The 57671-nt window shown below is 50.9% G+C and carries 41 protein-coding genes (2 of these 41 cut by a window edge); 18 read left to right on the top strand and 23 right to left on the bottom strand.

Annotation, left to right across the window (positions count from 1 at the left end):
* The 11 genes from GA0116948_RS10085 to GA0116948_RS10035 all read right to left on the bottom strand — a co-directional run.
* On the bottom strand, nucleotides 1-434 hold the beginning of the coding sequence (locus GA0116948_RS10085) for an acyltransferase family protein (protein ID WP_089711674.1). 718 nt of this gene lie to the left of the window's left edge; 434 of the gene's 1152 nt are visible here — the first part of the coding sequence; its start codon is at nucleotides 432-434; the stop codon falls past the left edge of the window.
* A 228-nt stretch (nucleotides 435-662) separates the two neighbouring features.
* Nucleotides 663-1304: a hypothetical protein gene (locus GA0116948_RS10080; RefSeq protein ID WP_089711672.1), complete on the bottom strand. Its 642-nt coding sequence runs from the start codon at nucleotides 1302-1304 to the stop codon at nucleotides 663-665.
* A gap of 116 nt (nucleotides 1305-1420) precedes the next feature.
* Nucleotides 1421-3877: an ABC transporter permease gene (locus GA0116948_RS10075; protein WP_089711670.1), complete on the bottom strand. Its 2457-nt coding sequence runs from the start codon at nucleotides 3875-3877 to the stop codon at nucleotides 1421-1423.
* A 116-nt stretch (nucleotides 3878-3993) separates the two neighbouring features.
* The gene (locus GA0116948_RS10070; RefSeq protein WP_089711668.1) at nucleotides 3994-4659 is read right to left on the bottom strand and encodes a response regulator; all 666 of its coding nucleotides are present in this window, start codon (nucleotides 4657-4659) and stop codon (nucleotides 3994-3996) included.
* Between the two features lie 2 nt (nucleotides 4660-4661).
* Entirely contained in the window at nucleotides 4662-6464 is a 1803-nt protein-coding gene (locus GA0116948_RS10065) for a sensor histidine kinase (protein ID WP_165798430.1), read from the bottom strand.
* A 189-nt stretch (nucleotides 6465-6653) separates the two neighbouring features.
* Nucleotides 6654-7358, bottom strand: a complete 705-nt coding sequence (urtE, locus tag GA0116948_RS10060; protein ID WP_089711664.1) for an urea ABC transporter ATP-binding subunit UrtE — start codon at nucleotides 7356-7358, stop codon at nucleotides 6654-6656.
* On the bottom strand, nucleotides 7355-8110 hold the full coding sequence (urtD, locus tag GA0116948_RS10055) for an urea ABC transporter ATP-binding protein UrtD (RefSeq protein ID WP_089711662.1): 756 nt from the start codon (nucleotides 8108-8110) through the stop codon (nucleotides 7355-7357). Before urtD ends, urtE begins: the two co-directional genes overlap by 4 nt.
* An 18-nt stretch (nucleotides 8111-8128) precedes the next feature.
* Complete coding sequence (gene urtC, locus GA0116948_RS10050; protein WP_089711660.1) at nucleotides 8129-9202, bottom strand: urea ABC transporter permease subunit UrtC; 1074 nt, start codon at nucleotides 9200-9202, stop codon at nucleotides 8129-8131.
* A 9-nt stretch (nucleotides 9203-9211) separates the two neighbouring features.
* Nucleotides 9212-10867 carry an urea ABC transporter permease subunit UrtB gene (urtB, locus tag GA0116948_RS21450; protein ID WP_205686112.1) on the bottom strand — a complete coding sequence of 552 codons (1656 nt, stop codon included), beginning with the start codon at nucleotides 10865-10867 and terminating at the stop codon, nucleotides 9212-9214.
* A gap of 98 nt (nucleotides 10868-10965) precedes the next feature.
* Nucleotides 10966-12288 (bottom strand): urea ABC transporter substrate-binding protein, encoded by a 1323-nt coding sequence (urtA, locus tag GA0116948_RS10040; RefSeq protein WP_089711658.1) that lies wholly within the window; start codon nucleotides 12286-12288, stop codon nucleotides 10966-10968.
* Nucleotides 12289-12342: 54 nt separating this feature from the next.
* A complete protein-coding gene (locus GA0116948_RS10035) occupies nucleotides 12343-13680 on the bottom strand; it encodes a porin family protein (RefSeq protein WP_089711656.1) in 1338 nt (445 codons plus the stop codon).
* Nucleotides 13681-14337: 657 nt separating this feature from the next.
* Here GA0116948_RS10035 and uvrA point away from each other — a divergent pair.
* On the top strand, nucleotides 14338-16872 hold the full coding sequence (uvrA, locus tag GA0116948_RS10030) for an excinuclease ABC subunit UvrA (RefSeq protein ID WP_089711654.1): 2535 nt from the start codon (nucleotides 14338-14340) through the stop codon (nucleotides 16870-16872).
* 126 nt (nucleotides 16873-16998) lie between these two features.
* Here uvrA and GA0116948_RS10025 read toward each other — a convergent pair whose 3' ends face one another.
* Nucleotides 16999-17307 carry a YHS domain-containing protein gene (locus tag GA0116948_RS10025; RefSeq protein ID WP_089711652.1) on the bottom strand — a complete coding sequence of 103 codons (309 nt, stop codon included), beginning with the start codon at nucleotides 17305-17307 and terminating at the stop codon, nucleotides 16999-17001.
* 277 nt (nucleotides 17308-17584) lie between these two features.
* Here GA0116948_RS10025 and GA0116948_RS10020 point away from each other — a divergent pair, with 277 nt between their 5' ends.
* The gene (locus tag GA0116948_RS10020) at nucleotides 17585-18196 is read left to right on the top strand and encodes a hypothetical protein (protein ID WP_089711650.1); all 612 of its coding nucleotides are present in this window, start codon (nucleotides 17585-17587) and stop codon (nucleotides 18194-18196) included.
* Between the two features lie 82 nt (nucleotides 18197-18278).
* Here GA0116948_RS10020 and GA0116948_RS10015 read toward each other — a convergent pair whose 3' ends face one another.
* Nucleotides 18279-19160, bottom strand: a complete 882-nt coding sequence (locus GA0116948_RS10015) for an AraC family transcriptional regulator (protein WP_089711648.1) — start codon at nucleotides 19158-19160, stop codon at nucleotides 18279-18281.
* A gap of 582 nt (nucleotides 19161-19742) precedes the next feature.
* Between GA0116948_RS10015 and GA0116948_RS10010 the strand changes: the two genes are divergently transcribed.
* Complete coding sequence (locus GA0116948_RS10010; RefSeq protein ID WP_089711646.1) at nucleotides 19743-20666, top strand: DUF3472 domain-containing protein; 924 nt, start codon at nucleotides 19743-19745, stop codon at nucleotides 20664-20666.
* Nucleotides 20667-20745: 79 nt separating this feature from the next.
* Here the strand turns inward: GA0116948_RS10010 and GA0116948_RS10005 are convergent, their stop codons facing one another.
* The 8 genes from GA0116948_RS10005 to GA0116948_RS09970 form a co-directional block, all read right to left on the bottom strand.
* On the bottom strand, nucleotides 20746-21822 hold the full coding sequence (locus GA0116948_RS10005; protein ID WP_165798429.1) for an efflux RND transporter periplasmic adaptor subunit: 1077 nt from the start codon (nucleotides 21820-21822) through the stop codon (nucleotides 20746-20748).
* Nucleotides 21823-21874: 52 nt separating this feature from the next.
* Nucleotides 21875-25087: an efflux RND transporter permease subunit gene (locus GA0116948_RS10000; RefSeq protein ID WP_089711642.1), complete on the bottom strand. Its 3213-nt coding sequence runs from the start codon at nucleotides 25085-25087 to the stop codon at nucleotides 21875-21877.
* Nucleotides 25081-26571 carry a TolC family protein gene (locus GA0116948_RS09995; RefSeq protein ID WP_089711640.1) on the bottom strand — a complete coding sequence of 497 codons (1491 nt, stop codon included), beginning with the start codon at nucleotides 26569-26571 and terminating at the stop codon, nucleotides 25081-25083. Before GA0116948_RS09995 ends, GA0116948_RS10000 begins: the two co-directional genes overlap by 7 nt.
* 45 nt (nucleotides 26572-26616) lie before the next feature.
* Nucleotides 26617-26994, bottom strand: a complete 378-nt coding sequence (locus tag GA0116948_RS09990) for a hypothetical protein (protein WP_089711638.1) — start codon at nucleotides 26992-26994, stop codon at nucleotides 26617-26619.
* Nucleotides 26995-27124: 130 nt separating this feature from the next.
* Nucleotides 27125-28090 (bottom strand): DUF5007 domain-containing protein, encoded by a 966-nt coding sequence (locus tag GA0116948_RS09985; protein ID WP_089711635.1) that lies wholly within the window; start codon nucleotides 28088-28090, stop codon nucleotides 27125-27127.
* Between the two features lie 22 nt (nucleotides 28091-28112).
* Nucleotides 28113-28802, bottom strand: coding sequence for a hypothetical protein (locus tag GA0116948_RS09980; protein WP_089711633.1), 690 nt, complete (start codon nucleotides 28800-28802; stop codon nucleotides 28113-28115).
* A gap of 17 nt (nucleotides 28803-28819) precedes the next feature.
* Nucleotides 28820-30295 carry a RagB/SusD family nutrient uptake outer membrane protein gene (locus GA0116948_RS09975; RefSeq protein WP_089711631.1) on the bottom strand — a complete coding sequence of 492 codons (1476 nt, stop codon included), beginning with the start codon at nucleotides 30293-30295 and terminating at the stop codon, nucleotides 28820-28822.
* Between the two features lie 21 nt (nucleotides 30296-30316).
* Nucleotides 30317-33565 (bottom strand): SusC/RagA family TonB-linked outer membrane protein, encoded by a 3249-nt coding sequence (locus GA0116948_RS09970; protein ID WP_089711629.1) that lies wholly within the window; start codon nucleotides 33563-33565, stop codon nucleotides 30317-30319.
* A gap of 680 nt (nucleotides 33566-34245) precedes the next feature.
* Here GA0116948_RS09970 and GA0116948_RS09965 point away from each other — a divergent pair.
* From GA0116948_RS09965 to GA0116948_RS09925, 9 genes are all read left to right on the top strand, one after another.
* Entirely contained in the window at nucleotides 34246-34449 is a 204-nt protein-coding gene (locus tag GA0116948_RS09965; RefSeq protein ID WP_089711627.1) for a hypothetical protein, read from the top strand.
* A 30-nt stretch (nucleotides 34450-34479) separates the two neighbouring features.
* Nucleotides 34480-35580 carry a metallophosphoesterase gene (locus GA0116948_RS09960; protein ID WP_089711624.1) on the top strand — a complete coding sequence of 367 codons (1101 nt, stop codon included), beginning with the start codon at nucleotides 34480-34482 and terminating at the stop codon, nucleotides 35578-35580.
* A gap of 23 nt (nucleotides 35581-35603) precedes the next feature.
* Nucleotides 35604-36101 (top strand): hypothetical protein, encoded by a 498-nt coding sequence (locus GA0116948_RS09955; RefSeq protein WP_089711622.1) that lies wholly within the window; start codon nucleotides 35604-35606, stop codon nucleotides 36099-36101.
* 60 nt (nucleotides 36102-36161) lie between these two features.
* The gene (locus GA0116948_RS09950; protein WP_089711620.1) at nucleotides 36162-36713 is read left to right on the top strand and encodes an RNA polymerase sigma factor; all 552 of its coding nucleotides are present in this window, start codon (nucleotides 36162-36164) and stop codon (nucleotides 36711-36713) included.
* 264 nt (nucleotides 36714-36977) lie between these two features.
* The gene (locus GA0116948_RS09945; protein ID WP_165798428.1) at nucleotides 36978-38060 is read left to right on the top strand and encodes a FecR family protein; all 1083 of its coding nucleotides are present in this window, start codon (nucleotides 36978-36980) and stop codon (nucleotides 38058-38060) included.
* A 215-nt stretch (nucleotides 38061-38275) separates the two neighbouring features.
* Nucleotides 38276-41575 carry a SusC/RagA family TonB-linked outer membrane protein gene (locus tag GA0116948_RS09940; RefSeq protein ID WP_089711617.1) on the top strand — a complete coding sequence of 1100 codons (3300 nt, stop codon included), beginning with the start codon at nucleotides 38276-38278 and terminating at the stop codon, nucleotides 41573-41575.
* An 11-nt stretch (nucleotides 41576-41586) separates the two neighbouring features.
* Nucleotides 41587-42978: a RagB/SusD family nutrient uptake outer membrane protein gene (locus GA0116948_RS09935; RefSeq protein WP_089711777.1), complete on the top strand. Its 1392-nt coding sequence runs from the start codon at nucleotides 41587-41589 to the stop codon at nucleotides 42976-42978.
* A gap of 148 nt (nucleotides 42979-43126) precedes the next feature.
* Nucleotides 43127-44131, top strand: a complete 1005-nt coding sequence (locus GA0116948_RS09930; protein ID WP_089711614.1) for a cyanophycinase — start codon at nucleotides 43127-43129, stop codon at nucleotides 44129-44131.
* Nucleotides 44132-44138: 7 nt separating this feature from the next.
* The gene (locus GA0116948_RS09925; RefSeq protein WP_089711612.1) at nucleotides 44139-45155 is read left to right on the top strand and encodes an isoaspartyl peptidase/L-asparaginase family protein; all 1017 of its coding nucleotides are present in this window, start codon (nucleotides 44139-44141) and stop codon (nucleotides 45153-45155) included.
* Between the two features lie 303 nt (nucleotides 45156-45458).
* On the opposite strand, the gene GA0116948_RS09920 is transcribed toward GA0116948_RS09925, so the two are convergent.
* On the bottom strand, nucleotides 45459-47018 hold the full coding sequence (locus GA0116948_RS09920; RefSeq protein ID WP_089711610.1) for a DHA2 family efflux MFS transporter permease subunit: 1560 nt from the start codon (nucleotides 47016-47018) through the stop codon (nucleotides 45459-45461).
* Nucleotides 47019-47113: 95 nt separating this feature from the next.
* On the opposite strand from GA0116948_RS09920, the gene GA0116948_RS09915 reads away from it, so the two are divergent.
* The 4 genes from GA0116948_RS09915 (at nucleotide 47114) to GA0116948_RS09890 (ending at nucleotide 52362) form a co-directional block, all read left to right on the top strand.
* On the top strand, nucleotides 47114-47443 hold the full coding sequence (locus GA0116948_RS09915) for a MerR family transcriptional regulator (protein ID WP_205686111.1): 330 nt from the start codon (nucleotides 47114-47116) through the stop codon (nucleotides 47441-47443).
* A 576-nt stretch (nucleotides 47444-48019) separates the two neighbouring features.
* On the top strand, nucleotides 48020-48577 hold the full coding sequence (locus tag GA0116948_RS09910; RefSeq protein WP_089711608.1) for an RNA polymerase sigma factor: 558 nt from the start codon (nucleotides 48020-48022) through the stop codon (nucleotides 48575-48577).
* 41 nt (nucleotides 48578-48618) lie between these two features.
* Nucleotides 48619-49746, top strand: coding sequence for a FecR family protein (locus GA0116948_RS09905; protein WP_089711606.1), 1128 nt, complete (start codon nucleotides 48619-48621; stop codon nucleotides 49744-49746).
* A 2283-nt stretch (nucleotides 49747-52029) separates the two neighbouring features.
* A complete protein-coding gene (locus GA0116948_RS09890; RefSeq protein ID WP_089711600.1) occupies nucleotides 52030-52362 on the top strand; it encodes a putative quinol monooxygenase in 333 nt (110 codons plus the stop codon).
* An 84-nt stretch (nucleotides 52363-52446) separates the two neighbouring features.
* On the opposite strand, the gene GA0116948_RS09885 is transcribed toward GA0116948_RS09890, so the two are convergent.
* Complete coding sequence (locus GA0116948_RS09885; RefSeq protein ID WP_089711598.1) at nucleotides 52447-54123, bottom strand: S41 family peptidase; 1677 nt, start codon at nucleotides 54121-54123, stop codon at nucleotides 52447-52449.
* Nucleotides 54124-55485: 1362 nt separating this feature from the next.
* Between GA0116948_RS09885 and GA0116948_RS09875 the strand changes: the two genes are divergently transcribed.
* Nucleotides 55486-56469, top strand: a complete 984-nt coding sequence (locus tag GA0116948_RS09875; RefSeq protein ID WP_089711594.1) for a helix-turn-helix domain-containing protein — start codon at nucleotides 55486-55488, stop codon at nucleotides 56467-56469.
* Between the two features lie 634 nt (nucleotides 56470-57103).
* Nucleotides 57104-57671 carry the 5' portion of a hypothetical protein gene (locus GA0116948_RS09860; RefSeq protein ID WP_089711588.1) on the top strand. The gene runs 299 nt beyond the window's last position, so only the first 568 of its 867 coding nucleotides appear in the window; it begins with the start codon at nucleotides 57104-57106; its stop codon lies beyond the right edge, outside the window.

Genomic DNA, 57671 nt, shown 5'->3' with positions numbered 1-57671 from the left:
TCTATACAAAGTGACCATGCGTGGGAAAAGGTGCCTTGTGTGCGCAGGTCTAGTCCCAGGTTTTGGGTAAAGGTCAGGTACTTCCACAAGGGCGCCAGCGCCTCCCGTTCGCGGAAGGATGGCAGCGAAAAGTATACGATCACAGTCAGCAGGTAAGCGGGTATAATGCGGAAGAAACGCTTAATGAAAAATTCCCGGAATGAAATGGCCTGTCCCCGCCCGATGGTGGCGAACAACTGCGACGCAATTAAATAACCGCTCAGCACAAAGAAAAGATCTACCCCCGTCCAGCCAAATTTACTGATCCTGTTCACCCAATCCGGATGCGGGAACATACCGCCATAATGATATAAAAACACGAAGGTAATTGCAAATGCACGCAGGTGGTCCAGGCCGTGCAGGTGCCGGTGCGCAGTAGCGGTGGTGGTGGCCATTAAAATAATTGTGTGCCGCAAAAGTGCAGAAAAAAAACAGGCAGGTCGCTACAATGTGATGAATGGAGGTAGTAAGGTATGAAAATACCTAAAGGCGGCTTGTACAGGGGCTTCATTCATTTAACCAGTACGGTGCGTAAGCCATTATCTGCTACCTGCTGCGATGGTCACAGCGGGGCATTGCCGCTGTGGAAAGCGTGGATCATCCTGCAATGAAAGCGGTGTGGCTTAGTCCAGCCCCGGACCTTCCTGCTCGGCCAGTATAGCCTTGCATTTCTGTACGAATGCGCGGCCATTTTTCCACTCAAACGCGTGGTACACCATATCGTCGTACGTGGTACCCAGCCCGTATACTTTGTGGGAGGGATGGTGCAGCTTCCACTTAGGCTCCTCCACATGGGTGGGCCACCAGAAGCGCACGGTGCCTTGCTGCAGGCGTACCTGCTCGGTAAGGTTTTGGGCGGCGGCTACCTGGTCGGTGGGGTGCAGGTCTGGATAGTGCAGTTCTTTGAGGTAAGCCGTGGAAATGGCATAGAAAAAAGGCGATACATACAGGTTACAGACATCCTGGAGATGATGGGCCGTTTGCGCACAACCTACTATGGTGTGGGGTTCCAGCAGGTCTGTAATGAGTTTGTTCAGCCACATTCTTTTGGTGGGAATACAGTCGATATCAAAAAAAATCAGGTAATCGGTATCCGTTACCCGGCGGCAAATGTCGTTGAGAAAATCGGTGGGTGTCATGGCAGCATCCATCACCTGGTTCACGCTCAGGCCAAATTTCTCGGACACTGAACGTTGGTACACCGGGATGTCTGGCGCTACGGCTGCGTTATAAAAAGAAAAAAATTTTAAACAGCGATCTTTCATTGGGATACAGCGACATCACCATCAATTGAATGCTGATAATAGGCAATCTGCCGGATAGTGCAGCAAGGGTACACCGGCCTTATGGCGGAGTAGGCAGGCCCTTTAAGCAGTGTCCTTTATTCACCTTTAAGACTTTTTACAGGATTGATCAGCGCCGCACGGATGGCCTGTGCGCTCACGGTGAGCAACGCGATGAAGATGGCTATAAAGCCCGCCAGCAAAAATATCCAGCCATTGATCTCTACACGGTAGGCAAAATCATAGAGCCAGGCATGCATACACCAATAAGCCAGGGGGCTGGCAATGAGCAGGGCAATGAGGACCAGTTTCAAAAAATCGCCGGAGAGCAGCGCTGTAATATTTATCACTGAAGCACCCAGTATCTTACGGATGCCAATTTCCCGCACCCTTTGTTGGGCGGCAAAAGCAGCCAGCCCAAACAATCCCAGGCAGGAGATAAAAATGGAGATGCCGGTGAAGGTACTTACGATGGCGGCAGTTTGTTGCTCCGCACGATAATTACGCTGGAAGTCCTGATCCAGGAAGCTATATTCAAAGGGCTCGTTGGGCAGCACGGACCGCCATTGCTGGTTTACCCAGGCCAGTGTTTTATCTACCCGGCCCGCAGGCACATGTACGATCAGGTAGTTAAAATCCTGTTCCCGCCCGCGCAGAAAGCCGTAGGGCTGTATTGCATGGTGCAAGTCTTCAAAATGAAAGTCCCTGACCACACCGATGATCTGGTAAACGGCTGGTGGCACGCCAGGCGCGTCCCATTGTAAACGCTGGCCAATGGCCTTTTCCAAGGGAATGTTTAGTTTGCGCAGGGTGGCTTCATTCACCACCATACGGTTGTTGGTATCAGCAGGAAAGGTTTCGGAAAACAAGCGGCCTTTCAGGAGGGTAAAGCCCATGAGCTGTAGATAATCGGGCGCAATGGCGCTGGCTTTGATCTGCTGCACTTCGCTCACCGGGTCTTCTACTTTATGAACCCCAAATCCTGCAGGGTTCAGGATGCCGGGGTAGTAATCGGTGCCGGCAGCGCCTGTTGCCAGGTGGCTTTGGAGCAGCTGGTTGTGCAGTGTAGCATATTGCCGCCGGCTTTCCCTGCTATGCAATGGAATGACGATCTGCTGGTCTTTACGGAAGCCCAGCGGGCGCTCACGGAGGTAACGCATCTGCTGCCGGATGACGAGGGTGGCCAGCACCAGGCATATGGATATTACGAATTGGAATACCACCAATGCGCGACGCAAGGTGGTGGCGGACATAGAATTATTAAACCGGCCCTTGAGTACTTGTATGGGGTTAAACACCGATAAATAAAAGGCTGGGTAACTGCCTGCCAGCAAACCGGTGGCCAGGGCCAGCAATCCGAAAGCCGCCGCCATGCGCACATCTAACAGGTTGGTAATGGTAAAAGTTTTGCCGGTAAGCTGATTAAACAGGGGCAGCAGTCCTGCCACCATTGCCACCGCCACCACCAGCGCCAGCAGGCAAAGTACCATAGACTCGCCCAAAAACTGGCGGATAAGGCCGCCCCGGCCCGCACCCATCACTTTGCGGATGCCCACTTCAGCTGCCCGCCGCGTAGCCCGCGCAGTGGCCAGGTTCATAAAATTAATGCAGGCAATAAGCAGGGTAAATACTGCTATACTGCCCAGTATGTAGAGATAGCTCCTGCTGCTGGTACTGGTCACTACCTGTGGCAGCCGGTCGTACAAATGAATGCTGGTAACCGGTAGGAGAGAGATGCTTCTGGCGTACCCGGCGGCTTGCAGTTCTTTGTTAGCATAACGTTCCATGAAGGCTGGAAACTTGCGTTCCAGCGCTTTATAGTCGGTGCCGGGGCGCAGGCGCAGGTAGGTGAAGAACATGTTATTGAACGAAAAATTCAATGGTCGCTCACGCAGGAAATTGCCCACCCAGCCTTTGCCCATGGGTACAAAAAACAGGGCGTCAATATGAGATCGGGCGCTTTCATCTTTATACACGCCGGTCACGGTAAAGGTTTCATCTAGTCCGGTAGAGCCGCCAATGGTCAGGAGTTGATGGAGGGCCGGTTGGTTGCCAAAGAATTTATGGGCCAGCACATCAGAAAGTACCACCGCGTTAGGATCTTGTAAGGCCGTAGCAGCACTGCCTTCGGTGAATTGGTAGGTGAATAACTGGAAAAAGGAGGTGTCTACCTGGTAGCCACGGGTTTCATAAAAAGACTGCAAGGGCTTGCCGGCTATGCGGGTTTGGAAAAGGGTTTTGCCTTCTATCACGTTGGCAAACACCCGGGTCACGGCTTCAATCTCCGGGAAACTGGCCTTCAGCGCCCCTGCATAGGCACCGGAGATGGTGGCATTTTCCTTATTGCCCGCATTGTTTAATAGGTTTTTACTTTTGAGGAAGTAGAGGTCCTTCGCATATTGCTGATGACGGTCGTACTGCATTTCACTGCGGATGTAAAGCAGCAGCAACATGCAGCAGGTCATGCCGATGGCCAGCCCAAATACGTTGATGGCGGAAAACAATTTATTGCGCAGCAGGTTGCGCAGGGCAATTTTGAGGTAGTTGGTGAACATACGGATGGCTGGCTAAGAAAATGCCATGTTTTATGCAGGTTCGTTATCAGTTGGTTACAATTAGCGGCAGGAACAGCGGTGACCGTTTTCGTACAGTAGGCGTGCGTTTTTGGGCGTTACTCCCTTGCAATGAGGTGCTTGGCCCGGCAATATTCCATGGCTTCTTCAATACTATTTACCTGAAACTTCCGCAAAATATTCATGCGGTGGGCCTCAATGGTGCGGATGCTGATGTCTAAAGATTCTGCAATGTCTTTATTAGTTTTTCCCTGATCTATGAGCCGCAGAATCTGTTCCTCCCGGCGCGATAAAGTTATCTCCGCCGCAGGGCTACTGGCGGGCGTGGTGGCCTGTTTGGCGTCCAGGTATTTCTTTACCAGGATATCACTTACTTCCCCGATAAAATAATATTTGCCATTGGCTACACTGCGAATGGCGCTAAGGAATATTTTATTGCTGGTGTCTTTGAGGATATATCCGCTGGCACCCATTTCCAGCGCAGCAGCTACATAGTCAGGTTCATTGAATAAGCTGAAAAAAAGAATGTTGCTTTTATGGCTGGCTTTGAGCAGGGCTGTACTGGTTTCCAGGCCGTTTATGCCCGGCATGCGGATGTCCATGATGATCACATCGGGGTGCAGGTTGTGCAGCAGTTGGAGGGCATCTTCGCCATTAGTGGCTTCGCCGATCACTTCCATATCCAGCTCGCTGTTGATAAGCTGTTTTAAACCGTTGCGGAAAATTTCGTGGTCGTCCACCAAAAAAACAGACATTTTCTTCATCACTAAAAACTAATTTCTAATTGGATAATAGTACCGAGCCCTGGCTGGGTGTTAATGTTTAAGGTGCCGCCCAGCAAGGCTGCCCGCTCTTTCATGTTGCGTAGGCCGTTATTTTTTGTAAGCTCCCGCGAAAATGCACTGCCTTCATCAAAATAAAATCCTTTCCCGTTGTCACGTATCATCAGGTGAAGGAAGTGCGGATTACTGTCAATGTGTACCTCTATGGTGCCGGCATCCGCATGTTTAATGGCATTATTCAGCGCTTCCTGCAATATACGGTATATGCCTATCTCCACCTCTTTGGGCAGGGTGCCGGGCATTAATCTTTCTTCCAGCAGGAAGTGAATGTTGCGCGCCGTGTGCCGGCAAGTATTAATCAGTTCTTCCATGGCGGAGCGCAAGCCAAAGTCGTCCAGTACACTGGGCAGCAGGTCGGAACAAATGCGCTTGGTTTCATGGATAATGCCCGACAGTAGGTTATTCACCATCGAGATTTCTGCGTCTTTCACCACGGCCCGGTCTTCTATTTGTTCCATTTTCATGCGCAGGCTGGTCATCATCTGGCCTATGCCGTCGTGTATTTCCGCCGCTATACGTTTGCGTTCTTTTTCCTGTCCGCTAATGATGGCGTAGGAGCGGATTTTTTGTTCCATATCCTGGCGCACCAGTTTTTCTTCCGTTAGCTGTCGTATCTCGCGCTCGTTGTTTTTACGGCGGGTAATGTCGTTGCACACGGCCATGTACTGGTATAACGCGCCGGTATGGTCAAATATAGGCATCAGCGTTACATCCAGCCAAAAGCCGGTGCCGTCTTTAGCATGGTCAAATACCTCGCCCTGCCATACCTCATGCCGTCGCGCAGGGTCGCGCAGGTGTTCGTATATGATGCTTTCGCCACTGCCCATGTTGTTATAAAATAAGGGTTTGCCGCCCAGTTCCAGCATGCTGTATTTGGTAACATGGCAATACTTGTCGTTGGCATAAATGATGGTGCCGGTATGGTCTGTCTTTACCAGGTAGGTGGCCTTTTCCAATGCATAATTCACTTCCCGCAGTTCGTTGTGCGACTTCTCCATTTGCCGGTTGGCATCCTGCAATTGAGCCGCCAGTGCTGCCGATTTTTCTTCGGATGCCATCAGGCCTTTGATGATCCGTTTAATGCGTATCGCCACAGGGTAAAAGATAACCAGCACTTCTATCAGGAGGGTGCACAGCACAAGACCCAGCATCAGGTATTCTATTTGTTTGAGCTTACGCACCCGCTCTTTGGAAAAACGGTCGTAGTCGAACACAATGAGTTCCATCCCCAGCAGGTAAGACTTTTCATAACTCAGTATGGTTTCCACATAAGGCCGTATCTCCGCGGTGGTAAAGGGTTTGTTGTTGTACAATACCTGAAGCATACCGTTGCCGGCTTCCCAGATTTCCTGGTGGGGGGTATGGATGATGTCAAACATTTGTTGCAACTCATCCTGGTCGTTGGCTGGCAGATTCAGGAAGTTGCTGCCGTTTTGCAAGCCCTGGTGCGACTTCTGCCACTGCATGAGCGTGTTGGTAAATTCCTTGCGGTTGGTTTCCACGTCGCGCCCGGATTCCAGCAGCAGGGCCAGTTTGCTCAGGGTTTGGCTATAGGTGCGCAACCGGGCCGCAAAGTTAATCACGTGCGAGTCGTTGATCTGGTGATCCAGGTATTGCTGTATTACAATCTGGCTGCCAATGCTCAATACCGCAATGGTAGTGAGCGCCGCAGCGTACATCGCCGTGAAGTACTTAAATATTTTACGATCTTCCGATACAGGCAGCATAAACCAGATTTTGGTAGGAGGTAGAAGATTCCCGTTTGTAGTAAGTGTGTTTATGCATGGCATACCCCACCACCTACAATGCACGGCATGCCTTGTCCATAAAAGTATAAAATTTACCCGCCTTTTAAAACAGGGAAATCCGCCCTGTCCGGGCGGACCTGCCGCTAGGTTCATATTATCATGTAGCCGTTACATAGCGATGTATTGCTGCAAAGTAGCGGCGGTAAAGTCACCGGCGTTGCCATTGGCTATCATTTGTCCGCGGTCCATAAAATAATAATGGTCGCTTACCTGCTGTGCAAAATCAATTTTTTGCTCCACCAGCAGGATAGAAAGGCCTTTGTCTTTTACCAACTGGCGCAGGATCTGGGCAATCTCCTGGGCAATGGAGGGCTGAATGCCTTCGGTGGGTTCATCGAGCAGTAGTAGGGAAGGACGGCTTACCAGGGCACGGGCAATGGCCAGCTGCTGTTGCTGCCCGCCGCTAAGGTTACCGCCCAGCCGCTTGCGAAAATCTTTGAGTATGGGAAACAGGCTGTAAATTTCGTCTTCCGGCAACCCCGCCTTGCGATGGGCGCTAGCTTCCAGGCCTAGCTGCAGGTTTTCATAAACGGTTAATTTGGGAATAATTTCCCGGCCCTGCGGTACGTAAGCAATGCCGGCCTTCGCTTTTTTAAAGGGCGGCAGCTTGGAAACATCCTGCCCGTGAAAGTGGATATGCCCATCTTTTACAGGGAGCAGGCCCATGATCGTTTTTAGCAGGGTGGTCTTACCTACACCGTTGCGTCCCATTACGGTAGTTACCCGGGCGGGTTGCAGGGTCATGTTCACGCCCCATAAAATGGTACTTTGGCCGTAGGCCGCCACTACCTGGTCAATTATCAGTTCGCTCATATTATTTCCAGTTGAGGGTTGGTGCGGCCCAGGTAACAATCAATCACCCGCTGATCGTTCCGGACCACGGAAAAGGTGTCTTCCATGAGCAACCTGCCACTAACGAGTACGGTTACACGCTCTTTTGCTATCTGCTGCACAAATTGCATATCATGCTCTATCACGATGATGCTGTGATCGTTGGATAGCTCCAGCAGCAGGGCGCCGGTTTTTTCAGTTTCTTCCGTAGAAAGGCCTGCTGCCGGCTCGTCTACCAGCATCAGTTTAGGATCCTGTAGCACCACGATGGCTATTTCTAACCACTGCTGCTGCCCATGGGACAGGGAGCCGGCCAGTTTTTGCAACTGGGGTACCAACCCAACTTTTTCCGCCACTTGATGCAGGCGGTCGTTCAGTTCACGGGTGGCTTTGAAAAACAGGGAAGAGAAAATGTCTTTTTTCATGCGGGCGGCCAGCAGCAGGTTGTCGTAAACAGAAAGTCCGGGAAATACCGAAGGCTTTTGAAACTTGCGGCCTATGCCCAGCCGCGCAATCTGCACTTCAGTTTTGCCAGTGATGAGGGTGTCGTTAAAAAACACCTGCCCCTTGTCGGCCTTGGTTTTGCCGCAGAGAATGTCCAGGAAGGTAGACTTGCCCGCTCCATTGGGCCCTATGATAACGCGCAGTTCTTTGTCGCGCAGGGAAAATTGTGAAAGGGCCAGTGCATGTACACCGCCGAAAGACACCGCCAAATCTTTTACACTGAGTAACATACAGGATCAGTTTTATAGTCAGGAAATTGCGGCCCGCCGCAGTTTGTAGGCCGTCCACTTTTGCCAGGCCATATCTACCACGCCCACCAGCCCCTTGTCGAAGAAGAGTACCGTGATTACGAAGAAGAAGCCTAAAATATATAACCAGGAATCGGGAAACAGGCTGGTGCAAATACTGTACAGGTAGTTTACCAGCAAAGCCCCGATCACAGCACCTTTCAGATTACCCCGCCCACCCAGGGCTACCCACATCACCATTTCCACGGAAGCTTTTACATCCATACGCCCGGGGGTGATGATGCCGGTCTGCGGCACGTACAACATGCCCGCCACGGCCGCCAGCAGCGCTGCTACCACAAATACGGCCAGCTTATAGTCGTTCACATTATACGCCGCATAACTAATGCGCGACTCGCTGTCGCGGATGGCCAGGAGTACCTTTCCGAACTTGGAATGCACCATACGGTTACATAAAAAATAAGCCCCACACAGCACCGCCAGCGATAGCCCATACAATGCCATCTTGGTACCGGTGTCGGCTAAACGAAAACCCAGCAGGGTCTTGAAATCGGTGAGCCCGTTGGTGCCACCCAGTTTGGTTTCATTGCGCAGAAACAACAACCACATGGCCAGGGCCAGTGCCTGTGTAATAATGGCCATGTACACCCCTTTAATGCGGCTGCGGAATAATACATAGCCTATTAGGAAGGCAAACAATGCCGGCACCACCAGGCATAAGACCAGGGTAAGGCCGGAAGATTGGAAGGGTATCCAGGCCAGGGGCAGCGTTTCTATTTTGTTCCACACCATAAAATCCGGTACGGTAGCGCCATTGGCGGCAGTGGTTTTGAGTAACATGTGCATGGCTATGCCATAACTGCCCAAACAAAAGAAAAAGGCTTGGCACATGGAGAGAATGCCCGTATAGCCCCAGATCAGGTCAATGCCCAATGCCGCGATGGCAAAGCAAAAGTAACGTCCCCACAAAGAAATGGTGTTGGTGCTGACCAGCCCGGCTACATGGCCCAGCGGCAGTATCACAGCAAACACCAGTAGGAAAATGATATAGTAAATAAGGTCTTTCTTTTTCATACAAAACAATTAATCTTCCGCAAGCCGGCCCTTGTCGGGAAACAGTCCCTTGGGCTTGTATTGCATGAATAACATAATGAACAGCAGGATAAACACTTTGCCGTATACGGCCTGGAAAAACGATTCAAATAACTTAGTCAGGAAGCCAATGCCCAGGCCCGCCACAATAGTACCTGCCAATTTACCCACACCGCCCGTTACCACTACCAGGAAGGAATCTACAATGTAGGTCTGGCCCATATCCGGCACCACGTTGCCTATCAGCGTCATGGCGCAGCCGGCAATGCCGGCCAGCCCGGAGCCAATGAAAAAAGTTACTGCCGCCACGCGCCGGGTTTCTATGCCCAGGCAGGCGCTCATTTGCCGGTTCTGGGTTACGGCGCGTATCTGCATGCCCAGGCGGGTACGGTATAACATGCCGTAGGTGAGGGCCACCACACCGGTGGTAAGGGTAATGATGAAAATGCGGTTGTAAGGCAGTACCAGATGGGGCAATATTTGCCAACCGCCGGATAGTACCGTAGGCGTTTTCACGGCTGTGAGATCGCCGAAAATACTGCGCGCCGCTTGTATCAGAATGAGGCTTACGCCCCAGGTGGCCAGGAGGCTTTCCAGCGGTTTGCTGTACAGGTGGCGGATCACCAGCCTTTCCAGTAACAGGCCCAAAAGTCCCGCCACGACAAAGGATACGGGCAGTGATATAAAGAAAGCCCAGTCTGAATGGGAGTGAAAGATGTTCCCGAAAATACACTGCACGACATAGGTGGTATACGCCCCTATCATAAGAAACTCACCATGCGCCATGTTGATAATGCCGGCCAGCCCATACACGATGGAAAGGCCCAGTGCAATTAAAATTAAAATACTGCCCAGGCTTAATCCGCTGAAAAAGTTTTGAATTTTTTGCAGCCGGTCGTACCGGGTTTCCAATGCCACGGCCTGTTGTGCCGTATAGGCATTCAGGTCTTTGCCCAGCGTGCCGTTGTGTGCATAGGTGCGCAACATGGTGGCGGCATTGTCGCTCCAGTTCATTACAATGCTGTCTATGTAAGCCCTGGCCGTAGCCGCATGTTGGGCGTGCTGCAATTGCAGGCTGTAATAAATGTCTTTGCCCGTACGAAGGGCTTCTGCATCGGTTTCCTGTGCCAGCGCCGCCTGTAGGTAGGGCAACTGGTCTATTTGTTGGTTTTGTTGTAACTGGCTGTAAGCAAGTATTCTTTTTTGTGGCGTAGTGCTGAATAAATTGAGCAAAGGCAGCACAGGCGTGAGCAACAGGCGGTTGCCACGGGATATCTTTACTTCGGTAAGGCCGGAACTGCCGGTAGTAGCAGGATGGCCATGATCGTCGTTCACCAGTTGATAAGGAGGTAGTAAAGAAAGTAACAACACCTTGCCGCTGTCTATCGCTGTGGGTTCGTCGCTTTGGGGGGTCACGGGTTGGCCGTTAAGGCGGTACAGGCGCATGTCGTTGATGGCCCGTAATAAGGGGAAAGCCTCTGTAGGCCGCAGGGCCACAAGCCGGGATATGCCCACTCCGCAGAGCGAATCGGAACCGTCCAGGATATAACGAAGGTATATGCCGGTGCTATCAGTTTGTGCGCGCAACAAAGGGCGCTGGAATAATAAGCAGAAAATAAAAAGCCCTGTAATCCTCACTGTCTTCATACGATCGGGTAAAATTTCCAGAAAATCATTTTATCAATGGCAAAACGGTTAGGATAAAAAAACAGTTCCGCCACCGCAGTGGCGGAACTGTGCTACAATTATTTACTGATGGTATAAACGCCCTGGTGGGAAGTCCAGTCGCATCCTTTATTGGGAGAAGTCAATGGAGAGAAAGGCTGCGGCGTAACCAGGCTGTCGGTTTTGGAGATAATGTCGAACTGTCCGTCTGGTTTTATTTCGCCGATGATCACCGGTTTGGCGAGGTGGTGGTTGCCGGCATCCATTTTCACTACACCGTCTGGAGAGTCAAATGCCAGTCCGGCCAGTGCGGAGCGTACTTTGGCTACGTCAAAAGATCCTGCTTTTTCTGCGGCCTTGGCCCAGAGGTATACGCCGGTATATGCCCAGCAGATCGGATCATCGGTTACGCGCTTGTTGCCGCCAGGCAGGCCTTTCTTTTCGCAAAAGGCCTTGAAGTTGGCAACAAATTCCTTGTTTTCCGGCAGGTCTACCGACTGGAAGTAGTTCCAGGCAGCGAGGTGTCCTACCAGGAATTCTGTATCCATAGAACGAAGTTCATCTTCTGCCACGGAGAAGGCCATGATAGGGCAGGTGGCAGCGCTGAGGCCCTGGTTGGCAAATTCCTTGTAGAAGGGCACGTTGGAATCGCCATTGATGGTAGAGAGCACGCAAGCCTTTCCATCTGCGGCAAAGCGTTTTACTTTAGACACAATGGTCTGGTAATCCTGGTGATGGAAGGGGGTATATTCTTCAATGATATTTTCCTTAGGTACGCCTTTAGACAAGAGGTAAGCCTTCAGGATTTTATTAGCTGTGCGGGGAAATACATAGTCGGTGCCCAGCAGGTAAAACTTTTTATAACCACCGCCCTTTTCACTCATGAGGTATTCGGCAGCAGGTATCAATTGCTGGTTGGGCGTGGCGCCGGTGGCGATCACGTTGTTGGAGCATTCTTCGCCTTCATATTGCACGGGGTAAAACAGCAGGCCATTGTTTTCCTCAAACACGGGCAGCACCGACTTGCGGGATACCGATGTCCAGCAGCCGAAAACGGCGGCCACTTTTTTCTCCAACAATAGTTCCTTGGCTTTCTCGGCAAAGAGGTCCCAGTCGGAAGCCGGGTCTACGATCACGGGTTCTATTTTTTTGCCCAGCACACCGCCTTTGGCATTGATCTCGTCTACGGCCATTTGCACCGCGTCTTTGAGCGATACTTCGGAAATGGCCATCGTGCCACTCAGGGAGTGCAGTACCCCGATCTTCACCGTTTCCTGCGTGGTGGCGGTAGAATCGGTGGTGCCGCTTTTATGGCTGCTGCTATTACAGGCACTGAAGGCCAAGGCAAGGCCCAGCAGGGGGAAAGAAAGCGCCTTGATGGTGGATGGGAAGCTAAGTTTCATGGTAATAATTTGTGAATGATAGAGCGAGTTTGAATTGTTGGTTGAAAAACAGGTTTAGAAAATAAAGAACTGCACCTGTAGCCATACCTGGCCATAGGTTTGCTTATCGTAGACGCCTTCAGTGGGCGTGGCTACGTGGTACGACCGTGCGGTGTAAGACAGGCGCAGGTTAGTGGTGGAACCGTTAAAGAAGTAATTCAGACCGCCTCCATATACAGCAGAAGAATTAAGCTTATTGTAAGCAGAAGGGTCCACGCCATTGGTTTGTTCCGCTGCGGCATCAATGTGCTGATTTTCGAACCGGATCCAGGGCTGAAGTTTCGGCTCCTTAAAATAATACCCCAATTCGAGATATTGTACAGTTTGTTTTGGAATGAGGGTGGCAAAAGAATATTTCGAGTCCAGGTTAGTGCCGCCGGTCATGTACTGGAAGGCGGCATTAAGTGTAAGCGAACCGGCATCGCCCAGGGGATGATCGAAAAACACGTCGGTGCTGAAGTTGTAATAACTGGCCTGCTCGTCCCAGCCGGCGCCCCAGGACAGTGTTTTGCCTTTACCCAGCTTAGTGCCCGCATAGTAATAATCTTTGTCCGGGTCCAGGAAGTTATACACTACCCGGCCCACGGTGCGCAGGGGTGCGCCGCCGTCTATATTGCGGCCGGTGAATACGCCTACACGGTATTCCAGCTTGTCATTGGCCAGGAAGCCACGGGCGTTTACGCCCAGGTCGCGGCCAAAGTTGCCTTGCAGCGGGCTGTTGGCAAACAGGTTATAAGGGTACTGGAAATACGTAAAGTCGTTGGCCATGAGTCCACCGGCTCCTTGCAGGCCGTTGCGGTTATTGGATACCAGTTGCATACCGGCCACCAGGGAAAAGGCGTTAGCAAAATCATACTCGTACTGCGCATCCAGGATAATGGGCGCCACTTTTACATTCTTAACGCCGCTGCTTAGTTGGGTGCCGATGGCGGAGGGGAGATCTGTTTCCATAAAAAAGCTGCCTTTTTTGGAAAGCTGCCCGCCCACCAATACACGGGCGCGGTACACCGAAAAGCCTTTATTCCAACCCTTGCTGTCGGCATCGGTACTGGGTGCGCCAAAGCCACTTTGCTCTGCGGAGGCAAACATATGAACGATAGCGCCTACCTGTATGCTGGGCTTAAAAGGCGCCTCTTCTGCCGGGGCAGTGGTGAGGCGGGCCTCAATGGAATCTGGTTTGCGTTTTACGGAATCCACTGGGGAGGTATTCAGGGAAGCTGGCAGTTCCAGCAGGAAAGTCCCTCTTTTCTTGCCGCTTTTCTTTTTGGGCGGGTGAGTGCCGTCGCCTGCCCATACCAGTGGGCTCAGGGTAGTAAGGCCAATTAACAGGATGGCAATATGAAAGATTTTCATAAATGTGTGTTTGGATGGTGAATTACTTAGGTAATAATTTTGGTTGACGGTAGATCTACTTAAGTATAAAATTACGCGTTGAGTTGGTTAAAACAAGCATTTTTTGTCTGGAAAGGCCAAATTTTTCATAAGTGTTTGTATTTTATATCAGATATATTTTATTATAATATGAATGGTTGTTAGTCGTGGAAATACTTAATTGACAATGATTTTCCCATTTTTACGTACGTAATTACCCCGTTCTTCAATATTATATATAAATTAAATGTAATATATTTAGTCTAGGTATTTGTGTTTTTAGTACGCTATCCATGACCCTTATTGTGCAGGGCTAGCCGTATATCCGTCAGAAGGCTAATAAGACTGATCTTTACCTTATAAAGTCAAAAGAAAGATGACAGGCAAATATGACCGGGTAATTGCTGCCCTGTAAAAAGAAATGATAAGGGAAACCGGCATTTACCTTTCAAAAGACCGGTTATAACAATTGTTAAATCTGCTTAAAAACAAGGCTCTTGCCGGCATTTACCTTTCAAAAGACCGGTTATAACAATCATTAACGTACCTATAGATAAACAATCCGCCTGCATTTACCTTTCAAAAGACCGGTTATAACAATTACATCTCCCAGCGGTAAGCGCCGTTGAAAGCGGCGGCATGTTCTTTGCGCCCCCTTTCGCCATGGCCGATTCCCAAAAATTTTCCGGTTTTGTGCGCGTGCGCGGAGCCCGCGAGCATAACCTGCAACAAGTAGACGTAAACATTCCCCGCGATGCACTGGTAGTGTTCACCGGCGTATCTGGCAGTGGCAAGTCGTCCCTGGCCTTTGGAACCCTTTATGCAGAAGCGCAGCGCCGCTACCTGGAGTCGGTGTCGCCCTATGCACGGCGGCTGTTTCACCAGATGGAGGTACCCCAGGTAGATGAGATTGATGGCTTACCGCCGGCGGTAGCTTTGCAGCAGCAACGGGGTGCGCCCACTACCCGCTCTTCTGTGGGCAGCGTTACCACCTTATCTAACCTGCTGCGCATGCTGTACTCGCGGGCAGGCGTTTATCCCAAAGGGCAGCCCATCGTTTATGCAGAAGGTTTTTCCCCCAATACGCCGGAAGGTGCCTGCCCGCACTGCCATGGCCTGGGCCGGGTGTATGAAGTAACCGAAAAAACCATGGTGCCAGATAATCATCTCACCATCCGCGAGCGTGCCGTGGCCGCCTGGCCCACGGCCTGGCAGGGCCAGAACCTGCGCGATATACTGGTGACGATGGGGATTGACGTGGATATTCCCTGGAAAGACTTGCCTAAAAAGACACGCGACTGGATACTGTTTACCGATGAAACGCCCACTGTACCTGTATACGCCGGCCTTACGCCGGAACAAACGCAGCGGGCGCTGAAACGCAAGGAAGAACCCAGTTACATGGGTACTTTCACCGGTGCGCAGCGGTATATTCTGCACACCTTTGCCAATACCCAAAGTGCGTTGATGAAAAAACGGGTATCGCAGTTTATGCTAAGCGCAGCATGCCCGGTATGCGATGGAAAGCGGCTTAAGCAGGCATCGCTGAACGTGAAGTTTGCAGGACTGGATATCGCAGAGATGTCGCGGCTACCAATGGCAAAGGTAGCGGCCCTGATGGAGGAAATTTTACGGGCAGACCAGCCCCGCGATGCAGCACATCCGGAGAAGGCGCTGGTGAAGCAGCGCATTGCAGAAGATCTGCTGGGTCGCTTGCAGGTGCTGCTAGACCTGGGACTGGGATATCTTTCCCTGGAACGCAGCACGCCCACCTTATCCCCCGGCGAGCTGCAGCGCCTGCGCCTGGCCACCCAGGTGCGCTCTAATTTATTCGGCGTGGTGTATGTACTGGACGAACCTTCTGCCGGATTGCATCCCGCAGATACAGCAGCGCTGCTGCGTGCGCTGGACAAATTAAAAGCCTCCGGTAATTCACTCTTCGTGGTGGAGCATGAACTGGATGTAGTGCGTCATGCCGATTGGATCGTGGATGTAGGGCCCGATGCAGGTACGGAAGGGGGGCGGGTGCTGTATAGCGGTCCGCCCGCCGGACTGGCGGATGTGGCAGATTCCCGTACCCGCGCATTTTTGTTTGCCGACGGTCCGTTTAATAGTCCCCCACGCCGCGAGGCAGCGGGCTGGCTTCAGCTTAAAGATATATCGCGGAATAACCTGCATCACCTGGATGTGGCTTTTCCGCTGGGCGTTATGACCAGCGTAACGGGCATTTCCGGTTCAGGCAAATCCAGCCTGGTAAGCCAGGTGCTGGTAGAACTGGTGGCCGATGCCCTGGGCCTGGCTACCCCTCCTGCGGAAGAAGATGCCTCCCTGGATGCGCCGCCGCCGCTCACCCTGGGCGGACGCATTACTGCCGGTATGGATCGCATTAAAAGGCTGGTGCAGGTAGATCAGCAGCCCATTGGCCGTACGCCCCGCTCTAACCTGGCTACTTACACGGGCTTGTTTGATCACGTGCGCAAACTCTTTGCCGCTACCAAAACCGCCAAGGCCCGCCATTACGATGCAGGCCGCTTTTCGTTCAACGTGGCCAAGGGCCGTTGTGAAACCTGCGAGGGCGAAGGCTTTGTAATGGTGGAATTGCTTTTCCTGCCCAGCGTGTATGCACCCTGCCCTACCTGCCAGGGCAGCCGTTACAACGCCTCTACCCTGGAAGTTAAATACCAGGGTAAAAATATTGCCGAAGTGTTGGCCATGACGGTGCAGGAGGCGTATGAATTTTTTGCTACAGAAGTTCCCGTTCGGAGGGCGCTGCACGTATTGCGGGAGGTAGGTTTGGGTTACCTGCGCCTGGGGCAGCCCGCCACGGAACTGTCTGGGGGTGAGGCCCAGCGCATTAAGCTGGCTACAGAACTGCAGCGCGCCAGCCATGGCAGCACCTTCTATGTGCTCGACGAGCCTACCACCGGCCTGCATCCCAGCGATGTGGAGCGCCTGGTGGCCCAGTTAGAGGGGCTGGTGGCCAATGGCAATACCGTGATAGTGGTAGAACATGATATGCGGGTAATCGCCGGCAGCGATTGGGTGATAGATGTAGGGCCTGGCGCGGGTGAAGAAGGTGGTACTATCGTATTTGCCGGAATACCGGAACAGCTGGCCCGGCACCCCGCTAGCCGCACGGCGCCTTACCTGGCAAAATTTTTACAAGGTGGCTGAGAAAGGTAGTTGCATTGCCCATTAGTTGCTGTAGCTATTCTGGCAAAATAGCGTATGACTTTACATACAAAAGTCCGGTACTTCATGTAGGAAGTGCCGGACTTTTTTTATCGCAGGCTGTGTTTATTATTTCAATACCACCGTAAAACTATCCGGCTTGACCAGGAATGCATCTTTACATTCTTTAGAACAAAACCCCAGTATTTTGTTTTTGTAATGAAGGGTATCCTCAATACCTGCCTTTACCGGCATACCACAGGATGGATCTTTTTTATTGTCTACCATTGCCGCGTCAAATTTGGAAACGGCTTTAGCTGGCATTGCTGCAGGTGTAGGAGCAGCAGTAGTCGTATCGGTAGTGGAAGTGGCCGGTGCAGAAGCAGTATTACAACTGGTGGCCAGCATCAGGCCAAACAAACCAATGATAATTTTCATGAGTAAGCTGTTTATAGGTGTAGTACAAAGCTAGGAAGGTTTACCGGAAAAATTTCATGAAACCTTTGAGGGTATAAAATGGAAACACCATTGCGTAAAAGCTTATCTAGTTATGCATAAATAGGATATAGTGATTTGATAATTACCTGCCGGAAAAATTGGTTCTTCAATCCGTGAAATTGGAATTGATACATCTGTTGCGTGACCGTAGCTTTGCGGAGTCAATTGATCATATAGCAATCGCGATTGGATTAAAGCATATTAAAAAGGAAACAAAATGAAAAACAGATTCAAATCAGGACTCGCCGCATTGGCATCTTTACTCGTATTTTCTTTAACCACGAACGCACAAACAGTCGATAAAAAAGCAGCTACTACCGATGATAAACCAAAATGGATTTACAGTGTAGGGGTAGATGCTGGTATTCCCATCGGCGATTTTCACGATTATTATGATTGGTCACTGGGTGGCTCGCTTGAAGCAAACCTTGCTATTATACAACGTAAACTTTATGTGTCACTGAATGCCGGTTACAGCAATGTATTCGCAAAAGATGATGTGGTTCCCGGTGTTAAAGGCCAGGATCTTTCCCTGATTCCCATCAAGGCAGGTCTGCGCTACTACCCGTTCAACACCGTTAGTAAACTGTATGTTCAAGGTCTTGCAGGTGTTAGCATCTTGGCTAACAAGAGCGATGTAGGTGCAGATAAATCTGCTGCTTTCGCTTATGCACCGCAGATTGGTTACCTTTTTCAGTTAGGTAAAAACCATAACTACCTGGACGTTGCCGTTAAATGGGAAGGTACTTCCAAATTTGCTGATGGCGATGCTTCCGAGTACAACAACCTGGGGCTGCATGTAGCATATGCCTTCGGATCTAAAAAATAAGTAAGGCTATAATTAGTTGCTATATGAAAAGAGGCTATTTCCTACGGGAGATAGCCTCTGTCTATTATATATGAGCTGGTATTTATAATCCTCGTTTGTATTCCGATGGATTGGCCCCGGTAATATTTTTGAAAAAACGGCTGAAGTGGGAACTGGTGTCAAAGTTCAGGCGTTCGGATATTTCTTTTACGCTCAGCGCGGAGGTGGTGAGTAAATGCCGCGCATCCAGGTGCAGGCGGCGGTGAATAAAATACAGCGCATTCTTGCCAGTTTCATGTTTTACCACTTCACTCAGGTGTTTGGCAGAAACAAACAGCATGTCGGCATATTCCTGCACGGTGCGTTTTTGCAGGTAATGGGCATCTACCAGTTGTAGAAAATCCGTGTAAAGTTGATGCTGCCGGGTAAGTGGATGGGCCTGGTCGCTGCTGCATTTTACAATGGCGCGGTTCATTTCATAGAGTAGTTCCATGAGTAGTAAGCGGCTCATCTGCAAATGAAAACGGTCTGCCTGTTGTTGCTCCCGGTACATTTTCCGGAATAGCTGGAGAATGCGTTCATAATGCGGTTCTGGCAGCGCATGCAGGGGAGGACACTCTGAATTGGCATATAGCAGGGCCTCCAGGGCATAGTCTTTGAAAAAGGAATCTGCCAGGAATTCTTTTTTAAAGAGGATGCTGAATAATTGCAGGTCGGCGGAGCTGTTTTCGAAATAATGAGTGTAGTGCGGTGCTACCAGGTAGAGGGTATGCGGTTTTACTTCCATGGTAAAAGGGCCAATGATCTTGGTGGCCTTACCCCGCAGGCAAAGTACGATGGCGTAGTGGTCGCTTTTTATAGGTATTCCCTCAGGGTGACTTCCTTCCTGCCAGTGCAGGGCAAAGTGGTCTGGAGGAATATCCGGTAATGTGTTCGGTAATAAGCCTGGAACCAGGTCCGGGGGGGCTATAGTGTAATTGCTCATCTTCTTACTTAAAGTTTGTGCTGTCGATTCGCCGCAATTTACGATACCCGGGGCATTTATGGCGCATTTTAAAATTACCTGCAAAACCAACGTCGTTACAGTTAGTTTATTGCCACCGCTTATATGGCCACTAAGCAGTCACCAGTCCATGTATTGTCTTATACAGTCGGTTGATCCGGGGAAACTTTTATAGTGCTTTGGAATGAAGGGGTGTTCTGTAACCCCATGCAAGGCCTCTGGCCTTGGCTTCTGCACCCACAAATACTGCCGGACGGCGCGCCTCCTGTGAAGGGAAGTTGTGAGTATTCAGGGCTGCCATTTGCGCAGCATATTTTAATAGAATGTTAAAAAAGTGGCCCTGGTTTGCCGGTCAGGTGGTTGGTAAAATAGCCATGGTACAGGATTTAAAGCTATTCTTCATGGGCTGCGTATAGCCGTTCCTGTTTACAATTAACATATAATTTAGTTTTGGCTGCGTAATGTTATGCTATCAAAAATTACGGCATAAAAGCGGCCTTTCATCTTGTTTGTTAGGGTAGCATAATTCCCCGGAGCATCTTTGTTTCGTATATTCATTAAAAAATGTTGCGGATATGCATTTGTCTATTTTTACTGATAGCATATGCACCGGTGTCGCTGCGGGCGCAACATGCCGCACTGAGTAGTGGGTCCATTCGCAGTTGGCTGGACAGCACACGATCCCTGCCACTGGCAGGGGGGAGGCGCACGGCGGCCTGTTATGAAATGTTGTGGTACGATTTCCGGGTAGCTCGAACAGCAACGGTGGAATGGATGTATGGAGAACTTATAATTCCTGGTGGAACGGTTGTACCTTATAGCTATTACTGCCTCTTGTCTGCCGATGGGTTTTACGCCGGCCTGCAACAAAAGCGGGAAGGGCGGCAATTTATTTTTTCTGTGTGGGATGCCGGTGGCGGAAAAAACAATGCCGCTAAAATGCCGGCAGATAGCCAGGCCGTTCTGCTACAGGCGGGCCACAGCGTATTACTGGGCCGTTTTGGCGGAGAAGGCAGCGGGGTACAAACGCGCTGGCTGTTTAATTGGCAAACCGATTCAGCGTATAAATTACTCACGCATTTGCAGTGCGATACGGTTGCACAAACCACCACCATCACTTTATTTTTCCACGATGGTCAGCGGTGGAAGATGATAGCCAAAGTGAGGCGGCCCCATTTTATTTCCACGACTAAAGGTTACGCTTCCTTTCTGGAAGATTGGTCTGGCCGGGGCGACCGGCGGCGCAGGGCGGTATTTTACCGGCAGCAGTGGGTCCGCACCACGGATGGCGTTTGGAAGCAGCCGGCATATGCTATGGTGATGAACTACACGAAAAAGAAAGTATTTAATTACGGTGCCGTGAGCTGCACAGACGGTGGTTATTTCCTGGTAACCGGCGCGGGATTTACCAATTTTTATGCACCAGATAAAACCCGGCTTCCTTACCTGGGTGGGGGAAGCCCGCCGGTAGCGGTGCTGCCGGAATGAGCAGGTGGGCTACACAGCGATAGGGCGGGTGCACGGATCATACCGTACACCCGCCCTTTTTTTATACAGCAGTACCTGCTTACTCCACTACTGTACCATCCGGGATCTCGTCGTTGGCATGGGCAATCACCCGGTCGCCGGGGTGAATATTGCCGTACACTTCCAGGCTGCCGGCCTGGGAGTTGCCGGTGGTAACGGCGGTGCGCCGGGCTTTGTGCGCGGATACCAGCAGCACATATCGGCCATCGGTGCTGGTTACCACGGCTGTATTGGGTACAATGCAGGCCGGCGCATTGGCATGGGTGTCCAGGAGTACATCGGCATACATGCCGGCAGATAGTTGTTGTTTGGGATTGGGCACGTCTGCTTCTATGCGTTCGGCACGGTATTGCAGGTTCATATTGCCAGACTTGCGGCTTATGCTTGCATTAAAAGTAAGGCCGGGAAAAGCGCTGAGGCGGAAATGCAAGGTGTCTTTTATGGACAGGGTGCCGGCTACTGCTTCGGGAACGTCTACTTGCAGGCGGAGGTGCTGGAGCGATTTCAGTTCCAGCATGGGCTTGTCTTTACTCACATCACTCACCAGTGCGCCGGGGTGTACGTTGCGTTGGGTAATCACGCCATCGAAAGGAGCCGTTACCCGCAGGTAGCTTCGCAGGGTTTCCTGCATTTGCCAGTTGGCATAAGCAGCATTGGCCAGTGCGCTGTCTGCCTGGGCTTTGGTGCGGGTGGCTGTAATATCCAGGGGCGACACGGCGCCGGCCGTTTGGGCGGCTTCCTGCAGGCGGGCGTATCGCTCACTACTGAGGGAGCAATCTGCCTTGGCCGTGGCATACTTTTCTTTGGCTTGCAGGCAGGCCTGCTCCAGTTCGGGCGCTTCCAGGGTCATGAGCAGGGCGCCTTTTTTAACAGGGCTGCCAATGTCTACCAGCACCTGCTGCACATACCCGTTTACCTTCGGGAAGATGCTAACTTCTTCATAAGCCGCCAGTTGGCCAGGCAGCGTCATTTGCCGGGAAAGGCTTCCGGCAGTGGCTTCCACCACCGTGTAGGCCGGCGCTTTGGGCTGGCTGGGGGTAGTGATCACCTGCCCATGTCGCCCGCCACAGGACGCGCAAAAAATAAGTGTCAGGGAAAGCAATAATATAGTACGCATATGATCAATAATTAGGTAGTCAATTAATATAAAAGGATCACCGCCACGGGCTTTAGGGAAGGGGGGCCTGTGCCGTTTCTTCCGGTGGCAGGAGTGATATAGAGGTAAACGAAGTGCGTTGCTGCACCCAGCCATATACGAGTGGCACGATGAGCAGGGCGGCCAGGGTGGAGGCTATCAACCCCCCTATCACGGCGCGTCCCAGCGGGGCAGACATATCGCCCGATTCTCCCAGGCCGCTGGCCATGGGTATCATACCGGCTATCATGGCCAGGCTGGTCATGAGTATGGGGCGCAGGCGGATGCCGGCGCTCACGATGGCTGCCTTGAATGGATCTTTATATTCCAGCCGCAATTTCTCTGCGTTGGTAACGATCAGGATGGCATTGGCCACCGATACGCCCGTACTCATGATGATGCCCATATAAGATTGCAGGTTCAGTGTGGCGCCGGTGGCCAGCAATGCGAGCAAAGCACCCAGTATTACCGCTGGTACGGTAGAAAGCACCGTAATAGCCAGGCCAAAAGACTGGTAATTGGCGGCCATTAGCAGCAGTATCACTACGATGGCTGCCAGCAGCCCGTTTTGCAGGGAGTTCATGGTTTCGGTGAGCAGGGAAGACATGCCTTTGATCTCCGTTACCAGCCCGGTGGGAGGGATGCCGGCGTTTTTCACGGCCTTTTCTACCGCCGCGGTGGCGCTGCCCAGGTCTTTGCCGGCAATGTTAGCGCTGATGGTCACAAAGCGGCGGGGGCCATTGCGATCGTATTCACCGGGCAGGGTATCTACTTGCAGGGTGGCTACATCGGAGAGGATGGGGCGGGTCTGCCCTTTTACCAGGGGGATGGCGGCCAGTTCTTCGGGGGAGTTCATCTGGTATTCCGGCACCTGTACCTGTGTTTGATAGGTGTAAGCGGAACGCTCGTCCAGCCAGAGGTTTTTATTGGTATAACGGCTGGAAGAAGTAGCGGCCGTAATGCTCTTCGCGGCCATGTCTGGGGAAACGCCCATCAGGGCCAGTTGCTGCCGGTCCAGGCGGATGTTCAGCACTGGCACATGCAGGGGCTGGGCTATCTGTACATCCCGCAGGAAGGGCACCTTTTGTAGCTGGGCCAGCACTTTGCCGGAGAAGGATGCAATATCTTCCATATTCTTGCCGGCCACACGCACTTCAATGGGGGTGGAGGCGCCTTGCGCCATGATCTTTTCAGTGAGTTCAATGGGTTCAAAGGAGATCCGCAATTGTGGGTAGCGGGCTGCAATGGCCTTTCGCAACTGTTCCTGCAGGGTGGCTGTTTTAACGCGATAGTCTTCATCCAGGTTTAGCTGTATAACGGCTTCGTGTGTGCCGCTGTTGAAGATGTACAGGTTGCTAGTACCAAAATTGCTGGGTACCAGGCCCACGTAGGCAGAGGAAATGGCCACGTGGTGCAGCACCATCGAATCTATCAGGGCCAGTACGCCCTTGGTGGCCTGTTCGGTTACTTCCAGGCGGGTGCCGTCTGGCTCGCGCAGGCGCAGTTGAAGCTGACCGTTGTTGGTCTTGGGCAGCAGGTCTTTCCCAATGCCCCAAAAACAGGTGCCCGCTGCCAACAATACCAGTACGGCGTAGAGGCTTACCCATAATTTTCGGGTAGGCATTCCCGTAGTAAGTAGATGTATCAGCCCGTTTTTTAGGCGCTGGAAAAAGCCATTATTTTCTGGGTGTTGCTGTTCGCGCAGGGTGTGATGGTTTACCTCCATTACTTCCCCGGCATCCAGGGCCAGGCCAGCGTGGGCGTGTTGTTGAAACATATCGGCTTTCAGCAGCCAGTTGGCTACGATAGGCACCAGCGTTTGTGCTGCCACAAAGGAAATGATCATGGCAAAACCGATCGACAACGACAGCGGCAGGAACATGGCCCTGGGCACGCCGGTCATGATAAAGGCCGGTGCAAATACGGCCAGTATGCACAGTAAGATGAGCAGCAGCGGTACGGTAATTTCCCTGCATGCATCATAAATCGCCTGTCGTTTTTCTTTGCCCATTTCCAGGTGCTGGTGAATGTTTTCGATGGTTACGGTAGCCTGGTCTACGAGGATGCCGATGGCCAGGGAAAGGCCGCTCAGGGTCATCATATTAATCGTTTGCCCGCTCCACTTTAAAAACAACAGGCTGCTGATGATGGCCACGGGAATGGTCACCACCACGGTAACGCTGCTGCGCCAGTCGCGCAGGAAGAGCAGTACCATGAGGCCAGTAAGGATGGCGCCTAGTATGCCTTCGGTCATCAGGCTTTTGGCAGCGTTGATCACGAAGATAGATTGGTCGAAAGCGTAGGTTACATCCACATCGGCGGGCAGCAGGCTTTTCATGTCGGGAATGCGCTGGCGCAGGGTCTGTACTACATCCCAGGTGCTGGCATCGGCGGTTTTTACCACGGGGATGTATACGGAGCGTTTGCCGTTTACCAGGGCATAATCTACTGTGATGTCTGCCCCGTCAGACACGGTGGCTACATTATGTACAAACACGGCCCTGCCCCCATCGCTTTTCACGGGGATGTCTTCAAACTGCTGCACTTTTTCTTCGAGTGAGTTGATGCTGGTGACGTACATGGTACTGTCTTGCCGCAGGTTGCCGGAGGGAGTAATGCTGTTGTTTTGCGTGATGGCCTGCACCACTTCATCGGCAGAGAGGTTGTAGCTGCGCAGTTTTCCTGGGTCTACGTTGATGAGTACCGTGCGTGCGTTGGAGCCGAAGGGAGGCGGGGCAGACATGCCCGGCACGGTGGCAAACAGTGGCCGCACGCGGGTAATGGCCAGGTCAAAGATTTCTTTGAGTGGGCGGGTTTTACTACTGAATACCAGCTCGCCCACGGGCAGCGACGAGGCGTCGAAACGCACTACCTGCGGGGGTAGGGCACCGGGCGGAAAAAAGGCCGCGGTACGGTTCACCTGCAAGGCTACTTGTGCAGAGGCTTCGGCCATGTCGGTATTTTCGTAAAAGGTGAGCTTCAGGAGAGTGAGTCCTTGAATGTTTTTACTCTCGATATTTTTAATGCCGTTCACATACAGGAACTGGTCCTGCATGCGGGTGGCGAAGAATCCTTCCATTTGTTTGGCAGACATGCCGCCGTATTGCTCTATTACGTAGATGGTAGGACTGTTCAGTTTTGGAAAAATATCGATGGGTATAGTGCGGAATGCCAGGCCGGCAAATAATAAGAGGCCGGCAAACAGCACTACGATGGTGATGGGTCTTTGTAAGGCTGTTTTTACCATGTGGGGGAGTGTTGGATTTGTTGAATAAAATCATCCAGTGTGCCGGTGGCAGCGGCTTTTTCCAGGTGCTGGAGATACCAGTCGCCCAGCGTTTGTACATAATCGGTCTGGGAGCGGTACAGTACATAGGTGGCGTTGGTCAGGTCTATCAGGTTGGCCATGCCGGCCTTATACTGGGCCAGTTTCTGCTGGTATACGGCTGCGGCTGCGTTGAGTTGCAGGGGCAGTTGTGCCAGATTATTGCGGGTGGCGGCGATGGCTGCCGCTGCTTTGGCTTCGCTGGTTTGCAGGAATGCCTGCTGCTGCTCCAGTTCATCCTGGCCGGCCAGCGACTGGAAGTGGGCCATGGCCAGCTTGCTGCGTCGGCGGAAGGGGCTTACCAGGTCGTAGGTAAAGGCCAGGCCCACGCCGTAATTGAAGCGCTGGTAGCCGAAACCATCTGCTACTGTTTTAAACTGGTCGTTGTACCCAATGCTGGAGCCACGGGCCCACAGGCTGCCGGCCAGCAGTAGTTTCGGCGTAAAATGCTTGCTGGTAGCGCGCTCGGTGGCGGCGTACACGGCTACATGGCGGCGATAATATTCGAGTAGCGGATTGGCCATGCTGTCTGTCGGCAAAAAAAGTGTATCCGTTGCCGTTAGTATATGTGCGTCGTAGGCTAATGGCAGCGAATCGCGGCCATTGCGCAGGGGTGCTCCAAAACCGGTGCGGAGCGAATCCAGCGCGAGGTTTTCGGCGGGAATGCCGCTGAGATAGGCCATTTCAGCGCGCAGTTGTTGCCACAGCGCCTGCTGCTGGTTATAGCCGATGCGGGTACGGGCCATCTCGGCGCTGGCCAGGCTGGAGTCTACACCGGCGCTAATGCCGCTGGCGGTAAGGGCCTTGATCACCTGGAAAATGTGCTGGTAGCGATCCAGGTTTTGCTGGTCGTTTTGCAATTGAAACTGGGCCTTAAGCAGGTTAAAATAGAGGCGGCACACCTGCCATTTCAGGAGGTAGGTGGTGCGGTTCAGGTCTGCCTGTTGCCACTGTTGGCCCGCCTGGGCCTGGGCCATGCGGGCGTTTTTATAACCGAAATCGGTGAGGGTGTATTCACTGTAAATGCTGGCCAGGTTGGCCCCGGCGGGCTGGTAAATATTATCGGCCCGCACCCCCGCGGAAGAGGAAGGAATGGGCGCCATTGGCAGGTAGCTGCCGGCCAGGGAGTTGTCGGTAGATAGGTTTACCTGGTCACTGGCGATAACTGTGGGCAGATAGCTGTTGCGTACATCAGCTATGCCGGCAGTGGCACCATTCACCAGGGCTTCCTTTTGCCGGATGGCAGGAAAGTGTTGCACAGCTGCGGCAGTAAGTTGCAGCAGGGTATAGGCCCGCGTTTGCGCGTGCCCGGAAGTAACGGCCAGCAAGGTAAGGCAGCCATAGCCCACAAGATGGCGGATGCTACGGCGCATGCTGCCGCACTTCCCGGTATGGAAAGTAGGCATGTATAACGTTCTAATTAAAAAGGAAAATGGGTTTGTACAAAATGTTTAACAATCCTGGGCAGGGGGGCCGCGCAACGATGTATGCAGGCGGATGGTAGACAGGAGGTTGCTGTCATAGAAATTATACAGGCGTACTATTTCCAGGTAGGAAATTACCGGAGGTTTCGGCCATTTGCTGGCAAAGTTTACGCTGGTAGATTGAAAACGTTTGTTGAGGCGGATATGCACCTTGGTTTCCGGCGTGGGGTGTGAGGCGGAAATAATGTGGTGTTGGGAGACCGAAAGCACCTGGGCCGGCAGTACCGTGGTATCGCCCACATCAAAATTACGCAGGCATTGCACCAGAAAAAATATGGCAAATAACCCTGTTGAACAACAGGCAGCGATATATTGAAGCCATTTTGTGCGGGTGCGGTATTGCATGGAAGTAAAGGTACTGAAAATAGGGGAGGGCCGTTGTTAATAAATGCGGCTCACCTCCAAGGCACAAAAAAGCCGCCCTGTTTACGGACGGCTTTCTGCTTAAATGATTTAATAAAATAAAGATGACTGGTTAAATATGTTTAACGTGCTGCAGTTTTACCGTTACTAAATAGGTGCCAGATTGATAGATGTTGAACTGGAACCGCGGATTGGCGCTGTAAATATGGTCTGTAGTAGGCGTATACCCAGCGTCGAACTGTACGAACTGGCTGGGAATGCGGTAGTATATCAGGTAGCCATAAGTACTCTGCTGTAGCGGGAAGGGCGTAGTTTCATAGTTACACGTCATGGTAGAGTCGGTGTATACGAGCGGGTGAAACTGGGCGTAGCTCTGGAAATCGCTACGGTCGCCACGGCGGATGATCTCTCCAGCAGCGGGATTAAAAGGCTTGCCGTCGGAACCTACTATTTTCAGGATTACATCGGTACCTTCTAAAGACAAGCGTTCTATCGTTACCAGGGGTACGCCGATATCTCCGTTATCATTTGCGTTATCCTTAAACCAGGCGCCGCCGCCATCGCCAATATGGTAAGCAGGTGTGTCTACCAGTGTAAAGGTGGCGATGTTCTTATATATCTTGGAACCATTTTCATTAGTTGCCGATACGTCGAATTCATACGTGCCCAGGGGCGAGTTCACAGAGGTGCCATAGAACGTAAATGCACCGGTATGTGTGTCGAAACTGTACACCGGGGAGTTCACGAGATGGCGTTTCTGGTTCAGCAGGTCGATGGAAGTATCGGTCTTAGCGTCGAACTTGGCCAGCCACTCGTAGTGGTCATATTTCAGGTCCAGGGAGTCTGCGTGTTTGTGTGTAACAGCGTCCCGGATGTCGAGTAGCTTATAGGTCACTGGCGCGCTGGAGCCATCGTTAGACACTGCATCGGTTTGCTGGATAAGACCCCGGCCTATGCGGATCGGATTGTCTATATAACGGATCTGGTCACTCAGATATCCGTTCTGAACTTTTGTGCAACCCGCCGCCGCCGCAATGGCAAGCAGGGCGCATCCAAAAAATTTTATCGTGCTTTTCATATAATCAGGTATGAATAAATGATTAATTGTATTGGTTCTGGAAGTAAGTCCAGGTGTGTGCATTATTCAGCACATGCAATACCCCGGTGGTGGTGATGATACCACTGGTCTGGCAGCGCGTTTTCAGGAGCTGGTCATCCTGCAACCCACCAATGCCGGTAGAATCTGTAGGAATAGTTTCTCCGGGCGAATCGGCGATCATCTTGTTCAGGTACAGGATGAGCGGTGCCTGGGTAAAGATGTCGTTCGTGTACGAATTATCGGGTACCAGGTTTACCATCCGTACTTCCCCGTCGTTGGCGGTGAACAGGCGGCCAGAGGTGTTCTGGTCGGCATTCAGGATGCGGTCTTTAAACATATAAGCACGCAGTGAATCCTTCAACGATGCATAGTCCAGGGAATCGAAGGTATACACCAGGTTTTCGTCATTTAGCTTTGTTTCCAGGTCGCTTTTTTTCGCATCGATGTAATGATCTATGCTATAGTTGGAAACGGCAAAGAAAGTACCGGCAGCATTTACTTCATCTTTCAGGCCCGTACGGTCTATGAGCAGCACCAGGGTATCGAAGAGTTTATTGGTCTTCAGATAATCGTAGGTGGTAAGGTTCACATGCGGGTCCAGGACGGTGCCGCCTATGGTATAATCCCTTTTGCAAGAGAAAACCGATACTGCAACCAGGGCCAGGAGTGGCAGAAATAATTTATGTTTCATAATTTGTTTTTTAAAGATTACAGTTTTCCTCTCCAATAAGGCGTTTGCACCAGTGTAGGATCATCTTTGAACATATTCGGATCTACCGGCCATAACCAGCCGCCACTGGGATCACCATTACTGAACTGTTCAGACGGGAAGTGTTGGTTGTAGACGGTAATTTTTTTAGTTCTAACGAGATCATAATAAGACTGTCCTTCAAAATAAAGCTCTCGCAGGCGTTCTTCCAATACTATAGTTTCCAGGTCATCGCTAATCAACTTATCATCCAGGCCAGCTCTTTCTCTTACAGCATTCAGCAGTGGCAGCGCTTCCGATTTGCGACCCAGGGCAACCAGGGCTTCCGCACGCAGCAGCATAATATCTGCCAGGCGGAAAATTGGGAGGTTATTGCTCAGGATCATATTGCTGCTAGACACGTAGGCAATGTTGGAATATTTGATGATCTGTCCATTGTTTTCCAGCTTTGGAAAGTGAAAGAAATCGCGGTAACGCACATCATTGAGGGTATCTGAATTATCCCAGAGTGTATTGATGTAATCTGTATTGGTCCACCATTGCAACCCGTCTTTATTTGTGATGTAGGGGTCTTTCATGGTATAACCTGCCTGGTTCAGATTACCATCGTAATCGTAAATGGCAATCCCTTCACTTTGCGCATCGCTGATATTGATTTCAAAGATGCCTTCCATGCTTTTTCCAATGAACACCTTTTTGTAGTTCATAGAGTCCAGCAGGCTGTAACCACCCTGGGTAATTACCTGGTCTGCGGCTTTTTCACTGCCGGCGTAATCATGTCTCCAGGCACGGATATGGGCTTCCAGGGCGTATGCGCTGCCTTTGTTGGCACGCACGGCCCTTTGAGATTCATCTGTATAACCCCAGTCCAGCAAAGATTCGGCTTTGGCCACATCTGCCAGGCATTGATCCAACACGGAATCTGCCGGGGAACGGGGAATGTTTTTTACCGTGGTTACATCCAGGTCTGGTTCCAGTTTCAGGGGAACGTCGCCCCAGATACGGCTCATGTAGAAGTACACATAAGCGCGCAGGAAGTAGCCTTCCCCGATGATGTGGTTTTTACTTTCACTGTTAAACAGTCCCTCGTCAATATCTGGCACCTTGGTGATGATGAGGTTTATCTGTTGCAATATTTGGTAATACTGCTGCCAGTTCCAGTTATGGCTTTGCACATTCAGACCGGTAAACTGGCCGGAGGTAATGGCAGAATGCCAGGCATCATTATCGCATACGAGTTCACCAGAAGGAATGTCGCCGTAAGTGTGCCAGCTCATATCATTTAATAATGCTTTGCGCAGCAAGGCATAGGCGCCTGCATTAGCGGTTTTGGCATCCAGCTCCGTTTTGAAGTAGGCGCCGGTATAAGTGGAGTTGTAGGGTTCCTGGTCCAGTATCTTTTTACAGGAAGTGGCCCCCGTCACCGCCGCCACTATCAGGGCAGCACATGCGCTATATAAAAAAAGTTTTTTCATTGATCCTGTTTTTGTCGTTGATTAAAGGCTGATGTCCAGGCCGAGGGTGAATTTTTTCGGGATGGGGTAGCCACTACCGCTATACACGCCAAATGCGTTTACTTCTTCTGCATCCGGAACGTTTTTAGAAGCTTGCCAGATGTATACGTTATCCAGCATGCCATACACGCGGATGCGTTTCATATGCAGGCGCTCCACTACGGCAGGCGACAGGGAGTAAGACAGCGATACGTTTTTCACGCGGAAGTAATCGCCCTTTTCCAGCCACGCAGAGCTTACGGCGGCGTATTTATAACGGGTGCCGGATACGGAGCTGAGAGAAGGATATTTGGCATTATCACCGGGGTTCTGCCAATAATCAATACCGCTCAGGTCTGGCATGGCGTGCAGGCTCAGGGAGTGGTAAGGATTGGAGTTGCCGTCATCGGTGGGTACCAGTTGGGAGAGCTTACCAGCCAGGTAATCATTATAAATAGTACGGCCCGCAGTGAATACGCAGAATACATTCAGCGTAAAACCTTTGTAGCTGAATACGTTACTCCAGCCACCGGTTACTTTCGGGTTGGGATCGCCGGCTATGATGTAGTCGGTGCTATTAAGTGTACCGTCTCCATTAGTATCCTGCCAGATTGGATCGCCACCCTTAAAGGGGTAACCGTAGAAAGAGGACGTTTTGGCCGTAACCGGATTAAATGGAACGTCATCGTCTGTTTTGTAAATGCCGGTTTGTTTGAACACGTTGTATGAATTCAGGGCATGGCCTCTTCTCAACAGGTATTTATCCAGGTAGATGTCGCGGCCACCATTGGGAAGGTCGGTCACCAGGTTGGAGTTGTGCGCCAGGTTGAGGATCATTTGCCACTGGAACTTATGTTGTGGCTTAAAGATGTTGGCAATAAACTGTGCTTCAATACCCGTATTGCGGATGCCAATCGCATTGGCCGTAATGGTGGAGTAACCCGTGGTTACAGGTACAGCCAGGGTAAAGATACCACCGGTGGTTTGCTTAATGTAAGCATCGCCTACGAAGTTGAAGCGACCATCAAACATGGTGAGATCAAGGCCCACGTTGTATTGCTTGGTTTTTGCCCAGCTCAGCTTATTATTGGTCAGGCCAGCATTGTAGTTCAGGGCTACGGTGGGAACACCATTGTAAGTATAGGCCGTGTTGTTGCCGGTAACAGGGCTGGAAGAGCCGCTGAAGCTACCGTCTGCTACGGAGTAAGTATTGTAGGAGAGGTACATATCACCGCCATCTGGTTGGGCACCGTTCACACCAAAGCTGCCGCGCAGTTTCAGGAGGGTGAGCCAGTTGGCATATTTTTTCATCCAGGGCTCATCGCTGATGATCCAGCCTGCGGATACAGAGGGGAAATAACCCCAACGGTTGTCCGAACCAAAGCGGGAAGAAGCATCGGCATTAAATACGCCGGAGAGCAGGTAACGGTTTTTATAGCCATAGTTTACCCGTGCAAAACCAGTCTGGATACCGCTCTGTAACAGGTCGGTGCGGGTATCCGCCAGGTTTTTATCTACCACCGTCACCGTGTGGATCTGGTCATTGGGAATGCCGATGGCAGAAGCGCTGGTCATACGGTATTGGCTGTATTCCGTGTTCTGGCCTACCAGTACATTCAGGGTATGATCTTTACCAAACTGCGTGGAGTACTGGAGGGTATTGTACATCAGGTAGTAGAAGCTGTTGTCTTCAAAGCTGGTTGCTTCGCCGGTGCCATCCCTGCGTACGGTGCTGGGTGTGTAGGTATCGCGGCGGCTGTTGCTCACGGTGTAAGACAGCGTGGTGTTAAAGCTGAAGTGTTTGGAAATCTTCCAGTCCAGGATAGGGCTGATAGACAGGTTATTGTTAATGTTGTCGTCTGTGCTCTTGCCGGAGTCGCCAAAAATATATTCTTTATTGGCGGGCGTGAGGTAGAGCAGAGAAGTAGGCAGGTAGCTGTTGGCATAGTAACCTCCATCGAAGGCGCTGTAACTACCGGTAGACTGATTAATGGAACGCGGACGGTCCAGGCGGTAGTAACGGATCTGGGTATTAATGGTCAGGTTCTTGGCCAGGTTCAATCCCAGGGTGGTATTGAACGCATATCTTTTCAGGCCGGATTTTTTTATGATACCTTCTTCGTTGTAGTAATCCAGTCCATAACGGTAAGTCACCTTATCGCCGCCGCCGGTAATGGCCAGGTTGTAATCGCCCACATAACCAGTCTGGTACATTTGTCCCTGATAGTCATTGGCGTTATTAAAGGCCGTGTTCAAGCTATCGGTCAGGATCTGGGGCAGGTCGTCCAGGTTATCCCAACTGCCGTAGTGATTAATGAGGGCCATCTTGGCACGGCGTTCTTCGGCGCCAATCACCACTTTATCCAGTTGGGGTCTTTCCGTGAAGCCATGGTAAGTGGTGAAGTCTATTTTCGTACGGCCAGCTACGCCTTTTTTGGTGGTAATAATGATGACCCCGCCAGCACCGCGGGAGCCGTAGATGGCGGAAGCGGAAGCATCTTTAAGGATGTCTATCTGGGCAATGTCATTGATGGCGATACCGGCCAGCACGTCGGTGTTGGTACCATCGCCGTAGGCAATGGCGGCCAGGTCTTCCGTGTTTTGGGGTACCCCGTCTATCACATATAAGGGGCCGCTCAGGGCGCGGGCCTGACTGGCACGTCCGGCCGCGTCTGCCATATTATTGTTAATGCTGCGGCTCACGGCAGTATTACCACGCATCACTACATTACTTCTTACGCCAGGCTCACCGGAGAAATTCTGTACGTCCAGCCCTGGAGCGCGGCCCTGGAGCAACGCGTCGAAAGTAGGCGTAGGAATGTCGGCCATCGATTTCGGGTTCACGGAGGTAACGGCCGCCGTAACATTCCGGCGTGAGGTTTCCTGGTAACCAATCACCACCACATCACTGAGTTGCTTCTGGTCTGCTTTCAGTGAAATGCTCAGTTGCGCGTTGCCGCTTTGCGCTTTTACGGTTTGCGGCAGGTAACCGATGTAAGAGAAAGTGATGGTACTGCCTTCCGCAGCTTTAATAGAGAAAGCGCCATCTGTGTTGCTCACGGCGCCGCCCTTCGTACCCGAAACCGTAATGGTTACGCCCACGAGTCGCGTGCCATCGGCAGCATCTTTAACAACCCCCGTCACATTAATCGGAGGGCCTTGCGCTACCACCCGCATGGTGGTAAAAGAAAGTACGATCGTTAAAAGCATAAAGCCCCAACGATGGCTGTTTTTTGCAAAATTAACAGTCATGAAAATTGTGTTTTGTGAGCTGAAGAAAAGACGAAGAAATTTTTAGATAAACGGTTGAATCATTTGGCTGAAAGTGCTGAAATTTTAAATAGTTTATGACATGATAATACCAGGAGCATGTTGCATCGTTTTGCGATGTTACATACACTAAATATCCGGTCTGTGGATGATTTACAAAGGCGACTGAACGGTTGGTTGATTGCCCGGAATGCCATGCCTGGCAAACCTTAGCTACACTTTTTTACGCGCTTGAAATGATTGGCCATACGGTTTCTACATACTTCGGTTATGCTTTACCACCCATTCCAGGGAGGCGATTGGTCTTATCCTACTTGTCCTACATAACTACATAACAAACGTAGGTAATATTCAAGATTAATGCAAGCGAATTTAACAAAATTTTTTAAAAAAAATCGATTTAGCAAATCAAATTGAGGCTTAGAGTCTTGTGAAAAACGATTTAGCTAATGGTAAATGCTAAATGTTTGACTGCCAATATTGGAACATTTCCCTGTAAGATTATCTTGTTGGAGATCATAAGGAAATGTTGCCCAAGCACGCTTATTGTAGGCCGGGAAAAGTCGGCCTTGCTACCGCGTTAATTTTCCGCTGCATCCCCATTTCGCATCATGTACTGTGCTGGTGTCTGCATGTAAAGCAACCCTTAGGGGGGAGAAAGATTGACATACGTTATTGGCATCATTTCCAGGATTACCCCCCTGCAAACCGTAGTAAACTTTGCTGCGGGCAGGCAACACCTCCGGTACGTCTCCCGCAAGATCATACTGGTGTCCCTGCCGCTGGTGCAAAACATGCCCGCGCCGAACAACAATGGCCACCGCATAATTGGCGAGATTTCGTATTTTGCCGCCGCCAGGGTGTAATACCAACAATCCTAAAATACAGTTGCTTACATGTATTTATTTACCCGCATACCCCTCATCACCGCAGTTTTTATTACCTTGTCCCATCAAGCTATGGCACAAGACTCTACCCGCACCACCTACGACGGGCCTTATGTATTTTATATCGACGGCGACCTGCATGTACAGCATATCCGCGACACGACCGTACACACCGATACCCTCTCTGCCGAGATGAAACCCGGCCTGGCACTGCCAGTTATTTTCAGCGACCTGCCTGCCTGGAATTTTGAAGTACCATTACAGACGGAATTGCACAGTCCGCCAGTACAATATGCTGCTCCCGAAAAAGTACTCATCCTCTCCGATATAGAAGGCGAATTCGGGGCCTTCCGCGCCCTGCTGCTAGCCAATAAAGTGATCGATGAACAGTATAATTGGACCTTCGGCAAGGGACACCTCGTGATCGCTGGCGACCTCTTCGACCGTGGCAGTACAGTGGTGGAATACCTATGGCTGCTCTACAAACTGGAACAGGTGGCACCCCTGGATGGCGGTTATGTACACGTGATACTGGGCAATCACGATATTATGAACCTGAGCGGCGATTTCCGCTACGTGCAGCCTAAATATGCTGCCCATGCCACGCTGCTGCAGCGCAGCTACCACGACCTCTATTCCGAAAACACAGAACTGGGCCGCTGGCTACGCACTAAAAATATTGTGGAAAAAATAGGCGACCTGCTGGTCCTGCACGGCGGCGTATCCCCGGCAGTGAATGAAAGGGCTATGTCACTGGCCGATATCAACGCGAGCAGCCGCCCCTTTTACGCCACCCCCCACGCACAGGTGCCAGACAGTATGCAGCTTTTCCTGGGCCGCAACGGCCTGTTCTGGTACCGGGGCTACTTTGCCGAACCCAGGGCTTCCCAGCAAACGGTAGATAGTACCCTGCAATTGTATGGCGTGCATAAAATTGTGGTAGGGCATACGATCGTCGACAGCCTGGTGACCACCCATTACGAAGGCAAGGTGATCGCTGTGGATGTGAACCAGCACGAAGGCATTCACCAGGCCTTGCTGATAGAACGCGGCAAGTACTACCGCGTTAACGAGAAAGGCAACCGGGAGCTGCTGGATCCTAAAAAATAAACGTTTCGCAAATTAATATCACCATGCTTTTTACCATCGCACTACTGCTATTCCCACTCCGCGCCGATACCGGCTACCAAACGTACTGCAACAACCGTTTTGATTTTTGCGTGGAATATAACGCTTCCTTCCAGGGCGCCGGCGAGTCTGGCAACGAAGACGGGCAGGTGTTTTTTAGCCCGGATAAAAAGGCCAGCCTGTCTGCCTGGGGCAACCTCCTGCTGGAAGATACAGACGCCGATCCGGCCACCGATAAGGTTACCATGAGCTACGCCGCTAGCAAGGCCGCCAAAGACCTGCGTACGGTTACCTACAAAAGCGTACACGATACCTGGTTCATTCTCTCCGGCACCGATGCCAAAGGAAATATCGTGTACGAAAAGAAAACCCTCCGCAAAATTGCCTACCTGGGAGATGCAACGCCCCAAACCATGGTGTGGCACACCTTCGTGTATAAGTACCCCGCCGCACAGCAGGCTGTATATGGAGGGTTTTGTGCCAAAGTGGCCCAGTTTAAATAAGCCGGAACACCCTGCACCGCTTCATTGCATTTTCACCACGTTTTTTATATTTTACGGACCATGTTGCAGGAGGAAGATAACCGGTTGTATTGGGAGCAGGTCCGGAACGGTGACAAGGAGGCGCTGTTTGGGCTGTACAACAACACCTATTTTCATTTGCTGCGTTTCGGCCTGAAATGCTGCGCAGACGACGAGCTGGTAAAGGATTGTGTGAACCAACTATTCCTGAGCCTATGGGATAAGCGCGCCCGCCTGCCCGCCGTGGAGCAAGTGCGGGCTTATTTATTTACCGCCCTGCGCAACGCCCTTCTCGACCAGCAAACCTACCAGGCCCGCCAGGGCGCTGCCGCCCGCAATATGGCCAGCGAAGCAGAAGGCAGCGAATTATCTTATGAAGAGATCATCATCCGCGTGCAGCATGATGAGGAGCTGAAGCGCAAGCTGCACCTGGCCTTGCAGTTACTCACCCCCCGCCAGACGGAGCTTATACGCCTCAAATTTTTTGAAGGCTTGAGTTATGAACAGATCGCCGCCCAAACAGAGCAGACGATTAAAACGGCGTATAATACGGTGTATGATGCGATCAAGGTGTTGCGGCATGCGCTGAAGTAGATAATTTTTCCCCAAACAGTTGTTGCTAGGTATATCGTAAAAGGCTGTTTTTTATATTCCACTTTCTGCTGTTAATAATTTAGTATCCTGCTTTGGCCTCGCTGCATTATTTTATCCTTGCAAGGGATAACTTCTTTGAAAATCCATCGCTAAAAGATAATAGCGCGAAGTGTCTTAAGAAAGCTTCCAACAAAAACAAAAAAAAAGGCCCCCCATCCTTAGGAAAAGCGCAACATTCCTCCGTCTATATTACAAATGCATTCCATGGACTTCTCCCAATACAGCATAGAGGATTTCGTTTGCGACGAAAGCTTCCAGTCATATTGTACCGGCGCAAACCCGGCACAGGTGCTGTTCTGGGAGGCTTTCGCCGCAGAGCACCCTGCGCGCCAGGCAGACATGGACACCGCTAAACAACTGGTGCAAATCCTAACAGCCCACCAAGGCAACCGGCTGGAACAGCTACAACAGCTTCGCCAGGGCATGGCCCAAAGCGCCCGGTTGCAAACCTTGCTCGCCGCGCGCCTGCCAGACCAAGCATCCGCCCTTCCCGCGCGCCGCCGCTACCGCGCAGTAACTGCCGTTGCAGCAGCTATAATCGTGCTCGTAGTGAGTGTGGCTACTTTTAAATACGTAACAACCCAGCCTTCTCAACCTATCGCCCACTTTAGCGTTCTTACGTTTGCTGCTGGCAGCGCCCCGCGTAAAACGGTGGTGCTGCCCGATGGCAGCGTGATCACCCTGCGCAGTCAGAGCAAAGCCGTGTTGGATACCGGCTTCAATCAAAGCAACCGCACCCTAACCCTGGAAGGAGAGGCCTTCTTTGATGTGAAGCAGGATGCCGCCCACCCCTTCATTGTACATACGCAGCAAGCAGCCATCACCGTGCTGGGTACCCAGTTCAACGTGCGTGCATGGCCGGGCAAGGGTGCCACCGAAACGGCCCTCTTTCGCGGACAGGTGTCTGTATTGGCCAATGGTGCCACTACGCCGCCCGTATTGCTGGCACCCCATGAAAAACTGGTAGTGGAAAACATACCCGCTTCCCCCGCAAAAAGGGCGGCCAATCAGCCGATGAAAGTGCTGCCATTGAACGGCAGGACCGCACAGGAAAATGCATGGGTGCATAGCCGCCTGGAAATAGAGAATGAACCACTGAAAGCTATCGCTGCCAAACTGGAAAAATGGTATGGCATCCCCATTGTTTTTGAAGGGGATGAGGTGCAGCAATACCGCTACAGTGGCACTTTTGACAGTGAAAGTATTGTAGAGGCATTGAAGGCGCTGCAATTATCCTATGCCTTCAGTTTTAAAATGGAACATGGCAAAATCATCATCCGGAAGTAAGCAATAATACCTGTAACATACATATCAACCAAATACTCATACCTGTCTTCCAAAAAAACACAGGGGCAATGCGCCAACATTGCCCCCGTTAAGGTAGGTCCGGGAAAATGCAATAAGGATTATTCATTTCACTAAACCCAACCAAATTTATGCGAAAAATCGCTGTTTGTCGCCGGGAACTTCACTCCCGCCGGGCGAGGCAATTCCTCTTGACTATGAAATTGACATCGCTTTTGCTTTTAGTGGCCTGTATGCAGGTTGTAGCCAAAGGGTACGCGCAGGAAAAAATTACCCTGCGGCTGCAAAATGCAGGCATTATTCAGGTTCTCAAAGCTGTGGAGCAACAAACGGACTACCGTTTCGTGTACCACAACGAAAGCCTGGCTGCCGCGCCCCGCGTTACGGTGAGCGCCCATGCCGCTTCGCTGGAGGAGGTGTTGCGACAGGCATTTGCCGGCACACAGCTTACCTATGCCCTCAAAGAAAATGGCCTGGTAGTGCTGTATGCCAATGCCAGCAAAATGCAAGACCATATTATTCGCGGTAAGGTAACGGGCGCAGACAACCTGCCCCTGCCGGGTGTAACGGTACGCGTTACCGGCACCAATACCGGCGCGGTAACGGATGCCAGTGGCCACTATGTGCTCACGCTGCCGGAAGACGCCAAAACACTAGACTTCACGCTGGTGGGCTATGTCAAACAACAACTGGCCATCGGCAGCCGCACGGTGCTGGATGTACAGATGGAGGTAGATGTGCAAACATTGAACAGTATAACGGTTACCGGCTATACGAATTATACCCGCGATAAATCGGTGAGCGCCACCGCTGTGGTGGGGGAAGATAAGATTGCCGAAGTACCCATGGCTACGTTCGATAACATCTTGCAAGCCCGGGTACCCGGGCTGGTGGTGACTTCCGGCTCCGGACAGCCCGGCACCAGTGCCAACGTGGTGCTGCGGGGCGTAGGTACGCTGGCGGGCAATTCGCAGTTGCTCTACGTGCTGGATGGTGTACCTATTGAACCGGATTACCTGCAAGGCATTAACCCCAATGATATAGCCTCGGTAACGGTGTTGAAAGACGCCGCCTCCACCGCCCTTTATGGATCGCGGGGTGCCAATGGGGTGCTGGTTATCACCACCCGCAAAGGAAAGGCTGGCAAGCCTACCCTGGAATACCGCTCCCAATACGGCTTTTCAGACCTGCCTACCGCACACTATGGTATGATGAACACACAGCAACGCCTGGAGTTTGAACACCAGGTAGGCTTGGAACAAGGCCAGGACCTGGGGGCCGGTTGGGAATATTCCCGCGATAACCCGGACAATGAAAACCTTACTGCCGAGGAGCTTGCGGTGCTGGATCACAAGTTAGACAGTGTTCGTAAAATCAATACCGACTGGCGCAAAGTACTGCTGCAAAAAGGCCAGTTCTCCCAGCAACAAATGGCCCTTAGCGGGGGCAACGACCAGGTGCGTTTTTATACCTCCCTGGATTATTACAAACAAAACGGCCTCGTAAAAAGATCGGGCTTGGAACGGTATACTTTTAAGCATAACATGGATTTTAACCTGGATCGTTTTACGGGCAATATTAACTTGAGCGTAGGGTATGCCAACAGTCGCTACATATCCCGCGAGGGCAGTAGTAAGGTGGCCAATCCGGTAGCATCCACCTTTTATGCCTTGCCCTATGAATCGCCTTACGCGCCAGATGGCACGCTGATCACTTCCGATATTGCCAGCGATTATGGCGCCATTGGCGACCGGGAAGGCAGCAACGCGTTAGACCAGATACTCAATGCAACCAGCAAAGAAGGACAATTAAAAGGCCTGCTTAGCGGTGCTTTTAACTACCGCATTGCCAACGGCCTGGTGGCCAAGACCCGTTTGGGAATAGACTACCGCGATATTGTATCCGAAAGATTTGTGAACCCCGACAGCCATGCCGGCCGCAGTGTAGATAAAGGCGGGGAAGGCAGCTACGGCGAAGGTCTGAGCCGCAACACGGCACTGATCTCTACCTCCGGTTTAACGTATGCCAATATCTTTGCTCAAAAACACGACCTGGAAGTATCCGCTTACTTCGAATACAACCAGCGCCGCCTGCATCGCTTTAATTACACGGGCTATGGCCTGGACGAACGCCTGCCTTATTCTGCCGGCGCCATCACGCCCGGAACGCCAGACAATGCTTTTATTCCCGATGTAAGTGGCTCCCGCACTGCTTACGGTCTGGTGTCTTACATGGCCCTGGGCCGTTATACCTTCCATGAAAAATACACGGTGAATGCAAGCCTGCGTTACGATGGTTCCTCCACCGTACCGGTAGACCAGCGCTGGCACCCGTTTTATGCTGTGGGCCTGGGATGGGAAGCAAAGAAGGAAGATTTTTTGAAGAACGTAACCACCATCAACGACCTGCGTTTCCGCGCCAGTTACGGTACAGTGGCCAGTCCCTTTGGCAGTGCATATGGTTACTTTGCCTCCTTTGGTACTACCACTTACGGAGGCATTCCTGCACAGGTACCCGTGGCACCAGGCTATCCGCAGTATGATTGGGAATATGCCCGCGAGCTAAACATAGGGGTAGACCTGGGCCTGTTTAATAACCGCCTCCGACTGGTGGCCGATGTGTACAATAAGAAAACCTACAACCTATTTGTAGAGCAGCCCCTGTCGCTTACCTCCGGCTTTGAAAGCCTGTTGCTCAACGTAGGCGCCATGCGCAACCGGGGAGTGGAAGCAGATCTGCAGGGCGATATCATCCGCCACCGCAACTTTAAATGGCAGGTGGGTGTAAACGTAGGATATAATAAAAATAAGATCACCGACCTGGGTAAAACCGGTGAATTTCTCTACGGCAGCAACTCCACTGTACTCATTCGTGAAGGCCTGCCCTATGGTACCCAATACGCCCCTAAATGGGCGGGCGTAGACCCCGAAACCGGCAGGGGCCTTTACTATGATCACGATGGAAAAGTGTCTACCGATTATGACGATGTAAATCAAAACTTCACCCTGGGCAGTTATATTCCCGCACTCACCGGCGGATTTAATACCAGCCTTACCTGGAAAGGATTGTACGGCAGCGCGCTCTTTGCCTTCACCGGCCATCACATGCGCTACAACAACGAAGATTATTATAACGAAAACGAAAAATACAACACCAGCAACCAAACCACCCGCGAGTTATACCACCGCTGGCGCAAGGAAGGCGATCATGCCATCCTGCCCAGCCTCGATTACTCCCGTCATTATTCCAGCCTGGATATACAGGAAGCACGCTACCTGCGCCTGCGCAATGTGAGCATTGGCTACCACCTGCCCAAAAACCTGCTGGCCCGCTGGGGCAACGGGTTTATTAAAGATGTAAACATTTACGTGCAGGGCCAGAACCTGGTTACCTGGACCAAATGGAAAGGCTTTGATCCAGAAAACAGCGACAACGAAGCCCTCTTTGCCTACCCGAATCCTAAGACCTACACGGCTGGTTTAAATCTTAACTTTTAATGCTGCAGCACATGAAACTTAAATATATTTTATTGTATTGCGTAGGTGCGTTCACGTTAGTTATTTGCGCCTGTTCCGGTAAGTTGGATTTAAAACCTACTGATGAACTGGATGCCTCCACCGCCTACAAAACCGTAACAGACCTGAACAAAGGCCTGCTCGGCGCATATGCAGGCGTGAGCTTTGCCTACATCCGCAACTCCGCCCTCACCAGCGACGAATGTACCCTGCCGGCCGATAATACCTCCGGTCGCAATATCGATACCTACCGCTGGCAGAACGATGCCTCCAATACCACCATCACCGCGCCTTGGGAGCAGAACTATATCGTGATAGACCGCCTGAACCGCGTACTGGCTGCGGCAGACAACATTAACCTGAAAGCCGGTGAGGAAGCGCTGCGCAATCAATACAAGGCAGAACTGCTGGCCCTGCGCGCTTATTGCCACTTCGACCTGCTGCGCAATTTTGCTGAAGCCTATCACACCGGCGCCCTGGGTGTGCCTTACATGTTTTCCGCTGGCATTGGTTCGCCTGCGCGGGATAATTATGAAATAGTGTTGCAGGACATTCATGCCGACCTGGCCGCCGCCAAAGCCCTGATGCCCGCCGACTTTACCGATGTAACCCGCATTACAGCCCCGGCTATCAGCGCCATACAGGCCAGGGTAGCGCTCTATAACCAGGAGTGGGACAGTGCCCGCCTATATAGCACAGAGGCTATCAACGCCGTACCGCTGGCCACTAAAGCATCCTATGGACAGATATGGCTGGACCAGGGAACGGAGGAAGTGATCTGGAAAAATAAACGCACCACCGACGACGCGCTTTATATTGGCGATATCTTTTATGATTATGGCAATGGCGTAGCCTTGTACGTGCCTTCTTTTGAATTACTGGATAAGTTCGATAAAGACAACGATATCCGTTTCCCCTGGGTGGCCCTGGAAAACCCGGACAACACCCCCGGCCTGGCACCTTACATCGTGAATAAATACCAGCCCGAAGCCAGCGTGGTAAACCTGGCAGACAGCAAATTATTCCGCACCGGCGAAATGTATTTGATCCGCGCCGAAGCACGCGCCGAACTGGACGACCTGGCCGGTGCCGCTGCCGATCTGAATGCCCTGAGAGCCGCCCGCATCAATGGTTATACACCGGTGTCGCTGCCGGATAGATCCAGCGCCATCGACGCTATTTATGCAGAACGTTTTAAAGAGCTGGCCTTTGAAGGCCACCGCTATTACGATCTGCGCCGCCGCAATCTTACCATCACCCGCGAGCCGGCAGATGTAGTTAACGCCGCCGGCGCCATAACCCTGCAACCCACCGACAAAGGATATATTTATCCCATTCCCGATGCGGAAATGAAGGCGAATAAAAACATGCAACAAAATCCTTAATGCAACGGAAAGATGTATTACCTGCTATGCAATGCAGGCGTAACCAATGCCAGTTATCCACTGCTGTAATTGCTGTAATGATCAACATACTTTCATAGCATACCGCCGCTTGCATAGTACGGGATACGTCGTCAAAAAATAACAAACCATGAAATGCCTGCTTATCAGTTTTGCAATACTTATTTCATTACCCATTGTGGCCCAGCGCAGACCTGCTTCAGTAGGGGTGCTGGGCGATACCGCCGATGTGCAAACGCCCACCCGGGGCGGGCTGGCACTGATAGGTGGCGGGGGCAACGTGCGGGGTGCATTCCAATGGATGCTGCAACGCAGCGGTGGTGGCGATGTAGTAGTACTGCGCGCCACCGGCAACGATAGTTATAACTACGACATCGATAGCGTAGGGAAAGTAAATTCCGTAGAAACCTTGGTGATCAACAGCCGCGCACTGGCAGATAATGATACCGTGGCCCGCATTATCCGCAACGCGGAAATGCTGTTTATTGCCGGCGGCGATCAGTCTAACTATTACCGCTATTGGAAAAATACTAAAACCAGCGCGGCCATCGATTACCTGATGAACGTAAAACAGGTGCCGGTAGGCGGTACCAGCGCCGGCTGCGCATCGCTAAGCGGTTTCTTTTACAGCGGCGATATCAGCGCCGTATCGGCCAAAGTATTAAACAACCCGTTTGATAGCAGCGTTACCCTTCATCAAAATGATTTCCTGCATCCGCCGTTTTTATCCAACGTACTCACCGATCAGCATTATGTAACGCGCAAACGCGCGGGGAGGCACGTTACCTTCCTGAGCCGCATTATTACCGATTGGCAGGTATTCCCCTACGGCATAGCGCCCGATGAAAGAACGGCGGTATGTATCGACGAAAAAGGACAGGCTACCGTGATAGGGGAGAACAAGGCCTACTTTATCCTTACCGATGCCCGCAAGGCCCCCGAGCGCTGCCAGCCAGGACAACCCCTGCAATGGGAGCAGCACCAGCATGCGCTGAAAGTATATGAAATACAGGCCAGTCCCACCGGCCATGGGCATTTCAGCGTAGCAAACTTCCGGGAAAACCAGGCCCGGGGCGGCCAGTGGTACTGGTGGTGGGTAAAAGATGGGATATTGCATACACAGTTAAAAAATTAGCACCACTATGAAGCGTATTTTCATTTGGATAAACTTACTACTGCTCCCGGCTACCGCCGTGCGCGCGCAGGAGAAACGCTATGCCATGGTGATACATGGCGGGGCCGGCACCATCCTGCAAAAAAACATGACGCCGGAAAAGGAAGCCGCTTATAAGGCCGCCCTTACCCTGGCTTTACAAACGGGATACAACCTGTTGAAAAGCGGCCATAGCAGCCTGGATGCCGTGGAAGCGGCGGTGAAAATGTTGGAAGATAACCCGCTGTTCAACGCCGGCAAAGGCTCTGTATTCACCCACGATGGACGCAACGAAATGGACGCCGCCATCATGAACGGTAAAACTCTGCAAGCGGGTGCCGTGGCCGGCGTTACTAATATTAAAAACCCGGTAAGTGCGGCCCGTGCCGTGATGGAAAAATCGGAACATGTACTGCTCACTGGCCCCGGTGCAGAACAATTTGCCAAAGAAGCTGGCCTGGAAATAGTAGACCCCGCCTACTTCCGCACCGAAGAGCGCTGGAAGCAATTGCAGGAAGCCCTGCACGACGATTCCATCAAAGCAACCCAGGCACATGCGCTGAACGACAAACTGGGCATCCGCAACCGGGATTATAAATTTGGCACTGTGGGCGCCGTAGCCCTGGATCACGCGGGCAACCTGGCCGCCGCCACCAGCACCGGCGGCATGACGGACAAAAAATATGGCCGCGTGGGCGATTCACCCATCATTGGCGCCGGCACATATGCCAATAATAACACCGTGGCCGTATCCTGCACCGGCTGGGGCGAATTTTATATCCGCAACGTAGTAGCCTACGACCTGAGCGCGCAAATGGAATACAAGGGCCTGGGCGTAGCGGCCGCCGGGCAGTCGGTGATTCGTAAGGTAGGAACCCTGGGCGGCGATGGCGGGCTCATTGCGCTGGATAAGCAAGGGCATATGGCCATGCCCTTCAATACCGAAGGCATGTACCGGGGCGCTATTACGCAGGATGGCAAGATTGAGGTATACATCTATAAATAAACAAAACGCTGGCTTCATTAGTGCGGTGAAATGCCTTGTTTAGCCAGCGCGCTATTAAGAGTTAATATAGCCGAGTATTACCCCCGTGGTACGCTTTAAAGCATACCCGGTAAATTCACCATTTCCCATGACTCCCCGATCCATTACGGCTAATTTATAAGCGATCATAAAATATTTAAAATCAAATTGCAGTACCCTTTTAAACTCAAAAATAATCACATAGAAATTCCATAGAATTATGCTAATGTATACAGCTTAATAATGTCAAGTTTCGGGTAATTCATTCCGGATAGTATAAAATATTTAATGATCCGATACGACAACCGGTTTTTGCACTTCGCCTGTTTTGCGTTTTTTGATAGTAATGATCACGAGCGGAATACAGCAGGCGTTCGTGATTGCTAGCAGCAGAAAAGCATCCATATAACTCATTAGGTAGGTTTGCCGGACAACCGTATTTTCCAGGGCAGCCATGGATTGTTGCATGGCCTTCAGATAACTGGCACCATGCGCCATCATATTGCTGACAATCCCGTGTATGCGCTGTTGCGTTGCAAGGTCGCTAGCTGTTACATGGGTAATCAATGCCGTGCGGTTATTCGCTGCCCGGTTAGCAATGTAAGTGTTGATCAGCGCAATGCCGAAAGATCCGCCCATTTGGCGCATCATGTTATTAAGCGCGGCACCCTGAGGAATATCCTGCGGCTTCAGTTCAGAAACAGCAAGTGCCGTAAGCGGAACGATCAAGAGCGCTGCACCCAAACCGCGAAACACTAATGGAATAAAAAAATAAGCGCTGCCAGTCTCCAAGTTCGATTTGGACATTAAAAATCCAAAGACAGCCGAGAACAGGAAGCCGGTAATAATTAGAAACTGTGGCCGGATGCCGCTCTGCAATATTTTACCCAAGAATGGAGAGATCACCGCAGCCATTAATGTCCCTGGCAGCAACATGGTGCCTGTTTGAAAGGCTGAATAACCAATGATGCGCTGCGCGTATAAAGGGAATACGAAGACCGCGCTAAATAGACCGAAGCCGAGCACAAAGGTCATGATGGCGGAAAGAGATAACGTTGCGCTTTTCAACACCCGCAGGTTAATAACCGGAAATTCAATGCGCAGTTCCCACCAGATCAATAGCGCAAGTGCGAAGCCGGCCAGAACAGTCAATACGATAATATAGGTAGCAGCAAACCAATCATCCGTTTCACCACGCTCCAAAACAATCTGCAGTGCACCGACGCCTACTGCCAGCAAAAATATCCCGAACCAGTCTATCGATCTGTTGTCTGTGGATGCATTTGTGGGGCGGAGATATAGGAAGGAAAGGAGTGCCGCCATCAGTCCAATGGGAATATTGACATAGAATATCCATTGCCAGCTCATGTTGTCAACAATATAGCCGCCCATAACCGGTCCGATGGAGGGGCCTATGATTACGCCCAGACTGAATATGCCACTGGCAAGGCCCCGTTCTTTTGGAGGAAATGTTTCAAAAAGGATAGCCTGGGAGGTCGATAGCAGTGCGCCCCCGCCTATGCCTTGCAGAAACCGGAAAGCCACCAGTTCCCAAAGGTTGCCAGAGCATCCGCAAAGCGCAGAGGCGATAGTAAACAGCAAAATAGAACCAATATAGTACTGCTTTCGGCCTATTTTTTCCGCCAGGAAACTGGTCATCGGAATAATGATCACATTCGCGATCGCATAAGAAGTAATCACCCATGCAGTATCTTCCAGTGATGCGCCAAGGTTTCCGCTCATAGTATTAATCGATACATTAACGATGGTCGTGTCTATAAGTTCGATGATAGTGGAAGTGATGATCGTGACAACAATTATCCATTTTCTAAAACCTGTTTCCATTGTAGCTTAATTATAATGTTTGTAACTTCGTGACAAAGTTAAACTAGTTATTGTAATTTAGTTACAATCATTGTCATGTAATTACAATTTATGTTATGGGAGAAAAAAAAATAAATACTGCTGATATGAACATCCTGACGGATGTTAATTTCCTAGTATCCGTTATTGTAGCGATCGGTGAAGTTGCCAATATTACAGGTGTCCCGCAACGCAAAATCCGCTACTGGGATGAAAAAGGGTATATTGAGCCGGTAGACAAAACGGCCACTTATCGCCAATACGATTACCTGAATATCAAGCGCATCGTGCTTATCAAAGAGTTGTTGGATGAGGGGTTCACGCTGGAAACGGCCGCTAAAAAAGTGGTTGAGCGTTGCGCTAAGGTGGAAGAGGTTTTTCAAAGGCTCAAAAATCAATCTTCCTGATTATCTAATTGCCCTTAATTATGCAGTTTCTTAAGGTTGATCCTATGGTTTAGGATGGCCTTTTTCATTTTTGATTGCTTGCCAGATCATTTTCTGCATTTATATTTTTAGACATTCGGGGATCGCCGCAGTACAAATTTTTGTGATAGGACATGAATTCAGGCTTGTTGGCAGAAAAGCGGCCTTTATTTTCCAAAGATCAGGTTGCCTCCTCCGAAAAGGCCTAACTTCTTTCTAGGTAGCCCCAATCCACTGGCATGTTATTACCGTACATAAACAATAGCATGACTGCCACCAACAGATTGCAAGCACTGCAAGGGCATATTGATATAAAATGGATCATACTAAACTGCGGTTATCAACAAGCCTTGCCTAAAAGTTAACTCCCGGTTAACGGTTTTTTTTTCTCCTGAAAGCAGGATGAACTTTATTATCTTGAGCGTAGAAATGGATCTAATTACACAAGCAAACACTACAAAATGATGCCAAGCGATTTCCCTAATTGCTTATTTTGCTAAACCGGGATGCTAAAAACAGCACCTGTACACACAGATTGTCATATTAATATTTTCCATTATGTTGAATCTGGATCTGCTGGATGATTCACAAATACTGGAGGCGGTAGCGGGGCATAACGAAGCGGCATTTTCGCTGTTATACAAGCGTTATCAGCAAAAGGTCTATGCGACCGCCTACTTTCTGCTGCGCGACGAAACGGAAGCGCACGACTTAATGCAGGATGTATTCTGGACTATCTGGGAAAAAAGGCGCGATATAGACCCGGACCGTCCCTTTCAGCCTTACATCCTTACCATTACCCGGAATAAATCTACCAACCGCCTGAAACGCGCAAAATTATTGCAGCGTACCAAGCATAATTATAAATATGTGAAAGACAGCACGGAAACGCAGCGACCTGGTATAGAACTGTCTGAACTGGCAGCCCAGATCCGTTCCGCTATTGCCGACATCCCGGCCCCTGCCGCCCGGCGGGCCTTTGAACTTTCCTACCTGGAAAACAAATCACAAAAGGAAATTGCCGATGAAATGAACATCAGTCTCGGCACCGTTAAAAATCAGGTCAGTCGTGCCCTGAAAGTGGTGCGCGAAAAATTAAGTAACATTAACAAATAGCGCGTGTTACTTATCGCCACTTTTTTTGTATAGTTATTGATATGGAGCCTTACCGCCAACAAATTGAAGATTTACTGATTGACGAGCAACTGGGTACCATTAGTGAGCCGAACCGGCAACTTTTGGACAGCCTGTTGGCCGCCCACCCAGACGCGCAAGCAATCCGGGAGGAAGTGAAGGCAGCCTTCCAGGACGATCGGGGCCAGCATGCCCTTCACCTGCCGGAACAGCCCGTAGAAGGGGTGTTTGCCCATGGCCGGCAAAAGAAAATCCGTACCCGGATCAGGGTAATCTCCAGCATCGCTGCCGCAGCCGCCGTGCTGCTGTTGGTGTATTTCCGGTTTATGCCGTCCGGTAGCCTGCCCACCGCCCAACCCACAGCCCCCCTTGCCGCTATTAATAACAAACATATCCGCCTCACCCTGGCCAACGGCGAAACCGTAGACCTCTCTAACAGTGGCCCCCAGGTGCAGGTGAATAACGTAACAGTTCACAACCAGCAGCATACCCTCAGTTTCAGCGACGTACCGCCCTCCGCGCAATGGGCTACGCTGGTAGTACCCGTGGGAAAAGATTACAAGGTAAACCTCGCCGATGGTTCGGAAGTATGGCTCAATTCGGCCACCAGCATCCGCTTCCCCCTGCAATTTACCGGCAATACCCGCGAGGTGACGATTAACGGGGAAGCCTATGTGAAAGTAGCGCCCCATGCAGACAAGCCTTTTATCTTACACCTGCCCCACAGCACCGTACACGTGCTGGGTACGGAGTTCAATGTAAATACCTACGATTCTGGTCAAACCCGCCTGGCGCTGGTGAAAGGTGCCGTAAACGTGGCCCTGCCCCGGCAAACGGTGTCTGTAAAACCCGGCTTCCAGCTAGTAGCCTCTCCCGCCGCTGCCGCCGCCCAGGAACCGTTTGATCCAAAAGTAATTTTGGGCTGGCGCGAAGGCATTTACATTTACCAAAACGCGTCCTTGCAGGAACTGGGCCGCATCCTGAACCGCTGGTTCGGGGTAGATGTGGTGCTGGATAATGAGGAGGTGACGTCTATGCGGTTTAATGGCGTTATTCATCGGGATGATAAGATTGAGGAATACCTGAGTAACTTGGAGTATACCAATGGTCCTGCTTATTATATCAAGGATAAAGTGGTGCATTTTAAGTAGTGTATTTTTAAGGGAATGTTACGCATGCTTTTTACGGCAGTTGTCCTTCTTTGAAGCAGGCCGCCTTCGCACATAACCTCCGCTGCTATCTTTTAAGGTCCTAAAACCCGCTATGGTGGCTTCGCTGCATTATTCCCCCTTTGAAGGGCATGGGGATATCATCCGCACACATCATCCGCTGTTATCTTTTGTGATGGATTAAATAATCACGCTACGATAAAGCAGTAACCTGGAGTTACATAAAATGTTTTTCATTATTCTCCGCTAACATCTTTTGTGGTAATCCGGCTTGCGCCGGGATTTGCTCCGCTGCCGCGGGGGCCTTCTTTTTTGCTGGTGCAAAAAAGAAGCAAATGAGCGTAAGCGAATTCATAAGGCCCCGTAAAAAAATAAAAATGACCCGAATAAAAAAGCACCTGGCGGCTGCGGAAAATGGCTAAAATTTACTGCGCTTCGCTACGGCAAACGAAGCTTACTATTAAGCGGCGGAGATTTCTATTGGGCGATTGTGCGCTTGGGCTTCTGTCCTACGCTCGGCCCGTTTACCGCTTTACGCTCCACTGCGTAAATTTTTTAAACGCCATTTTCCTAAGGCCGCTAATGCTTTGCATACGATCATCTTTCCACTTGCTAAATGGAAAGTCTTCGTATACCATTCGCAGTAATCCTCCACTGCCATAAAACCCGCTATGGTGGCTCCGCTGCATTATTCCCCCTTTGAAGGGCATGGGGATATCATCCGCACTTATCATCGCTGTTATCTTTTGTGATGGATTAAATAATAACGCTACGACAAAGCAGTAACCTGGAGTTACATAAAATGTTTTTCATTATTCTCCGCTAACATCTTTTGTGGTAATCCGGCTTGCGCCGGGATTTGCTCCGCTGCCGCGGGGGCCTTCTTTTTTGCTGGTGCAAAAAAGAAGCAAAAAAGCACCTGGCGGCTGCGGAAAATGGCTAAAATTTACTGCGCTACGCTACGGCAAACGAAGCTTACTATTTAGCGTTGGATTTCTATTTGGCGATTGTGCGCTTGGGCTTTTGTACTACCCTCTGCCCGTATGCCGCTTAACGCTCCACTGCGTAAATTTTTTAACGCCATTTTCCTAAGGCCGCAAATGCTTTGCATACGATCTGCTTTCCTCTTGCTAACAATAAATGCTTTGCATACGATCTACTTTCCACTTGCTAAATGGAAAGTCTTCGTATACCATTCGCATCATTCCTCAAAGCTATAAAAACCGCTATGGTGGCTTCGCTGAATTTGTCCCCTTTTAAGGGGGATGACCTTCGCGTATATCATTCGTACACATCATCCGCTGTTATCTTTTGGGATGGATTAAATGCTAATTCTACGATAAAGTAGACAATCTTCAGTTAAGTAAAAAAGATACTCATTATCATATACTTTTTATGTTGGTCATTTTATCCTTATGAATTTTCTTACGCTCATGTGCTACGCTATACACGGTCAAAAAGATAAGTTTTCGCAGTATCGATATACATCAACTGGTGCATGCTGCATGTACATAAATGATGGTAGCGGATGATAAGTGCGGATGATATACGCGAAGGTTCCCTGTCCCTTCAAGGGGACAAATGTATCTGAGCCACCACAGAGAGTTATGGCATTTGAGGAATAATGAAAATGGTATGCGAAGACTTTCCATTTAGCAAGAGGAAAGATGATAGTATGCAAAAAATTTAGCGGCCTTAGGAAAATGGCGTTAAGAAATTTACGCAGTGGAGCGTAAGGCGGCAAACGGGCCGAGGGTAGGACAGAAGCCCAAGCGCACAATCGCCCAATAGAAATCTCGCCGCTTAATAGTAAGCTCGTTTGCCGTAGCGAAGCGCAGTAAATTTTAGCCATTTTCCGCCGCCGCAGGTGCTTTTTTGCTTCTTTTTTGCACCAGCAAAAAAGAAGGCCCCCGCGGCAGCGGAGCAAATCCCGGCGCGCGCCGGATTACCACAAAAGATGTTAGCAGAAGATATTGGGAAACCTTTTATATAACTCCAGGTTACTACTTTTGCACCAGCAAAATGAAAGCCCCCGCGGCAGCGGAGCAAATCCCGGCGCAAACCGGATTACCACAAAAGATGTTAGCAGAAGATATTGGGAAACCTTTTATATAACTCCAGGTCACTACTTTTGCACCAGCAAAAAAGAAAGCCCCCGCGGCAGCGGAGCAAATCCCATCGCGCGCCGGAAAAAACGCGTAAATGAATGTAAAACTTCCTTAAAACCAAGACAAGGATCAATGTAAAACCATTTCCCCATATTGTATGCAGCACATTTTTTGCAGCATCACCTGCAAAAAACATATGCTCACTGTAACCGCCCTCATACATGCCAAACGCGATACCGCCATGATAGACCAACTCCGCGACCTGTTGCAAACCCTCCTCACCGAAACCCGCAAGGAACCAGGTTGCCTCCAATATGAAATATTCCAAACCGAGCGCGATGAAGCCATGTTTATTGTACAGGAAAAATGGGCATCGGAAGAGGATTTTAACGCCCACTCCAGCCAGCTGCACTTTACGATGTTTGTGACCCTGGCCACCCCACTTTTTGCAGAGCAACTGGAGGTGTACCGCCTGCAGCCATTGGCATAAATGTTCGGGAAACGAGCAGGGCCTGCGATAATAGAAGCGGCAAAGCAGGAAGCAATTACCATAACACCTGCGGCTGGGCAATATTTAAGGATTGTTATTAATAAAATTCAGCGCCTGTTGTAAGATCACATCTTGCTGATGCTGCAGGTCGAAAATATGGATGCTTACCGGGATGGTAATGGGGATGCCTTGGCGTTGGATAGGCGTGCCATTGAGGGCATAACTGCCCTGGGCGGTGAAGGTTACCTGATGACTGTCTGCCAGGGGCAGTTGGGTAACCGGGCCCAGGGCGCCGGCGGTAGGAGTACCTACGATGGTGGCACGCCGGGTGCTTTGCAGCAGCATGGCGGCCCATTCGGCCAGGTCCTGGGTGTGCTCATTTACCAGCAGTATAATCTTGCCGGGGTAATGGGCAGCGTTACTCTTGATGCCGATGTAATGATTATCATCGCTGCCATGGCTGGCCAGTTGGTAGTGGAAGGTGCCAGGCAGGGGGAAGTAAGGGGCAGTTACGAAGGCATACGGCACCCGGTCCGTGAGCAGGTAGCGGGGTACTTCGTAGATCACGGTGGTATCGGTTACCGGCTCCCGTAGGTCAAAGATGATGGCCTTGGTTTTCATCATTGTTTGCAGGATGCTGTCGGTATTGCCGGGGTGCAACCTGGCAAAGTGGATGTAGCCAATGTTGTTGTCCAGCATACGGGCCGGGGGTACGGTGAGCAGGGTATCGGGCTGGGATTTGATCTTGTCGGGCCGTTTGCATTTTGCTTTAAACTTACGGCCTTCCAGGGTATAACATACCAGCGTCATATCTGGCTTGTCGCTATTCAGCAAAAGGGGCTGCATATCGCGCAGTCGGGCACCGGGGGAGGAAGCGGGCACATAGGGCCACAGGTATTGGATGCGGTCTGCCAGGCGAACGCCGTCTACCTCATCTATCACCACACCGGGTTTTATGTCTGTGCCTTTCAGGGCGCTGCTATCGGTAATGCGCATCACTACCGCTTTATTGTCGATGATATACACCGTAAAGGGGGCCGGGTAGCGGCCTGCTACGGCGTAAGCAGCATCGGGTAGTAGCTGGGTTTGGGAGTCGTTGGCGGCGGCCACCATCTGGGCCAGGGCGCGCTCGTAGGCGGCGGCATCGCGGGCGTTCAGGAAGGCCTCGGTGAGCGGCTCCAGTACGCGGGGCCAGGGGGTGCCAATCAGGTATTTATAGGGGTAATAATGCTGGATCACGTTCCAGTAGCGAAACAGCGACAGCAGCCGGTAAGCCGGGTCGGGGAAGGGCGATTGCGTATAGGCGGCCTCGTTAGCCGGGGCATATACGCTGTCTATCGCAGCACCGGTGCGCACGTAATGGTTTTGTAGGCGGGCGGGATGCCGGGCAATGTAGCGGAGTTGTATTTGCTGGGTATCGGTGAGGTTATGATCATCGCTAATCCAGGCCGTATCAAAATTGCGATACATGATGGCCATACTGTCGTATAGCCGGAGGGGTGGTGCCGGATCGGCGCCGGCCAGGTTCAGCAGGTGCTGGATCTCAGCGGTAATGACCGGTGTTTTCCGGGCATTGAGGATGCGGGGAATGGCATGCAGCAGCACGGTATCCCAATCGTATTGGCCGCCAGCCACAGCGGGATGGTAATACTTGAGCAGCCCCCAAACTTTGGCTTCGGTGGCAAGCTGGGAGGCAGCAGATTGTGCCTGCAGGCCACCGCACACCAAAAGGAGGGAGAGTAGCAGCGGTATTACTTTCATGTATTCGTCCTTTTTGGGGACGAAGATAACAAAATCGTGCCGGGGCTGGCAGACTTATACAATAGGGTGCTTAGGAAGCGTGATCCCCTGTTATGCTGACTGCGGGCAACAAGTGGAATGGTTGATATTAGTTAAGCGGTGCCGCTCTTCCGCGGATGAATTCCGCGCTTATCATCCGCACTTATCATTCTCTATCATCTTCTATGATAAATTAAATACTAACGCTACGATAAAGCTCACAACCGGTAACTTCTTTTTTGCTACTGTTTGCATTTGCAACAACAAAAGCCGGAAAGCATTTCCCGGCGCTTTCCGCATTCTTTCAAAAAAAGATATGAGCGGATGATTAGCGCGAAGGGCATCCCCCAGCCCCCTTCAAAGGGGGACAATTGCAGCGGAGCTACTATGGCAGGTTTGATGGTATTGAAGAAGATGAAAGTGATGTTATGCGAAGACTTTGCAGTTAGCAAGAGGAAAGCAGATAGTATGCAAAGATTTTAGCGGCCTTAGGAAAATGGCGTTAAAAAATTTACGCAGTGGAGCGTTAAGCGGCAAACGGGTCGAGGCTTGTAAAAAAGCCCAAACGCACAATCGCCAAATAGAAATCCAACGCTAAATAGTAAACTTCGTTTGCCGTAGCGAAGCGCAGTAAATTTTAGCCATTTTCCGCAGCCGCCAGGTGCTTTTTGTTTCTTTTTGCACCAGCAAAAAGAAAGCCCCCCGCGGCAGCGGAATGCCCCTCCCCGGTGCAAGCCGGATTACCACAAAAGATGTCAGCGATAAATAATGGAAACCCTTTTATATAACTCCAGTTTACTACTTTATCGTAGCGTTAATATTTAATCAATCACAAAAGACAGTAGCGATGATAAGCGCGAAGGTCGCCCCCTTCAAAGGGGGGACTAAATGCAGCGGAGCCTCCGTGACGGGTTCTGCGGAAAGAATATAATTAAATGTCAGGCAAGGTAGGCGGTGGATGTATCCTAAAATTGGCAGGGATATTATAGGGCTTAAAGCGCAGTAAGCCCTTTGTTTCAATACAATACAGTTGAAATTAATATATGTCGCATTAAACTGAACAATATTTCTCAAAATAATCCGTTAAAAAATTACTTTCCGCCATGGGCGTGGCTTTGCCCTATTTTTGCCGGCGTTCACATTAAATTAACAACCGGTAACCGCAGAATAAGGAAATTTAACCTTGTATAAGGGTGCTGAAGCCATGTGCTTTTTCCAAAACAATTGATCCAGCAAGGCGTTGAATGATAGCGCAGGGAAGGGGGGCCTGCCCCGGGAGCAACGCCGATTACCAAGGCACTGTATAGATTAGGTCATATTATTTGTTATCTGAAAAATACTGTCATGCGTTTTCAAATTGCCGATTCACCCGGTGCGCTGGAGCTATCAGCACTGCCCGTCCCGGAAAACTATCAGAAGTTTGTTTACAAATTTGCCGAGCCACAGTATATCGCGCATCCCCAGGTGGATATCATCCTGCAGGAAACGAAGGTTCATGATTTTGTTATTGCCAGTCATGTGATCGTAGTGAAAGAAGCGGTGATGCTGTTGTCTAAGGTTGCAAAAACAGACTGCATGCTGTTTTCTATGCTGAAAGGCGCGATAGAATGTAGCCTGCCGGGATTCCCGCAACCAGTATGGTTTATGCAAGGCCAGTACTTCCTGTTATGTGTGAACAAAGGTGCCTACCGCACTTATCTGGAACCCGGCATTTACCAGTCGTTTTACGTGACGGTACCGGCCTCCTTCCTCACGGAAATTACACCGGTGGAAGATCCCATTCTCAGCATTACCCGGCATGCCAACCAGTCTGCGGCCCTCACCGGCAACCTGTGGTACCCGCTGTACGAATCGATCGATGAGCTGCGGAACAATACCGCGCGTTCGGCGGTGCACGACCAGCGACTGGTGAATATCATAGAACAAATGTTGCTGCTGGTCATAGACCGCAAGCGGGGTTTTGGCCATAACGATTCCCGCTCTATCATCGACGAATCGGTGCTGGTGTCTGTGCAGCATTACATTAACTTTCACCTGCAGGAACCCCTAAACCTGCAAGCCCTGGCGCGCCGCTTTAACCTGCAACCCCTGGAATTGCAGGAAATGTTTTTGCGCCGGTCGCAGGCCACGATTGAAGAATTTGTCTTTGGTCACCGCATGGAGCTGGCCCGGCAACTGATGCTGCATTCGAAGATGCCGATTGGGGAGATTATGGAGGAAACCGGTTTTACCCGCCGGGCCGTGTTTTCCAAGGCTTATAAAGAGTGCTTCAAAGAATTTCCCATGGATTCGCGCCGGCCCTGGAAACGGGTGAACAGAAAGAAATAGTCAACAAGCCCGCCCAGGAAGCAGGATCATTTTTTAAATAACCATAAAAAAATGATACCTCTGCGTGTTACTTTTTTGCGTGTCCATTGTATTGTTATTTTGGAAGGCCGCCAAGGCCACAGGCTTTTACCCAATAGACACGTTAAAAGACAACTGCGTTTACCCGGTAAACGTGCTGACGCAACAACTACACCCCGGCAGCTCACCATGCGAAGCCGCAAATTCGGATGGTTTCTTTCAGAAAATAATGATTCCCCAAACGACCACAGGCAAGCCTTTATAACTTCCTGTGCTGTGTACCGTTGCCTCAAAAAATACAATCACTATCTTATAATACCGGCAATATAGCCGTGTCACCCCTGCTAACTTACTTGCACCCCGCTTGCAGATCCATTTGGCGGTGCCCTGGTGTGAGTAGGCATCGTGTCTTCGTTCCGGCTTTTTCTGGCCAGGACATCCTGGGGTGATGCGGTTATATTTTCCCGGAGGCTGCCGCGGTAGGTTATACGGAAACGCTTTTTAAATGGCAACATGCCTATCAACCCCATATGCGCTGCAGGCCCTGGCTTGCGGCCATATGGCATTAGGGAAATAACTCGTTTTGTATTTGCTGCATACACGTTATAAAAATAAAATGACACAACAAAATCACCGGCCCCGCTGGAGCCAACTGATACATTTGCTGCATCCCCGGCAGGCTAAGCCCAACCGGATAAATTTTACCACCCGCCTGGAAGCCCGGGACATCCCTGTACCCCTGCAATGCCTGGCGCCCCGGTTGGCCAAGACCCATTGCGTGGGCCTGCACCGCTCCATCCTGCTGCAAAGCAGCTACGACAACCAGGGCCTGCCCCTGGGCATGATGCAGGTATACAACAATGGCCTGCCACCCCAGGCCCCTAAAATGCTGGAAGACATTGTAGCCCTGGTATGCTGCCTGTACGGCGGGGCCAATTGTAATATCGTGGGGGAAGGACCTTTGCATTTCCGCCAGGGCCGCTATTATTTCACCCGCGTGAAGAACGACTACAATGAATGCCACTTCTTCCCAGGGCTGTCGGTGTATTATTATGTACTGCTGCCGCCCTGGCTGGTGGAGCAACTGCTGACCCGCGAGGCGTTCATGCACTCCGGCGTGTTGCAGGCGCTCTACCAGGCCACGCAGCGCAATAAAACCGTACTGATAGACATGCCCCACCAGG

It is taken from the genome of Chitinophaga costaii, from assembly GCF_900094705.1.
Taxonomy (GTDB): domain Bacteria; phylum Bacteroidota; class Bacteroidia; order Chitinophagales; family Chitinophagaceae; genus Chitinophaga; species Chitinophaga costaii.
The sequence above is the reverse complement of the archived record's forward strand: the minus strand, read 5'-3'. Positions and strand labels throughout refer to the sequence as shown.

What these genes read in the sequence shown, in the direction of transcription:
- GA0116948_RS09980 (WP_089711633.1), bottom strand. Translation starts at nt 28,802, where the DNA reads ATGAAACATAAATTATTTCTGCCACTCCTGGCCCTGGTTGCAGTATCG.
- GA0116948_RS09930 (WP_089711614.1), top strand. Translation starts at nt 43,127, where the DNA reads ATGAAATGCCTGCTTATCAGTTTTGCAATACTTATTTCATTACCCATT.
- GA0116948_RS09960 (WP_089711624.1), top strand. Translation starts at nt 34,480, where the DNA reads ATGTATTTATTTACCCGCATACCCCTCATCACCGCAGTTTTTATTACC.
- GA0116948_RS09875 (WP_089711594.1), top strand. Translation starts at nt 55,486, where the DNA reads ATGCGTTTTCAAATTGCCGATTCACCCGGTGCGCTGGAGCTATCAGCA.
- uvrA (WP_089711654.1), top strand. Translation starts at nt 14,338, where the DNA reads ATGTTCTTTGCGCCCCCTTTCGCCATGGCCGATTCCCAAAAATTTTCC.
- urtC (WP_089711660.1), bottom strand. Translation starts at nt 9,202, where the DNA reads ATGAAAAAGAAAGACCTTATTTACTATATCATTTTCCTACTGGTGTTT.
- GA0116948_RS10020 (WP_089711650.1), top strand. Translation starts at nt 17,585, where the DNA reads ATGAAAAACAGATTCAAATCAGGACTCGCCGCATTGGCATCTTTACTC.
- GA0116948_RS09885 (WP_089711598.1), bottom strand. Translation starts at nt 54,123, where the DNA reads ATGAAAGTAATACCGCTGCTACTCTCCCTCCTTTTGGTGTGCGGTGGC.
- urtA (WP_089711658.1), bottom strand. Translation starts at nt 12,288, where the DNA reads ATGAAACTTAGCTTCCCATCCACCATCAAGGCGCTTTCTTTCCCCCTG.
- GA0116948_RS10005 (WP_165798429.1), bottom strand. Translation starts at nt 21,822, where the DNA reads ATGCGTACTATATTATTGCTTTCCCTGACACTTATTTTTTGCGCGTCC.
- GA0116948_RS10065 (WP_165798430.1), bottom strand. Translation starts at nt 6,464, where the DNA reads ATGCTGCCTGTATCGGAAGATCGTAAAATATTTAAGTACTTCACGGCG.
- GA0116948_RS10010 (WP_089711646.1), top strand. Translation starts at nt 19,743, where the DNA reads ATGTTGCGGATATGCATTTGTCTATTTTTACTGATAGCATATGCACCG.
- GA0116948_RS09935 (WP_089711777.1), top strand. Translation starts at nt 41,587, where the DNA reads ATGAAACTTAAATATATTTTATTGTATTGCGTAGGTGCGTTCACGTTA.
- GA0116948_RS09915 (WP_205686111.1), top strand. Translation starts at nt 47,114, where the DNA reads ATGGGAGAAAAAAAAATAAATACTGCTGATATGAACATCCTGACGGAT.
- GA0116948_RS10075 (WP_089711670.1), bottom strand. Translation starts at nt 3,877, where the DNA reads ATGTTCACCAACTACCTCAAAATTGCCCTGCGCAACCTGCTGCGCAAT.
- GA0116948_RS09940 (WP_089711617.1), top strand. Translation starts at nt 38,276, where the DNA reads ATGAAATTGACATCGCTTTTGCTTTTAGTGGCCTGTATGCAGGTTGTA.
- GA0116948_RS10035 (WP_089711656.1), bottom strand. Translation starts at nt 13,680, where the DNA reads ATGAAAATCTTTCATATTGCCATCCTGTTAATTGGCCTTACTACCCTG.
- GA0116948_RS10015 (WP_089711648.1), bottom strand. Translation starts at nt 19,160, where the DNA reads ATGAGCAATTACACTATAGCCCCCCCGGACCTGGTTCCAGGCTTATTA.
- GA0116948_RS09950 (WP_089711620.1), top strand. Translation starts at nt 36,162, where the DNA reads ATGTTGCAGGAGGAAGATAACCGGTTGTATTGGGAGCAGGTCCGGAAC.
- GA0116948_RS10000 (WP_089711642.1), bottom strand. Translation starts at nt 25,087, where the DNA reads ATGGTAAAAACAGCCTTACAAAGACCCATCACCATCGTAGTGCTGTTT.
- GA0116948_RS09925 (WP_089711612.1), top strand. Translation starts at nt 44,139, where the DNA reads ATGAAGCGTATTTTCATTTGGATAAACTTACTACTGCTCCCGGCTACC.
- urtD (WP_089711662.1), bottom strand. Translation starts at nt 8,110, where the DNA reads ATGTTACTCAGTGTAAAAGATTTGGCGGTGTCTTTCGGCGGTGTACAT.
- GA0116948_RS10080 (WP_089711672.1), bottom strand. Translation starts at nt 1,304, where the DNA reads ATGAAAGATCGCTGTTTAAAATTTTTTTCTTTTTATAACGCAGCCGTA.
- GA0116948_RS09970 (WP_089711629.1), bottom strand. Translation starts at nt 33,565, where the DNA reads ATGACTGTTAATTTTGCAAAAAACAGCCATCGTTGGGGCTTTATGCTT.
- GA0116948_RS09920 (WP_089711610.1), bottom strand. Translation starts at nt 47,018, where the DNA reads ATGGAAACAGGTTTTAGAAAATGGATAATTGTTGTCACGATCATCACT.
- GA0116948_RS09990 (WP_089711638.1), bottom strand. Translation starts at nt 26,994, where the DNA reads ATGCAATACCGCACCCGCACAAAATGGCTTCAATATATCGCTGCCTGT.
- GA0116948_RS09985 (WP_089711635.1), bottom strand. Translation starts at nt 28,090, where the DNA reads ATGAAAAGCACGATAAAATTTTTTGGATGCGCCCTGCTTGCCATTGCG.
- GA0116948_RS10025 (WP_089711652.1), bottom strand. Translation starts at nt 17,307, where the DNA reads ATGAAAATTATCATTGGTTTGTTTGGCCTGATGCTGGCCACCAGTTGT.
- GA0116948_RS09955 (WP_089711622.1), top strand. Translation starts at nt 35,604, where the DNA reads ATGCTTTTTACCATCGCACTACTGCTATTCCCACTCCGCGCCGATACC.
- GA0116948_RS09910 (WP_089711608.1), top strand. Translation starts at nt 48,020, where the DNA reads ATGTTGAATCTGGATCTGCTGGATGATTCACAAATACTGGAGGCGGTA.
- GA0116948_RS09890 (WP_089711600.1), top strand. Translation starts at nt 52,030, where the DNA reads ATGCAGCACATTTTTTGCAGCATCACCTGCAAAAAACATATGCTCACT.
- GA0116948_RS09945 (WP_165798428.1), top strand. Translation starts at nt 36,978, where the DNA reads ATGGACTTCTCCCAATACAGCATAGAGGATTTCGTTTGCGACGAAAGC.
- urtB (WP_205686112.1), bottom strand. Translation starts at nt 10,867, where the DNA reads ATGAAGACAGTGAGGATTACAGGGCTTTTTATTTTCTGCTTATTATTC.
- urtE (WP_089711664.1), bottom strand. Translation starts at nt 7,358, where the DNA reads ATGAGCGAACTGATAATTGACCAGGTAGTGGCGGCCTACGGCCAAAGT.
- GA0116948_RS09975 (WP_089711631.1), bottom strand. Translation starts at nt 30,295, where the DNA reads ATGAAAAAACTTTTTTTATATAGCGCATGTGCTGCCCTGATAGTGGCG.
- GA0116948_RS09995 (WP_089711640.1), bottom strand. Translation starts at nt 26,571, where the DNA reads ATGCCTACTTTCCATACCGGGAAGTGCGGCAGCATGCGCCGTAGCATC.
- GA0116948_RS09905 (WP_089711606.1), top strand. Translation starts at nt 48,619, where the DNA reads ATGGAGCCTTACCGCCAACAAATTGAAGATTTACTGATTGACGAGCAA.
- GA0116948_RS10070 (WP_089711668.1), bottom strand. Translation starts at nt 4,659, where the DNA reads ATGAAGAAAATGTCTGTTTTTTTGGTGGACGACCACGAAATTTTCCGC.